Raw genomic sequence first — 57,671 nt, forward strand, 5'->3', positions numbered from 1 at the left:
AAGTCCCTAACCTCATGAGCTAATTCATTTGTGATTTTTCTTCCTTCAGGATTTATTCTCACTATTGATTCATTTTTCGTTACATATTCATAGGCTTTTTGTCTATCCATTGAAAGAACATTTGCAAGTTGATCGGCTACTGTAGCAGGATCACTTACTTGTCTAGGTACAACTAAAACGGAAGGGGCACTAATATTCGTAGCTAACGGAACTCCATTCCTATCTAGAATTTCACCACGTTTTGCTTCAAACGGAATATTCCTACTCCATAAATCTTCAGCCCTCTCTGAAATTTCATCGCCCATGACGATCTGAACAAAACCTAATCGCACGATCATAACTATAAACACAACCATCCCAACACTTAATGCAAAAATAAGTCGTTTTCTCACTGTTACATTCGATACTCGCTTCATCATGAACCTCCCATGTTTAAACACTTTGGCTTGGTTCAGTCATATGAAAAAAATGGACAGGTTAGAACCTGTCCATTAGATTTTATACATAGCTAGTCTATAAAAAAATCTTCATCGTCATTCAATTCACTTGATTCTGCGTCTTCAATGACCTCTTCTTCTAGAACCTCTCCTGGAGGCAGTAAAGTTACACGAACAACGTCTACTTTGGAGATATCAGTAGCTGGACTCGGCATTTGATCTCTACCAAATCCATTCCCATGAATGTCAATATCCACACCTGTTAATTCTTGAAAACCATATATTTGTCTTAGTGACCAATCTGTAAAATCAGGCATGTACAATTCTTCCCCATCTGTCATCAATAGGACTTTTTCCCCTGGATATACACCGATTCCACTTGATGGGTATTGATCTGTCACTTTTTTCCCGTTACCAAGAACAACTACTTCCAAGCCTTCTGATACAAGGTGTGACTGAACATCTGTCACCATTGCTTCAGAATAGTCTTCAATCTCAAAATCTCTCCGTTCTCTCTCTCCGTTTTCATCTGTAGGTGCAATATTCAAATATTGTAGACTTTGCTTCATCACTGACTTAAATATCATTGAAACGGGAATTGACCCTGCCTCATCATCAGCTAGTTTAGGTCGATCAATTGCCACGTATACAATTACTTCAGGATCCTCAGCAGGTGCCATCCCTATAAAAGAATAGATAAAATTTCCGTGTCCAGACATATATCTTCCATCAGGGCCAACTATTTCTGCCGTACCAGTTTTTCCAGCAACATCAAAGCCATCTATTGCGAAACCTCGTCCAGTACCAACCTCTGAGGAAACAACTGTCTCCATTAGATTTAGTACTTCTTTAGCAGTAGACTCTGAGATTGGCTCATTTACTACTTGTGGTTTGTTTTCTAGAACTATTTCATTTTCGTCATCATTAACAATTCGATCGATAATATATGGTTGCATCATTTTTCCACCATTAGCAATAGCGGTTGAAGCTTGCACCAATTGAATAGGTGTAACTGCGGTACCTTGTCCAAATGAAGTTGCAGCAATATCACTACGGCTCCCCCTTGCGATCATACTGTTCACTTCATTTGGTAGATCTATCCCTGTTGGCTCATCGAATCCGAAAGATTGAATATAATCATAAAAAGTATCGCCACCTAATCGCTCCAGTGCCAATATGGTAAATGCAACGTTAGATGAACGCTGAAAACCTTCATCAAACGTTATCTGTCCCCACCCAGCACGATTGTGGTCACGAATTGTATGGGGACCAACTTGAATTGACCCTGACTGAAAATATTCTTGGCCATTATAGACACCTTCTTCTATAGCGGCAGCTAAACTAAAAATCTTCATCGTTGAACCTGGCTCAAATCTAGATTGAACATTAAAATTCGAATAATTCTCTATCGATTCATATTGATTAGGGTTGAAAGTTGGACGATTCGCCATTCCAAGAATTTCACCAGTCTTGGCATTAGCAACTATGGCCATCATCCGTTCTGGATCATATTCTTCTTCCACCTGATTCATTGTTTGCTCAATTGTCATTTGTATCCTTGTATCTAATGTTAAAAATACACTATCTCCATTCTTAGGTGGTTCAATTACTTCGTTTGCATTCGTCAACCGACGATTCCGTCCATCCTTTTGATAGGAGATTCTACCATTCTCTTCTTGAAGATATTCATTTAAACTACTTTCTAGACCCATTCTAGCAGTAGACATGTCACGTTCTGTATAACCAATAATGTGAGAGGCAAAAGTTTGTTTTGGATAAAAACGCCTCGGGTCCTCTCTCATTTGTATTCCAGGTAATTCTAGCGCCATAACTTCTTCTTTTTTTTCAAAACTAAGAAATTTCGCCCTTGGTCCCATTTCCACTTGAACTCTTCCAGCTTCAATCCCATTCACTAAAAAACCTTCGATTGTAGCTACATCTATATCTAATACAGCACTCAATTCTTTCGCAGTGTTAATAGGGTCCTCCACATAGTCACTAAACCGATCATCCAAAATTGCAACTAATGTATAGGATGGAATTTCTTCTGCAAGTGCGTCACCATTTCTATCAAAGATGGTCCCCCTTTTACCTTCAAGTGTGTATGACTGGGACCATCTTCGCTCCAGTAGATTCTGAAGATCATGACCTTGTACCTCTTTTGCTGCTTGTATGTAAACAAATCGCGAAAATGCAATTGTCATTCCAAGGAGGAAGACTACTAAGATAAACATTGCTCTTGTTGTGACTTTACTTTTCTTCCCCATCTAAAATATCCCCCTTAGGCAAATCAATCATTAGAATGAGTATATCTCACATTTTCCTCTCTCAAAACCATTCCCATATCCTTCGCCTTGTCTAAAATACGTTCAGGGTCTGATAACTCCATTACCTGTAAACCTAGACCTTCATTAACACTTTGCTGTTCTTGAATTTGTAATTCAGCCTGTTGTATTTGATGGTTAGCCATATAAATAGACGCGTAATTTGACAATACTAGGTAAAAGACAAATACAATACCAATGAGAGCAGTTAAATAGAAAAGCTTCTCCCCTTTAGTGATACGTGATTTATAGACACTTTGCTTGACTACCCTTTTTTCCTTATGGTTTTGTTGGTGATTCGGTTGAAGAATCTGTTTTTCTACTAATGGACTCATTGTGTATTCCTCCTTTTATTTTTTCTCAGCGATACGGAGTTTTGCCGATTGCGCTCTTGAATTACTCTCTAATTCTTCCTCGCTAGCAAGGATTGGTTTACGATTTACTAGTGAAAGTTCCCCTTCGAATCCTTCTGGAATAATAGGCAAACCCTTGGGTAACTCTTGTGGTGTACTACGACGCTTAAAAACTTGTTTACAAATACGGTCCTCTAGGGAATGAAATGTAATGACAGCAATTCTTCCTGTAGATGCCGTCATATCAATTGCATCATTAAGTGCCTCCTCAAAAACTTGTAGCTCGTTATTCACAGCAATCCTAAAAGCTTGGAAGGTCCTTTTTGCTGGGTGACCACCTTTTCTCCTTGCTGGAGCAGGAATAGCGTCCTTTATAATTTCTACAAGCTCAAAGGTTGTTTCTACTGGTTTTTTTTCCCTAGCTTTCTCAATTTTTCTAGCAATTTGTTTTGCAAAACGTTCCTCACCATATCTGGCAATTATTTTAACTATTTCTTCAAATTGCCAATGATTAATCACCTCAAAAGCAGTTAACGACTGGCTTCGGTCCATCCTCATGTCCAATGGTGCATCAAAACGGTAACTGAATCCCCGTTCCGGCTCATCAAACTGTGGCGATGAAACACCTAAGTCAAACACGAACCCATTTACTTCACTAATACCAATATTTCGGAGTTCCTGTTTTAAATGCTGAAAATTGCTGTGTACAAATGTTACTTTTCCTGAAAAACCTTTTAGGCGGTTCTTCGCATGCTCTAATGCTATTTCATCCTGATCAAAAGCAATTAATCTTCCCTTTTCGCTTAATTGTCGGAGAATTTGTTCACTGTGACCTCCACCACCAAGAGTACAGTCTACATATATACCGTCCTCTTTAATGTTTAGGCCATTTACTGTTTCGTTTTTTAATACCGTTTCATGTTCAAACTGCTTTTCCAAAGAATGAGACCTCCTCTACGCTGCTCATGTGCTTATAGTTCAAAGTCTACGATACCCTCCGCAATTTCAGCAAAAGACTCTTCAGACTCTGCAAAATATTCCTCCCAAATACTTTTACTCCAAATTTCAACCCGGTTAGAAACACCGATTACAACGCACTCCTTCTCAAGGATGGCATAGGATCGTAGCGTCTGGGCTATATTAACCCTTCCTTGTTTATCTAGTTCACACTCTGTAGCACCTGAGAAGAAAAACCGAGTAAACGCACGGGCATCTTTTTTTGTAAATGGAAGTGTTTTAAGCTTTTGTTCTAATTGTCTCCATTCTTCTTCAGGATAAACAAATAAACATTTGTCCATCCCTCTAGTGACGACGAAGTTTGGGCCTAATTCTTCACGGAATTTAGCTGGGATGATCATCCTGCCTTTTTCATCAATTGTATGATGATATTCTCCCATGAACATAGACTCCACCCTCTCCTCCACTTTATAACACTAATTTACCACATCCCCCCACTTTTCACCACTTTTGTTTTAATTTTTTTTAATATTCTTTCGTACTATTTTTCTCATGTAACCAAGTAACTCGTAACAATCCTTTATATATCAGCGTTTTCCAATCTTTTTTAAGATAAATCCCTAAGTGGAGTAAGTGGGGGAAGGGTGGGGGGAAGGCATAAAAAATGAGACTGCCCATTTGGGACAGCCTCTTATACTAAAAAAATTTTTACCTATTTTAAAGATAAACATACAAATGCTTTCCAATTAAATCTTTACTATTATCACCACTGCTCAACTCTCGCAAAACTCTTATATAGAGATCTGACCCATATGCATTCAAGAAAGGGAATACATTTAAGACACGCTCCTGCCAATTCCCATTCGGCAGCAGTTCTGCCTCAATTTCTTCAAATCTACGGATACCATCAGAAAGTTTTGCCAGTGATAATTTCTCCACTTTCTTTTCATATTGTAAAAACTGATTTCTAATCAAATCACCTTGTCGTTGATGTACTTTTTGCGCATCTTGTCCAAGGTTCTGCATAGATTCTGAAAGTTGAGAAATAACTTCTTCCATTTCCTTATAAGCTTTTTTAAAGCTCTTTTGTACAGACAAGTCTTTATTATCTTTTACCCACTGACGTTTTAACGATACCAATTCACCTAACATCGCTTCATCTGGGGGTAAATTTACCCACTTAAGATTCTTTTCTACCTTTCTTGAGATAAAAGACAAATGAAGTCTTGGTAGAACAGGTGGCATGTTCATATTAAAAATATGGAACGAATTTTTGAGTGTCCCCCAATACTTCAGTTCACCTGGTCCTGCTACAAAACCAATAACAGGTAGTAACATATCTTGCATGATTGGACGAGTCACTACATTATTACTTAATAGTAGCGGGTTATCACTAAGAGAATCAAGAATTTCTTCCTTTGACCACTCTCTACCACTGTTTTTATCTTGGAATAATTGTCCACTCTTTTCTAAAAGGAATCTTTGCCCATTATCGTGTATAAACAAATGTGCATTCTCTTTTCTTATATCTATCGGTTCACCAAAACCTGCTTTTTTAAATTGATTGGCTCCATCATAAAAAGCAGTACGGAGATTATCATTTCCCTTAACAAGTTGAGTGAAATACGGCTTTTCTATCTGGCGTATCGCTGGATCTGCAGCGTCCATAAGAACGATACCAGAATCTTTAAATAAGCGATGTATAATTAATGCACACCATTCCACATATGTTAACTCTCTGTCTAAATCATTTATTAAAGATTCATATAGGCTTTGAGTATGCACCGTTTCCTGAAGATCCAGAAACGCCTCCTTAATTAAACCTTTTGCTTCTTCTCTTGGAATCTTTCTTTCTGAAGCTGGTTGCTTGAACTCATTTCTTTCACTAATTCGAATTCTTTTAATACCATCCCCATCATGAAAATATGTATGATTCACTTCATCAATATCATGATCTTCTCCAGCTAACCAAAAAATTGGGACAACTGGGGATTTAAGCTCATTTTCAAAATCCTTCGCGTAACTTAATATAGATAGGATTTTAGTCGGTGTATAAATAGGGCCAGTTAATATCCCTGCCTGTTGCCCTCCAACCATCACCGTCGATCGATCATTTAACAACCGATTTATTTGTGAAAATGTAGCATCAGAATTAGTGAATTTTTTGTTGTAGGCCGTTAAAGCTTCAACTAATTTAGTACGTTGAAATTCTCTACTAGCAAGCTCATTAGCTCGTCTTATATACTCATCTTTATGTATAGAATAATCATAAAACTCCATTACCGTACTATCATTCATTACGTATTTATTAAAAAAGGATTGTGGATCCTTTAAATCCTTTGCAGATAATTTCATAGGACCAACCTTTCACACCAGCTATAGATATTAAATACTCGTATTATTATAGCAAAGTTTCAAAGGCCTCACCAAAAAAATGCCTATCTTCCTCCTGCTGCTGATGCGTAAGTTACAATTACACCTAGGAAGATTAGAACGAAATACAAAAAAAAGAAAACAAAAAATTGAAAACGCCATACACCTTTCATAACCTTTTGAATATTAATATCTTCATACAACTTCCAGTGAACAAATGTAAAAATAATGCCGGATAAAAGGAAAAACAAAATAAATAACCATGTAAGACTTAAGTTCCATATTTGTAAGATGATAAAATATACCGCTATCATAAAAAGTAGTGTTGTACAATCAACTGCAAGTTTGATAGAAAATAGCTTGTTACGCGTTGATTTAACAGCAACCAAGTATACAAGATACAATCCTAGGAGAGGTACTGTGACTAACGTTGCTGCAATAAATACAAATACTTCACTCATGACATTTCCCCCTTTCTAATCCTAATATAGACTTATGGACGAAGCTTGTAAGGGGTAAACTGATCCCCTTATGCTCAGCAACCTTCAACACATAACCAGTAATTGCTTCCACTTCGGTCGGCAATCCCTTTTCCATATCCCTAAACATGGAAGATTTATTTTCACTCGTTTGCGATATAACCTTTTTTACAACTTCCCATTCCAAATCATCAAGCCCTAATACTTGAATACCTTCTTCAAACAAGCCTCTCACATTTTTATAAAAGTATGGATTATTCAACAATTCCCCGTTTTTAACTTGATAGATACAAGTTAATGGATTTACCACCAAATTGATCAAGAGCTTTCGTTTCAATATGTATTGAATATCATTCGTATAATGGATAGGAAAATGAGTGTGTACTTCGTCGATTAAATCAACAAGAGGAGGACAGTTATTTAACCATGGACCAATTACAATATCCCCGATACCTGTATGTTCAACCGTAACCTCATCTATTTTCAACGCTCCATGAGTGACGCTACCAGCATACAAAGAACTTTCAGTTAGATATTCCATTGCAGTTTCCATATGACCCATTCCATTTTGTAGCATGAGTATTGGTTGTTTCGTGCCATTCCATTGGAGAAAAAAGTCATGTAGATGCCATTGTTTTAAGGTAATGATGTACAAATCTGCATTTGGAGAAAGATTATTCTGAAAACTCGTTACTCTTACCTTATAGCTGCGTTCTATACCTTTTCTCTTAATAGTTACACCATGTTTATGAATAAGTGATGCCTGTTCCTCGGTCTTAGTAATAAGGTCCACTTCATGACCTAGCTCCGTTAAATAGCCAGAAGTAAGTAACCCTACTGCACCACCGCCAATAATCGTTATTTTCACAAGATCACCTCAAGACATTTCCTGTCATTACCTTATTTTAGCATAAAAAATGTCGAATAAAGTATTAATTGATGAAGAATTAATCGTTTTCTTTTTATTCTTTTTTAAATTATAATAATATATAGATAATTCAAGAATATCATTGATGTTACTGGGGGGAGAGGAAATGGAAATGCATGATGTGGTACGTTTACATGTGAATTTTAAAACGTTAGAGGAATTTGAAAATTTCCGAGAGTATGGACAACAGGAATTATCAATGAAAGAGGATTTAGAAGCCAATATTATAGAAAACGATAGTGAGTCACCTTTTTACGGAGTTTATTTTGGTAATAAATTAGTGGGACGAATGAGTTTATATAAAATCGATAAGAAATTCGATCGTTACTTCGATCCACCTCAAGACTATTATGAACTTTGGAAATTAGAAGTATTACCAGGATACCAAGGAAAAGGTATTGGAAACAGTTTAGTAAATTTTGCAAAGAGCCTTGGCCTTCCTGTAAAAACAAATGCTCGCCAACGTTCAGATAGCTTCTGGGAAAAAATGGGCTTCGAACCCCTCACTTATCAAACAGAGAGGGACCGTGGGGAAAATCCTTATGTCTGGTTTCCAGAGGGTGTATCCGAGCAGGAAAATAATTAATTTATAAAAATTTAAGCTTTTAAAACGACTATACAAAAATCGAGGCTGGGACATAATCCCAGCCTTGTTTATTTTGAAGAGAGCGTATTTTCGTTACGCTTCGTAGCCCTTTCCATTACGTTAATCATTAGCTGATAATCATTTTTCACAATCTCGTACTCATGCCTTAGACGTGATAACTCATTTTCTAATTGAGCATTCTTTTCCACTAGAACTTTAAACTCTTCTGAAGCATGCCCATTATTATGACCGTTTTCATTAATTTCTCTTTTCTTTTCTAAAAGCCACTCCACCATCTCATCTATTGTTTCTACTAGTGGATTGTCTGTGTCAACCTGCAAGTCTGAGTCTAGAGTAATCTGAGTAGGACCACCATCAGACTCAATATCTTTCAGTTTCAGTTGCTTACGTTGCTTCTTAGCTAATTGGATTGCTGACTCATACTTCTTACGTATTGAGGAGTTCCATCTGAAGCCACAGGCAGCAGGTGTACGGGATAATTTTTCACCTACTTCCTCAAATGCAGATAATTGTGTACTACCTTCCCGTATATGTCTTAAAACAACTTCAGCTAATAGTAAATCTTCATCTTGATTCCAAGCATCTTGTCTTACCAACGAATCGATCCCTCCTTCTTCTTTTTTCACCTTATATGTATGCAATTAGTAGATAAGATAGACTTATTTTGTCTAGAATTAGTATGAAGCTATCTCATAACTAATATAATTTTCCACTAATCAACTTCCATCTAGAGTTTAAGAATAGGAGGGATTATCCTATTTCCGCTGGAGAAATTGTTGCACTGCTAGATGGTGCTCCTCCTTCTCCCAGAGACTAGCACAAGCCTCTACTTCTTGATCCATTGATAGAAACAGTTTCTCTAAGTCTTCTTTTAAATATAAATTTTTCTTGTACATTCTCACAACATCTGGACTCAACCAATCTTCATTCCATTTGTCCACCTCAGTTAACTTAGGGACAATGTCATGAACAAAGTCTAGTTTGAAAGCTTCCTGTGCTCCATAAACTTTTCCAGTTGCTAACATTTTCATGGCCTTTTGTGCACCTACCCGCCTACATAATAAGTTAGTTCCACCCCACCCGGTTGTAATTTGTAGCTTACCTTGTATAAAACCAACTTTACTTGTTTCCTTTGATAGGCAAAAATCAGTAGATGCTGCCAATTCAGCCCCACCACCAACTGCTGTACCATTTAAATAAGCTACTGTTATAGCTGGAAACGCAACAATTTTCTTTAAAACTTTGCACATAGGTTCCAACATGGTCATTGCCTCTTTTGCAGTCTTCAATTGGTGGAAAGCTTGCAAATCTCCACCTGAACAAAATCCTTCCCCTTCTCCCCGGATAAGGAGTACTGTTATATTTTTGTCTTTACTAAATTCATCTAAATAATTACTCATTAATTGGATCACATCATAATCAACGGCATTTCGTTTTTGAGGACGATTAAGAATAATTTCTGCCACGTTCGAAGATCGATATCTACCAATAACTTTCTGTTCCATAAGACTCCTCCTTAACCATAAAAAAACAGAGAGGGTATCCTCTCTGTTTTAATACCTTATTTGTTTACAACGTCCTCGCCTTTGTAAGAGCCACACTCTTTACAAACACGGTGTGAAAGTTTCATTTCACCACAGTTAGGACATTTTACCATACCAGGTACACGAAGTTTAATGTGTGTACGGCGCATTCTTTTCTTCGTCTTACTAGTTCTTCTAAAAGGTACTGCCATGAGTCCCACCTCCTTGGAGATCATTCAAAAACATGCTGACATTAATCAGTTTCATGTTATTTTTCATCAAAAAACTTTTGTAAATCCTTTAATCGAGGATCAATTTTATTATCTTCCTCGTCCGATTCATCCTTCAACTCCCATCCATGACCAGTGGCTGGGGCAGGACCTTCGTCTTTATCACTAAAGACTTGCATCGGTTTTTCCAATAAAATACGTTCTTTTACGTAAGGGAACAAATCGACCGTATTTTCCTTCACTTCATGAACTTCGTCTTCTTCATCGAAGGTGGCCCATTCATCTAACTGAAATATTTCAGTTGCTTCTATAGTGAAAGGATAATCCACATCATTTAACGTTCGGGCACACGGGAGAGTCATCGTTCCCGATATAACAAGGCGAAAAGTGATCGCTTGTTTTGAGAAATAAGCATCTCCAGTAACTCGAACAGGTGAAATATCACGGATTTCACGGTCTATTTCTTTTAGTTCACTTAAATTTACTGATTCATCAATATGAAGACCTTTTTCTTTAAAAGGTAACAACTGTTGAACCGACCATTTCATAGGTTTTCACCTCAAGACAACAAATGTAATTATAGCTTTCGTTTTTTCGTTTGTCAAGGTAATTTCTTTACAAGATTAAAAGAGAAAGTAGCCTTGATCAAGAGAGAAAAAGCCATTTTTTTTAAAATACCTACTGATTACCATAAAACAAATGATATAAAATATCAAATTTTAAAAGATCCTATGTTATTTTTCCCAATTTCTGTTTAAAATGATCAATAGTAGAGAATAAAACATAGGCCAAGAAAGGAGTGACATTTTTTGAATATTCTTGGTATTGTCGTGGAGTATAATCCATTTCACTTAGGCCACCTTCATCACTTAAGAGCCTCTCAAGAAAAAACAAAAGCAGATATCACGATTGCTGTTATGAGTGGCTCCTTTCTTCAAAGAGGCGAACCAGCACTAACAGATAAGTGGAGACGGACAAAAATGGCATTAAAAAATGGCGTAGACTTAGTTATTGAATTGCCCTATATCTATTCTACCCAAAAAGCTGAAACATTTTCAGACGGAGCTGTAAGCCTTCTAGATACGTTAGGAGTAAATAAGCTTTGTTTCGGAAGTGAATCTGGTGAAATTGACGCATTTCAACAGACTGTTGAGAAGGTAACTGAACATGAGCATGAGCTTGATTTATTAGTAAAACAGTATGTAAAAAGAGGTTTAAGCTATCCAAAAGCTTTTTCGGAGGCATTTGATGACTACTATCAAGATTCCAGTTCAAACACGATCGATTTAACAAAGCCGAATAATATCCTTGGCTATCAATATGTTAAGTCTATTAAAAAGAGAGCCTCCTCTATTAAGGCTTATACTATAACTCGTGAAAAGTCTGGTTATCACGAAAAATCCTTGTCAAATAAAATTGCAAGTGCTACCGCAATTCGTCATGAACTAATTGAAAAAGGTGAGCCTATTGAAAGGGTCGAAGCTAACCTACCTAAAGCCTCTACTGAAGAGCTACTGGAGCATATGAAGCTCATTGGAGATTTTGCACATTGGGAGCATTATTTCCCTTTACTTCAGTATAAAATTATGACGGAGACAAGTGAGACATTATGTCAGATTTATGAATGTGAAGAAGGCTTAGAGCACCGCTTAAAAAAATACATTTTTCAAACACATTCATTCCATCATTTTATGGAAAAAGTTAAGACAAAACGTTATACGTGGACAAGATTACAGCGCCTGTTCGTTCACATCTTAATGAATACGACAAAAGCATTTATGGAGAAATATTGTGAACCACTGTCTCCACCATATATCCGGATTCTTGGAATGTCCACTGAAGGGCGTGACTACTTGTCTTCCATAAAAAACTCATTAAGTATTCCACTCATCACTCGGGCGATGCAAATGGAGCATCCCGTATTACAAAGAGACACATTATCAGCTCAAATACATGCCCTGCCATATATAAAAAAGTATGGATTAACGGAAGAAATCAAAGGTATACCTATCCAATTCAATAAAGAAAAGAATGTATTTACCAATGAATAACCTAAGAGGAGGCTGTCCCAAAAGTATCAACTTTTGTGCAGCCTCTCTCTGTTTACTGGTATTTACTATATTAGAGTACTCGAACCACTATAGGCGGACGCTTTCCGCGGGCAATGCTTCAACTTCCTCGGGAAAACCACCCTGCGGGATCTTCAGCTATTGCTTTTCCCGCTGGAGTCGCCGCCTGTCTCTCTTCGAGTTATTCTTATCAATGGAAAAACACATGGTATTTACTGGCCACAGAAAAGGGAGATAAACTATATCGACGAAGAAAATGCGATGTAGAGCCAGTTTTCGATCATATAAAACACAACCGTGAATTCGATCGATTTACATTAAGGGGCCTTTTCACAACAACACTGGAATGGGGTCTTCTTAGTATTGCTCATAATTTCCTTAAATGGGAAACCCATGTGTAAAACAAAAATCAAAGAGCACTAAAACTAAAGATAAAAAGGTGGGGTAATTTAACCCGCTACTATACTTTAGTTTAGATTAAACAGTAAAAAACAAAATAAATAGAGAGGCTTTCCCTCTAAAGTCATTTTCAATGACCTTTTGGGACAGCCTCCTCAAATATTTTTCATTCCTTTTTTAAGGGAAGCTGATTTAGAAATTCAAGTGCCTCCACAAACGTATCTATTGGCACGATTTCCATGTCAGTTCCAATTGAATTTGCAGTTTCAACGGCCAGTTGATAATTCGAATCGTCCGCTCCCCCCTCATTTGGTGCAAGGAAGTAATCTGCACCAGCATTATGAGAAGCGATGACTTTTTGATTTACACCACCAATTCGACCAACCGTTCCTTCTTCATCGACTGTACCTGTTCCAGCTATATGATATCCTCTTGTAATGTCTACTTCATGAAGTTGGTTAAATATCTCTAATGAGAACATCAGTCCTGCAGAAGGCCCCCCTATTTTTGCTGTATCAATATCCACTCTCGGTTCATAAATTAAATTAATCTCTGGATCACTATATAAGGTAGAAATCCCCATTCCACCACCATCTTGTCCTAATTCACTCGGAAATGGCTGAATCTCTACTTCTAATTCTTCAATATTCCCATCTCTTTCAATAGTTAATGGCACACTTTCTCCAATACTATATTGACTAACCATGTTTAGAAGCTTTTGAGGTCCAATGATTTCCTCCCCATTAACTTCGATGATTCGGTCACCAACTATTAGCTTCTTTTCAGCATCCATCCCAGAAATAATGGAATTAAAAAATACACCACCATTTTCAAAGTATGCTGTCTTACCAGCATGATTATAAGCTACGTAAATAGCCCAGTCTTGTGAGTCGGCCATCGCCATCATTTGCCGTTCCTGATATTCTTCGTCCGTTTCCCCTTCTGGACGGATGTGATGTTCAGGTATTATTTCTCTTTGGTCACTAAACATGGACCAGACATAGTTCACTACATTTGCCTTCCCCATTCTAACCGTCGTTAACATAAATGTGCCTTCATAATCATAGGCATCCTCTACTTCAATGACTTCTGTTAGAACTTTTGCATCTCCTGGTATTGTGAAGTAATAAGGTAGATGATAATAGTTAATAAAAAGAAGTACTATGATTAAAATGCCCCAGCGAATAAAGCTTTTATTATTACTTTTTTTCCTATCACTCATGATTGTTCTCCTTCCAAGATTGTATCCTTTCTTGCAAAGGGGTTATTATTTTTCTTGCTGCCATCTCCCCTTGTTGAATTATATCATCAACATTTGTAAATTCCGTACTATTTATATTTTTTAAAATGGGACGTAACATTATATCTGCTTCAATCTCTCGATACCTTACCATTTCCTTCTCCATAATGTCCATACTTTGAATAATCACATCATATATGGACGCTATTTCTGGTTCCTCTTTAAAAAATGATACATCAACTGCAATAACAATGTCTGCCCCCATCTCCTTTACTACAGAAACAGGAACTCGGTCGATGACTCCACCGTCCACATACATTTTTCCATCGATCGTTTCAGGTACAATAATTCCTGGAATTGCAATACTTGCTCGAACTGCTTTAGCAATATCCCCTTTGTTAAAAACCACTTTTTCTCCTTTCATCAAATCTGTTGCTACAACAGAAACGGGGGGGTGTAGGTCTTCCAATCTCTTATGTTTAACAAGCATACGAACAAGCTGCTTCGCCTTATCACCTTTTATAAATCCCATTTTTGGAACTGTAAAATCAAGAAAATATTTTCTTCTAAACTGCATTGCCATTTTTTCTAACATTTTCGGTTTATAACCTGCACCATATAACGTTCCTATTAAAGCTCCCATACTACTACCTGAAAGAAAATCTACCTTAATACCTTCCTCTTCCAACACTTTTAATAAACCAATATGAGCAAACCCCTTTGAACCACCAGAACCTAGCGCCACTCCTATCTTTGGCTCCATACCTTCCCACTCCCTTTACTGTCCAACCCCGAAATTTGGTCTAATCTTTCTTTATTAACGTATATTTGAAAGAGGACAAGTTTATGATTCTAGTTGGAAAAGGAGAACATCAATGAAAAGGGACTCTTCAATCCTCAAGACAATCTTATTTGGAACAACAACTACTTTTTTAGCCATATCATTTATGATATTCCCGAAGGAAGCCTACGACGCATCAGTCCGCGGACTTACGATGTGGTGGGATGTGGTTTTCCCTTCATTACTGCCTTTTTTTATATTATCTGAGTTTCTCATTCGATTTGGTGTGGTGTCTTTTATTGGTGCACTTTTTGAACCCATTATGCGTCCTCTCTTTCGAGTACCTGGATCAGGAAGTTTTGTATGGGCCATGGGTTTAGCTTCTGGTTTTCCCGCAGGAGCAAAATTAACTGCGAGATTACGTCAGGAAGGTAAAATCTCCTCCATCGAAGGGGAAAGACTTGTTTCATTTACGAATGCGTCTAATCCATTGTTCATCTTCGGTGCTATATCTGTGGGATTTTTTCATGACCCAGCATTAGGAATTGTTTTAGCCGCAGCTCATTATGTGGGAAATATTATTGTAGGTCTGGCAATGCGCTTTTATGGAAATGAAACGCCAACTTATTCAAACAAAGGACAAGAGTTCTCTTTCAAGTATGCCATAAAGTCTATGCATGAAGAAAGATTAAGTGATGACCGCCCCCTTGGTAAATTGATGGGCGATGCCGTACACTCTGCTATTCAGACGCTCCTGATGATCGGAGGCTTTATCATACTCTTTTCAGTCCTTAATGAGATTCTTGACATTATTCACATTACAGCAATTGTAAGTTTCGTAATATCCATTGTACTAAGTATGATTCAGATGCCTAATGAATTAAGTCCTGCCATTATACAAGGGATATTTGAAATCACAATAGGTAGTGATTTAGTCAGCCAGACACAAGAAACCAGCCTCATAGAAAAAGCGATCGTTACTAGCTTTATCCTAGCCTTCAATGGATTAAGTGTTCAAGCACAAGTAGCAAGCATTTTATCAGAAACTGATATACGATTTAGACCTTTTTTCTTTGCCCGATGTTTTCACGGATTTGTTGCAGCGATATTAACATATTTCATCTTTGATTGGCTCTATATCGATAGTACTGACTCATCAACGACAGAAGCTGTTGTACCTGCTTTTCAAAATGTGAATGTTACTGTTTTTCACAATATGTATGAGTTTTTATTAAACTGGGGTAGTTTCATTACGATAATAGGTTTATCTGTATGGATACTGTTATTGCCAATGAAAAGCAAGACACTACAAAATTAGATTAGTTTAAAAAAAGGAGTCTACAGCGCCATCAAACGCTGTGACACCTTTTTTGTGTGTTAGATATTAAGCAGGAAAATTAAATTTTTTCTTCAGAGCTTCCTCCACAATACCAGGTACTAAATCGCTTACAGGTGCATGATATTTAGCCACTTCTTTTACAATACTAGAGCTTAAATAGGAGTACTTATTATTTGTCATCATAAAAAATGTTTCCACATCTTCATTGAGATTTCTATTAATAGAAGCCATTTGTAATTCATATTCAAAATCTGAAACTGCTCGTAGTCCCTTTATAATAGCATTTGCGTTTTTATTTTTAACATAATCAATTAATAAGCCGTCAAAACTGTCTACTTCTACATTCTTTAAGTCTGACGTCGTTTGTCGTAGAAGGTCTAGTCTCTCCTCTACTGTAAATAACGGACTTTTATTTCTATTATTTAAAACTGCTACGATGACTTTATCGAAAACTTTGGCTCCCCTTGTAATAATATCTAAATGTCCTAATGTAACAGGATCGAAGCTACCAGGACAAACTGCGATACTACCCATTTCTAACCCCTCCCATCTTTCTCGAAAATACTTATTTTCGTATCTCCATACTGTTCAAACTTGATCATTTTTAAATTACCATATGTATCTTCTAAATTAACCAATGCATCTGATTCTACGACAATGACACCAGTATCCGTAAGTAAATGGTATTCATCTATAAATGTAATTTCTTCTTGTAATCGATGCTTTTTATATGGTGGATCGAGGAAAATAAAATCTAACTTTCGATCATTTTTTTGCAATGCCTTTAGGGCCCTTGAAGATTCAGCACGAAATACCTCTGCCCTTTCAAGAAGTTTGCAAAACTTCAAATTGGAGTAGATTGTTTCGATAGCTTTTTTATCACGGTCCACAATGATCGCCTGATCCATTCCTCGACTTAAAGCCTCAATAGCAATCGATCCACTCCCCCCATATAAATCAAGCATTAAACCACCTTCGAAATACGGACCTACCATATTAAATATAGATTCTTTCACCTTATCAGTTGTTGGTCTTGTAGATTGTCCTGGAACGGCCTTTAATGGAAGACCTTTTTGATTTCCACTAATCACTCTCATCATTCTCACCTAATTCTATTTAATACATTACGCCTTCATATCCTACCATAAAATGTTTTAAATCTAAAATAAAAAACGTCTAAAGATTCTAACTCTTTTTGTTGACGTATAATCTCCGTTTACTCGTCCATAATAGGAGTAGCAACATAAATGTATGTTGCTGACAACCGCGGAGAAGGCTTACGTTTCCCCATAAGTTCTTCCTCCGGTTTCTCCTCTCCCATAGCCTTGGTAGGTTTAGGAAAAGGTCCTTCGTCTTTTCTATTAACTTACCATAAGGCAGCCCGCAGATGAAAATCTGCGGGTTTTTTTATAATAAAACAAAAAATCCCAAAAGACTATGACATAGCCCTTTGAGATCATTGTTAAATTCCCATTTTATAATCAAATTCCTTTTCCTTTTCATCAGCCACAGAATTTTCAAATTCTGTCTTCAGCCATGGACGCATTGAAATGGAAACTTCTTTAACAAAATGGAACGATTGCAGTTTCTCCATCGTTTCTTCCACTTTTTCTCCATCACAATACATGACGACATACTTCATCTTCCGGGAAACGTAATGGATGTTTCCGAAACGTCTTAACTGCTTAACTTGCTTTAGTGATTGTACCCAAACAGCTAGTCCCACTCGATTTCCTACCATAATATTTGTACTCCTATTCCACGGTTTGATGATAAGTCTACCATGAACCTAAATTTTAGGCAATTCCCTTATTTACAGCCACAGCTACCACCAGATCCGCATCCTCCACTACAGCTCGTTGCTGTATCAAAAAATGGATTCCCAGTCGGCACTTTTATCTGTGATGAAACGGCATTAGCTATAATCTGGCTTACCTCTACGAGAAGTTGATGCAGATCATCTTCTGTCTTTTTGAAATCAACCACGACAGGGTGGGTATCTACCTTTCGCTTCATTTCACGAACATCTTTTGTAACTTTTGAAAAGTCAGGATGATACTTTCCAAACCTTTGTACTTCCTCGTACTTTTCTTTTATTACTGTAAATTCCTTTATAAGTAATTGTGCTTCATTATTAACGGTTAAAGATCTTTTTGCATCTATATATTTATGAAAAATTTCTGATGAAGTCACTATCTCACCGAAATCATATGCTTGTTGGAGAACGTCAACATTAGTCATTGTTGTAACCATCTCTTCACCTCCAACGCATATTATAACACGAAAGACCATTATACTGAAATCTTGTTTTCTCATTGAGCCCATGATTATTTAGATAGCTCTTTTGATGGGTCCAAAATCGCCAAACGCTTAACATCCAATAAATCAACTTCCTCGCCATTGAAAGTCTTCATAATAGACTTCTCACCTTGAAAAGAAAGGGTCTTAATTTCAACTTTTTGTTTATCACCATTCGTGTTTTCATAAATTACAGGTAGTTTCAGCGCTTGACTTTGCCTTATTAATCTAGCCTTCATGTTTTCCCTATAGGACATTAATTGAAAGTTTATTGGGGGAAGGTTATTTATTTGTTCCCATTCCTCCGGCACTTCAATTGCTGTAAATTTCATGGTAACGGTCTGTTCTTTGTCTATTTCATCTTCAGCTGTATATTCTTTCAGTGGAAAATTAACAGAATCCAAAAACTCCTCCCACTCTTTGATTTTATAAGAGGAGATTAAAACGCCTGTCTCCACTTTAAAAATATCATATTCAGACAACATCTTTAAAGCTTCCTTGAATAATTGATTAAGTAATGAAGGAACTTTAATCTCATAAAAAATGAAGGTGCCATGCTTTATAATTGGCCTTCTCCCAAGCCACCAAAGTGCTTCTTTGTCTTCCTGTACTAAAGACAAGTCTTTAGTCAAATTACTCCAATCATTGAGCGTTGCATGTTTCTTTCCATTCTGAACACTCTTTTCCGTTAAGGTAACATGCATTGTTTGTCCAGTACCTATTATTTCAGAAAATATACATGCTCGATATAAAAAAGCAGGATCGTTATACCTCGGTAAGAGCCACTCTTTAGATTGTAAATGAATGGCTTCAATATTACCGTGTTGATTTATTAATTCCAATATCCCTAGCTCTTCCTTACACTCCTTAAATACAGAGCAGGATTGAATCCTTTCCCATATAACTTTCTGCTCCTGAAAACCGCTAAAATGAGACTCTGTAATAGGCCTACCATAAAACCAACTCTTCATATTCTTAAAGTTACTATAATCGACTTCATCTAGAATATATTTCTGAACAAAACGTAAGAATACACTTTCTAGCAAATTGTCAAGACTATTGTCAACCATCCAACTAACGTAACTTGTCCCATTGCAAAATATCTCAGAAACAATAGAGCTTAAAGCTTTTTTGGTATCTTGATCTTGGTTTTCATCTAAAAAAGTGGTATTACCTTCCCCTTGGATATAGTAATTTATTTGTAACAAGAATTCTTGAAAAAAATGAGAAAGGCTAAAATAATAGGAATCCGAGTGGTTTTGTTGCTCATCTTCTTCTGTTAGTAAATCTTCAGTAACAACTGCATCAATTTCCCTTGGTAAAAGGTAAGCTGGAGGTTTATTCCCAATACGCCCTAAATAAAGGAGCCCCGCATCATGAATTTTTTTTAAGGACTGATAGTAATTAAACGGTCCAAAAGCTTCTACTCCCCAACGATCCAGTTCCTTTTTATTACGAGAAGGATTAAGGGTTAGTTTCATTAATATCTTATTATCTTCCTTTGATAACTTATTGTAAGAATCATAAAGATCCCTCGTATCTTTTTTTATGGCTAAATATTTATTTAATGTACGCAGTATCACGACGACCATTCCTCCCATTCATATGAATAGCCTTGTTCTTGCATAAAGAGCTGCCTATGGGAAGATAATTCTTCTTCCCTTGTCATTGATGTTACTAACGTATAAAAGAGAACTCCTTGATTTCCTTCTTTTAGTCGAAGCAACCTACCAATCCTCTGAGCCTCTTCCTGCCTTGAACCGAATGTACCAGATACTTGAATTGCAACTTGAGCATCAGGTAGGTCTACTGCCATATTCGCCACACGGCTTAATACAATCGTCTCTATTTCACCCTTTCGAAAGGAATCGTATAATTCTTGTCTTTCACTTTTACTCGTTTCTCCAGTAATGAGTGGTAAATGAAAAATAGAAGCAATTTGCTTCAACTGTGTCAAATATTGACCAATAACTAGTATTTTCTGACCTTGGTGCTTTTTAAGCAACTCATCTAAGATAAGAATTTTTTCCTTATTTTCACTTGCAAAACGAAATTGTTCTCTTTTAGATAAATGTAAATATTTCTCCCATTGTTTTTCACGTAAAGGTACTTTAATTTCAATACATTTTGGCTGAGATATCCAACCATTGTTTTCCAAAACCTTCATTCCCACTTCGTAACGTTTAGGTCCAATTAAACTATAGATATCCCCTTCTTTGCCATCTTCCCTAACAAATGTTGCAGTAAGTCCGACTCGGCGTTTCCCTTGGAGATTGGAGGTAATTCGAAATAAAGGGGCAGGGAGAAGATGAACCTCATCATAAATAACTAATCCCCAAGACCTTTCGTCAAATAAGCGAAAATGTGGGAAATAATTCTTGTCTGGATGGCGGTAAGTAAGCATTTGATACGTTGTAATTGTAACTGGTTTTACTATTTTTGCTTCACTTGTATATATACCTACTTCATTTTTAGTCAGTGAAGTTTTTTCTACTATTTCTCGATACCACTGTTGGACCGCAGTGTCATTCGGCACAATGACCAATGTATCTTCTTTTATCTCGTTCATAATTCCAAGACCAACAATTGTTTTTCCAGAACCACAAGGCAGTATAATAAATCCATTTCCAGCGTCTGACTTTGGTTCCAAAAATGATGCTACTGCCTCTTTCTGATAAGGTCTCAACGACACACTATCAGTAAGTGACATAGAAAGTCGATTTCCTTCATCATATCCAAGAAGGTCTGTCACAGGATAACCTTTTTGCATCAGTTGCTGCTTTAATGCTCCCCGCTCTTTCATGGAGATCACAAGGTACTCTCCAGATCTATCTTGCCTTATATTTTCTAGATCAACTTCTAACAATTCATATATCAGTCCCTTCTCTTTAGAGAACAAACAAGGGCCTACCTCCGAATCATTCACCATCTTAAATACCTCTGAATTCCTTGCCCATGTTTCTAATTTCTTTTCTACTACATCAGGTAAAGGTGCACCAGAAAAGTTTTCTAAGAAGGACTTTATTTCATTAACCTTAACCCCTAAACTAAATGCATACCACACGGAAAAAGGAGACAGGTGATACATATGTATATCAGAAGGACTTTTAATAAGTTGAGCAAACTGACTTAGGAAAGGTTGTACAATTTTAGCTTCTGGGTGATGTGAGCGAAAGAAAATTTGACCATCATCTTGAATAATTAAGACATTTTGTCGCTGAGTATTCATCATTAATACGCCTCCCTCATTCCTTTACTCATAATGTTTGTCACGATAGGCGCACCTATACAAAATTGGTAAAAAAAAGCAGAGGCTGGGACATTAAATACCCTTCTCATGTCCAGCCTCGCTCTTTTAGTTAGGTTTAAAGTTTTTCATCATTTCCAGTAACATCATTGCCATACTCATGTTATTTTGAAGTCTATCCATTCTTTGCGGAAAAGTTTTTCCATAGAATACTTTCGCTTCCTTTTCCATTTGAGACAACATTGATGGATCACGTGACAATTTCCTATACCAGCTAGGATGTATCCGAAGAAACCGATGAAGCTCTGTGTTTTGTTGAATATATTGAAATACTTCCGGCCTCATGTTCCACCCTCCTTATATAAGTTTATTAATCATCATGATAGGAGAAGGGGGAGTTTTGTTGGTTATTATTTTGCTGTTGACCTTGATTTGGAGTGGATCGGAATTGTCCTAACAATTCCTGAACTGAAGCTAACACTCCACTAAACTGAGATAATGAGTTTTGAAGATCGTTAAAATTTACTTTCTTTAAAAGTGCAAGTAGGTCCTGCGTCGTTGTAGATTCCTCTTCTTTTTCTTCTTCATCTTCTCTATCTTCTGTATCACTGCCTTCCACGTCTGCCTCTGTCTCATTGGATTTTTTCTTATTACTTTTGTCTCGATAAGTATCCCAGATATCATCATCTTCTCCAAAAAGAACGTATTCTTCAAATAAATCCTGTAGTGTTTTATCCCCACTCTTCACATCTTTTAATACATGGGGGTTATTTTTAACAAAATTCTTAAATTTTCTAACATCAGGATGACTTGCAGACACTTTTCCACCTCCTAGTCATTCGACTAGATTTCATTACTATATCTTAATGCAATAACAGGTGGAAACGTGCGCCTAATTTTCACCTAGGTGTTAAAAAATTTTGTGTATAGTAATCACGGTATACTCCTATTCCTATATGGGTGAAATCTTCATGTAATAAATTAATCCGATGTCCTTCACTATTTAACCACCCTTCCACGGCCTCAATAGCATCAACGTATTTTGCAGCTATATTCTCAGCAGCTAAACGGAAGGCTATGGATTCACTCTCTAGCCTATCAGTTAATTCTCCATAGTTAGGAGATGTATGGGAAAAGTAGCCATGTTGATGCATATCTTTACTATGCCCAAGTGCTACATTTGAAGTAGCATCATCCCACTCTAAAGGGGTTAAGCCATGTTTTTTCCTTATGTCATTAGTTAAGTCAAATATTTGTCTTGCTTGTGCATCTTGTACTTGTTTCCAGTCCTCATTAGAGAGTTCTTCTACTTCAGGTAGACTACCACGATACACAATCGAATAGGGGCGATGTAATAGCAATGTTTCCTGGTCAGTATACCTAATACCTGATAAAACATTATCATAAATGTCAAAGTAAAACTGCGCCCACACACCATCGCCTATATACACTAAAGGGCGCATGTGTATTTCTTCCTCACTTAATTCAAAATCGTATGTTCTCAACGCCCCATTTCCGTTTAATGACACCTTATTGTTAAATTCATAGAAAGCATCTACTTCTTCATAGGACATACCAATGGAAACATGAAGTAGGGGCATGGCATGATGGTTCGAATAGACAGTAACAACATTTCCATCATTAACTCCAATTTGAAGATTCTTTGTAGAGTCTCTATATATCATCCACTCATATCCAAACTGAGTTAAATCCGTTCGCTCTGGTTTTCCCAATATTTTAGTAACGTCTGATGTACTTTTCCCAATCCACTGATGGATCTCCTCTATATGTAAATCTTCTTCTATCATTGTTTCTTCTTTTTTAGGTTTATTTTCTTCATATTCATTATTTACTTGGTTTTGCTCAACATCGGAAGCCTTCTTATCGTAATTTTCTTCATTTATTAAAAAATGGTGATCCATTACAATAAAGAATCCAAGAACAATGAAGAATGTTAAGGCAAAAGTTATAATAGCTTTCAACAAAGACCCTCCTAGATGTCCATTTATTCTTTTATAATTCTAGTCATCGAGGAAAGTTTCCTTCAAGCTAACAATCTTAGAATTGTTTCAACACATTTCACACCTTTCTTTATCACTTTTCAGCAAAAACCTCTATAATTTGAAGGCTATGCCACAAATAAGTCTGCTGGTACACCCTACGGTTTACTCCCTTTCCGTGTACATAGAAAAGCTGCTCCGTATAGAAGCAGCTCTCAAAACATTTTTAGTTATATATAAACTTAGTGATGATAATGATGGTGTTCAGAGATCTCAGATAATGCATACCCAGCTTCACTTTCAGTTGATGTATGGGTAGCTAAGTCACCTAATGAAACCATTCCTATGAGGCGACTACCGTCCACTACAGGTAAACGACGAATCTGTTTTTCTGCCATCATTTTCGCGGCTTCACCTACACTCATATCTGCGCCAGCTGTAAGAAGGTTTTCAGTCATTAAATCGGTTACTTGTGTAGAGTTAGGCTTTTTCTCTGCAACCCCACGTACGACAATGTCCCTATCAGTAATAATTCCTAACAACTGATCTCCTTCACAGATTGGGATGGCTCCGCAATCATTATTTTTCATTTTAACTGCAGCTTCGTATACATTATCTTCTGGGTTACATACTTCCACTTCATCTGTCATAATTTCTCTTAAATTTTTCAAAGATGTTCCCTCCAATTCCATATTTACTATATATAGGTTGTACAATTTATTATGTTTCATGCGGGTAATTCCCTTTTCAGCACAAGTTTACACAGTTAGTAACGTAAATAAGCCTTTTTTTTGAATAAGTGCAATCCATTTGATTGCATCCTTTTCAGTTTCGTAATATCATTATATACAGATTGAAAGATTGACCTGACAGGGAGGTAATTGTATATGAAATTTGAACAAACTGGTCTTGAAGGCTATAAAATTGAGTTTCAGGCACTTGAGGAAATTATGGAGGAAGCTGGTTTTCATTACGTATATGACTATGAAAGAGTAACCTTTGACTATAAAATTGTCGTACGTGATGATGTGTACTATTTCCGTATTCAAGCACACGCTATAGAAGGAGAAATTCCTTCACATCACAGTGTGGTTCAAATAGTAAATATTGCTTTAGGTAAACACTATTATCCATTCGGTGTAGAATATGATGAAGATTTCCCAAAAAACATTGTTGACAAATGTAATAAAAAAATTGAACTAATTACATCAAACATTAAAGAAGAAGCACTTTCATAAACTCATACATAAAACCTTAAAGCTTTCGATCATTATCGAAAGCTTTTTATGTTTACCTATATTTCAATTGGATTTTTAATACAAATTTGAGTAACCTAACATCATAATTATTTTTAAAATGTTTCACTGTTAATCCCTTCAATTTCATACTATAATAGGTTATAGCTTTTGTTAGAAAGGGGCCTTACATTGAAGTCACACATTATTAAAAAATATTTATATATACTACTCTGGGTTATTATTGCTGCCCTTTTACTATATTTTGTTTTACCAGTGTCATTACCAATTATACTAGCACTAGTAACTGCACTGTTTCTTGCCCCAGCAGTTAACTTCTTAATTAAGCGAACTAAACTTTCAAGAAGTATTTCTGTTTTTATAGTATTTATAATCTTTTTGCTAGTTGTACTTGTAGTAAGCTACTTCCTACTAACTAGAGCTTTAACACAATTAAACTTATTTCTGACTTATTTTTTAAATTCCATACCTGAAATGCATTATGCTTGGATGAACTTCATCGATAATATTAAAGAACGATTTGGAACATCACCAGACATATTAAATGAGATTGATAATGTAGTTATTCAAACCCTATCTGACGTCCGTTCCTTTTTATTACAATTAGATATTATTGGTTTCGCAACAACATTATTAGTAAGAATACCATCATACATTGTTTCCTTTATAGTTTATTTAATCGGTTTATATTTATTTTTACTCGATCTCCCAAGGCTAAAGGACAAGCTGTTAAGCTATATGACGGACAAAACTGCAGAGAAAGTTAAGTTTATGTCATCAAGATTATCCTATGTTATATTTGGATTTTTCAAGGCACAGTTCCTTGTAAGTATCATCATTTTTATTGTTTCTCTCATTGGTCTACTTATCATAGCTCCAGAGGTTGCACTTATCATGACATTAATCATCTGGATTATTGATTTTATTCCAATTATCGGATCTATTGTCATCTTGGCACCTTGGGCACTTTTTCAATTGTTGGCAGGAAATACTGCATTAGGTATTCAGCTTCTTGTTCTTGCTGCTATATTATTAACTATTAGACGTACAGTTGAACCTAAAGTAATGGGACATCATATCGGTCTTTCGCCATTAGCAACACTGATCTCATTATATGTTGGTTTACAGCTTTTAGGTGTTCTCGGGTTTATTTTAGGTCCTTTACTAGTGATATTATTTACTAGTGCAAAAGAAGCTGGAATTATAAAACTTAACTTGAAGATATAAACATGGTGCAAAAAGCTATTTCATAAGTTCCTATATAACGAAAAAGAAAGAGGGTGTATCCAAATTGTTAGTGGATGACACCCTCTTTCTTTCGTTTAACCTCCGATAATTGCCCTAAATAGATTAGTCGTTTCACCAGGCGGAAATATTATGTAAAGCAACAAATATACTGTAATCCCTGTGCTAGCTGATATAAACCAGATTACTGAAGTGATTGGACCAAGCCTTCTGTGTCTTGTAAACTGATTTTTATATCCAGTAACTAATGTAATAATCCCAAGTACCGCTGCTATCGTCGCAAAAATTATATGGATGATTAAAAAAACTTGATAAAACGATGCAACGTTTTCCGGGCCTCCAAATGATGTACTACCAATAAAAAAGGTTTTGGATAAATAAGTAATAAAGAAAATACTAGCTAAAATTGCTGCCCAATACATTGCTTTTTTGTGGGATTCAATTTTCCTTTTGGCAATAAAGTACCACCCTATTGCAACAAATATAGCACTTAATCCGATAAAAAGTGTACTTATAAATGGTAAGAATGTTGCCATGACGTATTCACCCTTTCTATCTATCAATCTTTCTATTGTCCACCTTATTATATATACAAAGAATCTAAATAACAAAAGATATTATGGCTAAATAATAACATTTTCCAGTTAGCTTATCGTGAAAATTAGTTTCCCCTCTTGCCATTTCACAAGAATTCGCTCGTTTTCACGCAAGGTAAAAGTGCGACATCTGCTCATTCTTCGCAGTGTCTTCTATACAGGGGCATTAAAAGCAAAAGTTAGAAAAGCGCGTGAGATAGGAGCTCGATCAAACGTGAAAATGAACTAAAGCAAGAATCTCGCGTGAGATTGACTGCTTATCGAACGCGAAAATGAACTAAAGTATGAATCTCGGGCCGCTAATCGAACGTGAAAATGAACAAAAGTAAGATTTTCGTGTGAGATAGACTGCTTATCGAACGCGAAAATGAGCAAAAGTAGGAAACTCGCGTGAGATAGGCTGCTAATCGAACGCAAAGTTGAACAAAAATTAGAAACTCACGTGAGATAGGCCGCTTATCGAACGCGAAAATCAACAAAAGCAAAATCTCGCGTGAGATACCAAGCTAGTAAATATATTTATTCTACAATGTAGTAAGAATGGGGCTCATGGAAAACGACCTTGTAATGCTTAACTAATATTTCTTACAATAGTTCGTTCACTTCTCTCTCCCACACCATATTTTTATACAAGGAAGCATGAAAGTTTTAGGGTCTAAGTTGGTGTGAACTGGGTAAAAGTAAAAAGATCCTTTTGTATCTTTTTAATCGCTCCACTACTATGCTTCACCACGATTAACCCTACATATATATTAATCCATGAGTTATCCACAGGTCGATCATTTTATAATTTCCTGATAAACATTAAACAAAAAATACTTCCGCAGTAATCTGCGGAAGTATTTTTGATTCTTAATACTTTACAATTCCTAATAAAAGCATAAGTGAAGCTACTGTTGGAATTGCTATCAGTACTGCTGTCCAGATCATGATATTTTGCCACCCATTACCTCGCTCGTTTAAGTGCATAAAGATATATAGTTGTAACACTACTTGTATGCAAGCAAGTAATAAGATGAAGGGTATTGCAAAACCAGAAGGTATTTCATCACTAGCAATAGAAATAAACGCCATTGTTGTAAGGAATATCATAAACCCAAAGCCAATAAGCTGCGTGCGCATTTCTTTGGCAAGTTTACGCCTTGTCTTTTTAGTCGGTTCCCCTGTAAGAGGAGCAGTTGGATCCATACCATGTTGAGCCATTAATTACCCTCCTATTCCCATGAGATATACAACTGAGAAGATAAATACCCAAACTACGTCTATAAAGTGCCAGTATAACACGGCAACATAGAACTTCGGTGCATTCGTTAATGTTAATCCTGATTTTCTATAACGAATTATCAGTGTTGTAATCCAGGCAATACCAAAAGCAACGTGAGCACCATGTGTTCCAACTAGTGTATAGAAGGACGATCCAAATGCACTCGTGGTAAATCCTAAACCATGTTCCACGTACTCGACAAACTCATAGATCTCCAATCCTAGGAATGTTGCACCTAAGAGTACTGTTGCCGTCATCCATGCAAGTAACCCTTTATAATTCCCTTTTTTCATGGAGATAATTGCAAATACACTCGTTAAACTACTTGTTAAAAGAATCATTGTCATGATAAACACTAATGGAAGATGGAACAATTCACTTGGTCCTGGTCCATCAACCGTGCTACCACGAAGTCCTAGATACGTTCCGAAAAGACTGGCAAATAAAACAGTTTCTCCACCAAGGAACAGCCAAAATCCAAGATATTTATTTTTCCCTTCAAGTGTAGCTTTCTCAGGGCTCGGAGGTAAGGTTTGAACATGTTGATCTGCCATTTTACTTACCCCCCTTTTTAATTTCATCTACTGGAATATGATATCCGTGATCTTCTTTTATTGATCTTACAAACATAGATCCAAACGTAATTACTAGACCTACAATTGCTACCCAAGTCCAACCATCATCATGGTAAATGAAACCGAAACTTGCAATAAACAATCCTAAGGAAATAATCACTGGTAGAATAGAACCATTTGGCATGTGAATATCACCTAGAGGTTCTGCAGCTTTCATACTTCCTTCACCTTCGTACTTCTCATACCATAATGCGTCCACATCTCGTACTAAAGGTGTTTGTGCAAAGTTATATTCTGGTGTAGGTGACGGAATAGTCCACTCCAATGTACGTCCATCCCAAGGATCACCAGAAGTTTCTTTGTTTTTCATGGAAACAAAGATGTTTACTACGAAAATAATAAACGCGACACCCATTAAGAAGGCACCAATTGTACTAATTAAGTTCATTTCATCCAAACCTTGCCCTGGTAAATAGGAAGCTACTCGACGTGGCATTCCCATTAGTCCTAGGAAGTGCTGTACAAAGAATGTTAAATGGAATCCGAATAAGAACATCCAGAAAAATATTTTTCCAAGCGTCTCATTAAGTCTATATCCAAACATTCTAGGCCACCAGTAGAATGCACCACCGAAGATACCTAATACTACCCCACCAATAATGACATAGTGGAAGTGGGCTACTACGAAATACGTATCGTGGAACTGATAGTTTGCTGCACTTGTTGCTAACATGATACCAGTTACTCCACCCATTACGAAAGATGGAATAAATCCTAATGCGAACAAGTTGGCAGTCGTAAACTGTATCCTACCGCCCCACATTGTAAAGAGCCAGTTAAATATCTTAATTCCTGTCGGAACTGCGATCGCCATTGTAGCAACAGCAAAAATCGAGTTTGCAATTGGCCCCATACCAACTGTAAACATGTGGTGAGCCCATACCATAAATCCTAAGAACCCAATTAATAGTGTTGCAAATACCATTGCTGAATAACCAAACAATCGTTTTTTCGAGAATGTTGCGATAATCTCTGAAAAAATACCGAAAGCCGGTAAAATTAAGATATATACTTCTGGATGCCCAAAAATCCAGAATAAATGCTGCCAAATAACAACGTTACCGCCAGATGCTACGGCGAAATATGTTGCCCCAAAGATTCTCTCTAACATAAGTAATAAAAGACCGATTGTTAACGCAGGGAAAGCAAATAAGATTAGAGTTGATGCAACGAATGTGCTCCAAGTAAATAGAGGCATTCTCATCATACTCATTCCAGGTGCTCGCATGTTAATAATGGTAACTAGGAAATTAATTCCCCCGATTAATGTACCTGCACCACTTATTTGTAGACCTAGAACATAATAATCTATTCCAGTACCTGAATATTCACTTGATAAAGGTACGTAAGCAGTCCAACCTGCATCTGGTGCTCCACCAAAGAACCAGCTTAAGTTTAAAAGTATTCCACCGAAGAGGAATAACCAAAAACCTAAAGAGTTAAGGAATGGAAAAGCTACATCCCTAGCCCCAATTTGAAGTGGAACAATATAGTTCATTAATCCAAAAAGTATAGGCATGGCCGCCAAAAATATCATTGTTGTACCGTGCATCGTTAATAATTCATTAAACGTTTGTGCCGGTAAAAAAGTCGCTTCTGGGAACATAAGCTGAATTCGCATTAAAATGGCTTCAAACCCACCTAGTGCGAAAAAGAAAGCCCCTGCTACCAAGTACATAATCCCGATCTTTTTGTGGTCAACAGTTGTCAGCCAGTCCCATACTACGCTTTTTGTCTGAGCGTTAGTATTTGACACGTTGTTTTACCCCCTTATTCAAACCATTAGTCTAAAACTTTCAAGCTATCTAGATAATCAATAAGTGCATCCATTTCTTCATCAGTAATTTGTGGAAAAGCTTGCATTAAGCTTCCAGGCTTTTTCTCTTGCGGATAACGGATGAAGTCCGCAATATTTTCATCATTATATTCTAGGAAACCTGCAACCACTTCACGCTCCCCAAAGTTCGTCAAGTTTGGTCCCATATTTCCACCTTCACCACCAACTGCGTGACACGAGATACAGTTTTGTTCAAAAACTTCTCGCCCTTCAACTGCAACTGTTGTTTCTTCTTCTACATCATCATCAGTTGTGGCCATATTTTGAGCCCAAGTTTCAAAAGTATCCGGATCAACCGCAATAACTTGGAAATCCATTAACCAGTGGCCTTCACCACAAAGCTCTGTACATCTTCCCTGATATACTCCTTCTTCAGGAGCTTCTAACCACATTTCATTTGTAATACCCGGGACATTATCTTGCTTACCTGCTAAAGCCGGTACCCAGAAGGAGTGAATGACATCACTTGCTTCTAATTCAATGTTAATCCTTGTGTTTGTAGGAATATACATATCCTGACCTGCTACTACATCATATTCTGGATATTCAAACTCCCACCAAAATTGATGCGCAGTTACTACTATTCTTACTGAGTCCTCTGTGTCTTCCACTTCTGCTAACGTAAAAGTCTGCATGACGTTAGGGACTGCTAAGAAAAGTAATAAGATAATCGGAATCACTGTCCATACCACTTCTAATGCCTTATTCCCATGTACCTGCTTTGGAATATGTGTATCACCAGGTCGTTCACGGAATCGAATAATGACAAATAAATAAATGGCAAAGACGACAACAATAACAATAATCATAATCGTCAAGCTTAGTTTAATTAAATCAAACTGCGCTGCTGCTACAGGACCTTGTGGATCTAGCGCTGATAGATTCTGTTTTCCACATCCAGCCATAAGCAGAATGAAAGCTAATGGAAGTAGTCGCCATAAATACCTCATCTAGTTACAAACCCCTCTTTCTATCTTTAAATATTAAAACATGTGTACAACGATCATCAAAACAAACAAAACAGTTAAATAGTTTAATGAATACATAAACATCTGTGAAGCCCATTTGATATCATCTTTATATTTATAACTAGCAAGACCTAAGCCTAACCAGCCAACCCCCAATAATGTTGCAACAATTGTATATATTACTCCAAAGTGTACCAGTGTTAGTGAAACAGGAATTAAAGCAGCAACATACAAGATAATTTGACGCTTTGTCACTTTAAAACCAGCAACTACTGGAAGCATAGGTACACCAGCATTACGGTATTCATCAACACGCCTCATCGCTAAAGCTAAAAAATGAGGTGGTTGCCAAATGAACATAATTAAAAATAGTGACCACGCGATAGGATGCAGAGTCGGATCAATCGCTGCCCAACCAATTAATGGTGGTACCGCTCCTGAAAAGCTTCCAACAATCGTGTTTAGAGTAGTTGTTCTTTTCGTCCACATGGAATACAGCACAACATAGACAAACAGCCCAACAATACCAAAAACAGCTGCGACCATTGATGTCATGGCCAAGAAGATGGTTCCAAGAAAAGATGTTCCTAGTCCGTATGTTAATATTTGTCTCCCCGACAATTCCCCACTTACAGACGGACGTTCTTTTGTACGCTCCATTAAAGGATCGATATCTCGATCAATATAATTATTAAGCGCACACCCCCCAGCAATAATTAAAGCAGAACCAACAAGTGCAAGGATTGTGACTAATAGATTATTTCCTAATGTTGTACCAGTGTAGTAAGCTGCTAGGAAAAGCCCTGTAAAGGTAGTAATTAGATTTGAAGTGACAATCCCAGTTTTAGATATGGTAAGATATGACTTCCAACTTACTTGCTTTTGGTCTACAACATCTTCTTCTAAAACTTCTGCTTCGTGTAAGGTCCCTGTTCGATTCATACTAATTTCACCCCCCAAAATGAAATTCAATCCTAATTAACCTTTATCAAATCATGATTCATTAAAGAAGTCTAATAATCTGCTCTACTTTCATAGCTTCAAATAAATTAGTCAGTGAGTTATATAAGTAGCATAACTAATCCACATCCATTTACATAGTCAACTATTATGTATGATATTATTCTCTAATAATGAATCGTTGTGGTTATATGTTGACCTTACAATTTAATGATAAATTTATAATGACCACAAATCTTCTACCAACATAAACTCTTATCTATTTAACATAACCACTATCCCTATATTAATAATCTTTCGAAGAAAAATAAAGTGTTATCCACTCTTTTTATATATTTTAATTATTCTAACTATTTAAACTACTGCACGAGAGTGATAAATTGAGTTTTTTTGTAAAATCAATTAAAATGAATGTCGAACTAGTTGAATATTGTTCATTATATATAATTGAAGAAAATAAAAGATTTGTGTAATTATTATTCTGAAATATTCTTTACTTTTCTCAATAGAAAGACGGTGAAGTAGTTGAATGCTAATAATCTTTTTTTGAAAACGTTTGGCGTAATTACTAGTATAGGTATGGTAGTAGTACTTATACAAGGTGTATTAGTGACTCAAACAGGATCAGGTGATGCTTGTGGTGCTGAATGGCCCCTATGTTTAGGACAAATTTTTCCAGAGTCACCTACAATACAGACTTTAATTGAATACACACACAGAGTCGTTTCTGGCTTATTGGGTATGATGGTTATTAGTTTGGCGATATGGAGTTGGAAAAAATTAAGCCACATAAGGGAAACACGCTTTTTTGCAATTGTTGCAATTCTTTTTATCGTATTTCAAGGTTTACTTGGTGCAGCTGCAGTAGTATGGGGCCAATCAGATGCTATTATGGCTTTACATTTTGGATTCTCACTAATCTCTTTAACTAGTGTAGTACTATTAACATGTCTCGCCTTTGAAAACAACATTTCAAAATTACTAGTTCGACCAACAATGTCTAGAGCAATGGCTAATTACATTTACTTTGTATTAGTTTATGTCTATTTCGTAGTTTATACAGGGGCATATGTTAAGCACACAGAATCAAGTGCCGCATGTGTTGGTTGGCCATTATGTAATGGACAGATTATTCCAAGCCTTTCAGACCCCCAAATTGCAGTTCAGTTTGGACATAGAGTTGCCGCAGCTTCTCTTTTTATTGTCATATTAGCTTGGTACATTCAATTATGGCGGAACTATCGTGGACAGAAGTTATTACACTACGTTGGACTTATAAGTCTTCTCTTTATAACAACCCAAGTCATTAGTGGAGCCGTTGTTGTATTTTCAGGATATACTTTAGCAGCTAGTATGTTTCACGCCATATTTATCAGCTTACTATTTACAGTCGTAAGTTACGGTGCTTTATTAGCTTTTAGATCAAATCAAGAATAGAATAATAGGTATACAAAAAAAGTGATCAGAAGGCAAAAACTGCCTTCTAATCACTTTTTATTTTGATAAATTATTCACCTAGGAAAGAACGAAGCATCCAATTATGTTTCTCCACCGATTGACGAACTGCAATTAACATGTCGGCTGTACCTTCATCGCCCAATTCTTCTAAATCTTCAATGTCTTGATTTAATTCTGCACTTAAGGTATCAAAGTCCTGTGACAATGCACGAACCATATCTTCAGATTTTTTTTCCCCTGATGCTTCTTTAATTGTTGCAATTTCAAGATATTCTTTCATCGTAGCAACAGGTTCCCCGTTAAGTGTTAGCAGACGTTCTGCTATCTCGTCAATATGCTCAGCCGCTTCATTGTAAAGCTCCTCAAACTTTTCATGAAGCTTAAAGAAGTTAACTCCTTTAACATACCAATGATAATTATGTAGCTTAACAAATAATACATTCCAGTTAGCTACATGCCTGTTTAATATTGTTGCTGTTTTTTCTTGTGTCAACATGATCAACTCCCAAAATAATTTGTACATTACTTTATTTCCCCGAAAAAGTACAAAAATAAACAACTTTTTCATTGGTAATTATAAAAAAGGAGGATGAATATAGCAACTCATCCCCCTTTAAAAATAGATTGTTCACAGTTTATTCAAATTCTACTAACAAATCTCCTACTTGTATTGCTTCTCCATTTGAAACATGCATCTGCTTAATTACTCCGTTTTCTGGTGCTTGGACTGTAGTTTCCATCTTCATAGATTCAGTTATAAGAAGATGATCACCTTTTTTCACCTTATCTCCTTTAGTAACCAATGTTTTTACTACCGTTCCAGGCATTGTTGCCCCAATATGCTTTGTATTAGATTTATCCGCCTTCACCTTCTGTTCCACAAGTGATTCGATGCTCTCGTCACGTACTACTACTTCCCTTGGTTGTCCATTCAGTTCAAAATAAATTACTCTCGTTGCGTCTTTTTGAGCTTCCCCAATAGACACAAGCTTCACGATTAACGTCTTCCCTTGTTCTATCTCAACTTCAATTTCTTCTCCTAATCTCAACCCATAGAAGAACGTCAATGTATCTAGAACAGATAAATCACCATATTGACTAAGCATTTCATTATAATCGAGGTACACTTTCGGATAAAGTGCGTAAGACAAAATATCATGAATAGTAACTTGACGATCAAGTTTATGGAACAGCCTTTCTCGAACTTCATCTAAGTTTACAGGCTCTAGTTTTTCACCAGGACGCATCGTAATAGGTTCTCTGCCCTTTAAAATTACTTCCTGAAGTTTTGTTGGAAACCCTTGATAAGGCTGACCTAAATACCCTTGAAATAATTCAATCACAGAGTCTGGAAAATCGAGAGAACCCCCTTTTTCATATACGAGATCCTCCGTCAAATCATTTTGTACCATAAACAAAGCCATGTCTCCTACGACTTTTGATGAAGGGGTTACTTTCACAATATCACCAAACATATGATTTACCGTTTCATACATTTTTTTTACTTCGTCCCAGCGTTCACCTAACCCCACCGCTTTTGCTTGTTGTTGCAAGTTACTGTATTGTCCACCTGGCATTTCATGAGCATATATCTCCGAATGAGGTGAGTTCATACCACTTTCAAATGCTTGATAATATTTTCTAGTATCCTCCCAATAGCCATTCAATTCTTCTAACTGCTTAATATTTAAATGTGGTTGCCTCTCATGACCACTTAATGCATGATATAGAGAATTCATACTAGGCTGGCTTGTTAATCCAGACATAGCACTGATGGCAGTATCTACAATATCCACTCCAGCGTCAATAGCACGGGCATAAGTGTAGATGCCATTCCCACTCGTATCATGAGTATGAAGGTGAATTGGGATTTTCACGGTCTCTTTTAAGGCAGAAATTAATTCATAAGCAGCTTGCGGTTTCAATAACCCTGCCATATCTTTTATACCGAGAACGTGTGCCCCTGCCGCTTCAAGCTCTTTACCTAATGTTAGGTAATAATTTAAATCGTACTTAGGGCGGTCAGGATTTAATATATCTCCTGTATAACACATCGTAGCTTCTGCAATCTTTCCTGATTTTCTTACAGCATTAATTGCAGGAGCCATTCCTTTTACCCAATTTAAACTATCGAATATTCGAAATACATCAATACCAGCTTCTGCTGAATGCTGGACAAATTCATAAATTAAGTTATCTGGATAATTCTTATACCCAACAGCATTTGAGGCCCTTAATAACATTTGGAATAACACATTTGGAGCCTTTTCTCTAAGATGTATAAGTCGTTTCCAAGGGTCTTCATGTAAAAACCGCATGGATACATCAAAAGTCGCTCCTCCCCACATTTCCATGGAAAATAAGTTTGGTAAAATTCGTGCTGTAGGTTCTGCTATCTGTTTTAAATCTGTTGTTCGAACACGCGTTGCTAGTAGTGACTGATGAGCATCACGGAATGTAGTATCAGTCAATAATACTTCTTTCTGATCTTTTACCCACTCAGATAATCCATCAGCTCCTAGTTTATCCAACAACTGTTTTGTTCCATCTGGAATTGGTTCAAGCGAATTGATGCTAGGGTGTTTTCTTTCCTCCAATACAGGCTTCTTTTGAACTCCGACTCCTGGGTGTCCATTCACAGAAGTATGGCCGATGTAGGATAGCATCTTCGTACCTCGGTCTTTTGGTTTTGGAAAAACGAAAAGTTCAGGTGTTGTGTCAATAAAAGAGGTATTGTACTCCCCATTTAAAAACTTTTCATGTTGAACAACATTAACTAAAAAAGCGATATTAGTCTTTATACCTCGGATACGGAACTCTTTAAGGTTTCGAACCATTTTGTAAGCCGCGTTCTCAAAAGATAAAGCCCAAGTAGATACTTTTACTAATAAAGAGTCATAATGTGGAGAGATAATTGATCCTTGGAAGCCATTCCCTGCATCTAATCTAACACCAAAACCTCCACCAGAACGGTACACTGAAATCTTCCCTGTATCAGGTAAGAATTGGTTTTGTGGATCCTCCGTAGTTACTCGAGACTGTATAGCATATCCATGTGTATATACATCCTTTTGCTCAGGAATCCCAACCTCTGAACTATGTATATTCTTCCCATCTGCAATAAAAAGCTGTGATTGAACAATATCCACACCAGTAATCATCTCAGTAATTGTGTGCTCTACCTGGATCCTTGGATTCACTTCTATAAAAAAGAATTCTTCTTGATCTGTTACAAGAAATTCAACAGTCCCTGCATTAACATATTTAATTTTTTTCATTAATTCCAATGCAGACTCACAAATTAGCTCCCTTGCATGATTGGACAAAGAAACACTTGGAGCAATTTCCACAACCTTCTGATGCCTTCTTTGTACGGAGCAATCTCGCTCATAAAGGTGAACTATATTACCATGATGATCACCTAAAATCTGCACTTCTATATGTTTTGGATTTTCAACAAATCTTTCTACATATACTTCATCACTGCCGAATGCAGCTTTTGCCTCAGATTTAGCTCGATTATAAGATTCAACGAGGTCATCCATGCTACGAACGATTCTCATTCCCCGACCGCCACCGCCGAGAGCAGCTTTAATTATTATTGGAAAACCATGAAGATTAGCAAACTCCTCTACTTCAGATAAGGAAGTGACAGGACCATCTGTACCTGGTATAACTGGTATCCCTGCTGCTATAGCTGTTTTCCTAGCTTCCACTTTATCTCCGAACATTCTTAGATGCTCTGTTTCTGGCCCAATAAAAATAATACCTTCCTCTTCACAACGTTTTGCAAAATGAATATTCTCTGAAAGGAAACCATATCCAGGATGAATGGCATCAACATCATTCCGTTTTGCAATTTGAATGATCCCTTCAATATCCAGATAGGCGTCAATTGGCTTTTTTCCTTTTCCAACAAGGTATGCTTCATCGGCTTTATATCGATGATAGGCTCCAGTATCTTCATTCGAATATATGGCAACTGTTCTGATTTTAAGCTCTGTACATGCTCGAAAAATTCGAATAGCTATTTCCCCACGGTTTGCAACCAATACTTTATTGATTTTATCCATACGTATCATCCAGTCCACTCCTCATACATGTATTCTAATTTCGTTTTTTTTGAGCATGTTTCGTCCATTCTATTTTAATTCTATCTAAATGGATGATTTCCTTCAATTATCCAGCTCAATATGAGTAAATATTATAAAAATTCCTTATATTCGACAAAAAATAAAAAAACCAATTAGGAGGTTATCCTGATTGGTTATGATGTGAAACTATCTTATTGTCTTCTCAAAGAAGCTTCATGCAAGGCTGAAAGTTGTCTTTCTAATTTACCTAATAATTCTTTTCCATCTTCTTCTTTTATTAAGTTTAGACGGATTGCAAAATCAATTTCTCGTGATAAACCGAACATTTGTGTATCTAAAACTTCCTCATAAAGAGGGCATTGTGGCATTGTTAAGTTAGCCATCTGCACTTCAATTAGTTTTAGTATTTTCTGAGCATCTTCTTTTAGAAGGGCATAAGCTTTTTCGCTCTGTCCGGATAGGGTTTCTACTGACAACGGAATCCCTCCTCCTCTATAGATAAAAAACTCCTCTTATGCTTTATATTATCTTTTCCACTATAAAATTGCAATAGATGGGGGTTGTATAAAAGGAATTTAGTTAAAATATACTCAGATTATAACGTTCAGATAATGCTTCTAGTACTTTCATGCCAGCAATACTATTTCCTTTATCGTCCAGTGACGGACCATATATTCCAATACCAACACCATGAGGTACCGCGGCCATAATACCGCCTGAGACACCACTTTTTGCAGGGATTCCTACTTTTATAGCAAATTCACCTGATGCATTGTACATACCACATGTGACCATAAATGTTTTTAAAATTCTTGCTATATGCAATGGAATAATCGGTCTGTTAGTATCTACATCTTTCCCATCATTCGCTATAACATACCCAATTTTAGCCAAATCCTCACAATTGACTTCAATAGCGCACTGCTTCGTATATAGTTCCAATAAAGTTTCTACATTGTCGATAATTACACCATGCTGTTTCATAAAATAACATAGTGAGCGATTTAGATAAGCGGTGTCAAATTCTGATTTAGCCACATCTTCATTAACTGTAATGGAAGGATTCCCTGTAAGTTCTTGAATGAAAGACAAAAGCCTCTCTAGCTTTTCATCTATTGTTCTCCCTTCTATCATAGATGTAACCACAAGTGCACCAGCGTTAATCATTGGATTTAGTGGTTTAGATGGAGAGTGTGTCTCTAGTTTGATAATGGAATTAAAGGGATCACCGGTAGGTTCCTTACCAACTCTAGAAAAAACCTCTTCTTCTCCTAAATCCATTAAGGCTACTGCTAAGCTCAATACTTTAGAGATACTCTGTAATGTAAACTTCTCATTAATATCACCAGATGTTGTACAAACATTATTATTTTGAAATATCGCAACGGATAAAGTGTCCGGGTTTGCTAAGCTCAGTGCAGGAATATAGTCGGCAACTTTCCCTTGAGATGTATGCTTGTTTGCTTCCTCTACAATTGTATCAAGTGTTTCTTTATCATTACACATTTCCATCTTCTACTCCTCCTCCAAACTAAATCGCGACAAGTGACAAAATTTTCTACCACCATTATAATTAATAGGGACAGAAAGGAGAATTCAAATGTCTACGATAACTATTTCAGGTAATGTTCAACATACAATTACGATCGACCCAGGTGTATGGATTTTTGATGACAGGAAAGTGGATCTCGACACCTATTTTTCCCAAAAAACACAGAATCACAACGATAGGGAAGGAGAAAAATTAGCCAAAGCGTTTGACCTCCACCGAAAAGAGGGTGCATCAGTATTAACAAATGGAAATAATGTCACAGTTAGTAAAAAAGAGTTAACTGAAAAATCATATGGAATTCCCTTATTTCCCTTCTTAGAAAATGCAGCGCCATTAGATAATGCAAAAGAAGTGATTTTTGAACGGAGTGAAGGTGAAGATTTTACATGTCCAATAGAAGAAGCAAAAGAAGGTATAATTGGCTTTTCATTTAAAGGGAAACCTCTCTCTGAAAATGGACCACTACATTTTTATTATAACGATGGTTCCAATAAACAATCACCAATCAAAAACATATATAATATTAAAATTAAATAAGAAAAGCGACAGCGCCTTGGTCATCGGCCACAAAAACCGAGGGTATCCCATTATTAACACGCATGTGGGGTACCCTCTTTCTTGAATAAAATATACAATTAGAGCAAATCAGCAGCCATTTGCGCTAAATTTGAACGTTCTCCCTTTTCAAATTTCATATGGCCTGTTTCTGATAAATGTTTCAATCTTTCCGTAACGTAGGTTAATCCATTCGTATACTCGTCTAAATATGGATGGTCAATTTGTTTTGGGTCACCCATTAAAACAATTTTACTACCTTCCCCAACTCTCGTTAAGATGGTTTTCACTTCATGTTTGGTTAGATTTTGAGCCTCATCTATTATGATAAATTGATCTGGTATGCTACGTCCTCTAATATAAGTTAAAGCCTCTACTTCAATGGACCCCATTCCAGCCAGAATCTGCTCTAACTCACCTGGCTTTTTGGCATTAAATAAAAACTCTAAATTATCATATATAGGCTGCATCCATGGACGAAGCTTCTCATCTTTTTCACCAGGTAGAAAGCCAATATCTTTTCCAACTGGCACAACAGGACGTGCTACAAGTAGTTTCTTATATTTTTGCATATCTTCTGTTTGCGCCAAGCCTGCTGCAAGTGATAATAGCGTTTTCCCTGTACCAGCCTTACCTGCAAGAGTTACTAAAGGTATATCATCCCTTAATAATAATTCTAATGCCATCTTTTGTTGCACATTACGAGGACGGATTCCCCATATGGTGTCTTCCATATATACTAAAAGCTGAATAAACTTCATATCTTTACTACACATCGCCAACGCTGATTTAGAAGGATTTGTACTATCTTTTATTATATAAAATTGATTAGGATAAACATGATTTAAATCCGTTTCACTTATATTTAATTTCCTATTTTCATACAGTTTGTCTAACATATCTGGGGAAAACGTGACCTCATGATAACCAGCATATAAATGATCAAACTGTACAACCCTGTCACTTAAGAAGTCTTCTGCATGAATGCCGAGTGCATCTGCTTTCACTCGTAATAGAGCGTCCTTACTGACAAGTGTTACACTCCCAAGGTCCTCCTCCTCTTTTTCTACACTTAAATTTAATGCAACTGCCAGTATTCGATTGTCATTAGACCTTTCCAAAAAATAATTTTTCATTTTACCAAATGAGCGATGGTTTAATTCAACACGTAATCTCCCACCATTAGGCAATGGTACTCCTAAATGGAGCTTACCTTTTTCCCTCATTTCATCAATAATTCTTGCTACATATCTTGCATTTCTCCCTACTTCGTCCATATTTCGCTTTTTCGAATCCACTTCTTCCAGCACAACAGCTGGTATAATCACTTCGTGTTGTTCAAAGGCATAAATAGCCAATGGATCTTGTAGCAGGACGTTCGTATCTAAAACATATCTACGTGTATCCAACATCTCGCCTCCTACAGACTGAAAATATTTGTGATTTACTATAATCTATGTTGATAAGAATAAAGATAGACGCTGAATCAAACAATAGTAGGTAACTATATAAAAAAAGCGATGGATAAAGTAAGACCTTATGAGGTTGTTGGACTATAGTTGATGGAATTTCGTTTGAATCTGAAGTAGGACCAATTAAATACAAGGTGGCAGAGAAGAGCCATAGAAGTGTATTAACTAACAGGGAGATTTGAAGGAGAACAATAATATAAAAAAAGAGGCCTAGGCATATAAAGTGTTTAACTTAATTAATCGATTGGAATTTCAATGATTAAAGCACTTAGACCCTAGCCTCTATTTTCTTGAATAATTGTTAAGCTTTTTTCATAGCAGCCATCACTTGTTTATCAAGTTTTTCTGCTGCATCTTTATCATATGTTTTCTCATATTTAGGTTCCTGTGTGATCCGGGCACCATAAAACATGACATCCCTTACTTCAGCAACATCAATTTCCATTAATGCTAACTTTAATGGAACATCTTCCATTTTCTCTTGAAGAATCTTTGCTTTTCCTGCAATGGAATATGTAGATCCAGCTCCAACTAAGGTTAACGTTACACGAGGTTCTTTGCGGATATTTTCAACGATTCGTGAGCGATTATCTACAGAGAATCGGATTTTTGTCTCGTCCTGTGCATACACCCAAGATATTGCATTAACGTTAGGACCACCGTTTTCAAAGTCAACGGTTGCAAGAGTAACATATTGCTCTTGTCTTAAGAGGGGTAATAACTCCTCTGTTAATTTTGTTTCTACTTGATTAGCCATGTTATATCCTCCTTTATATCATCTTCAATATTACTATACCTATATTTACATTCAGATAAAACTATTCAGACTCATTTTTTAAAAAAATTATCATATATGAAACCATTGACTTGATTTCCATCGACTTACTCTCTGTTACCTCATAAAATTCAGGTGGTGTTAACATGAGTACTAATGATATAAAAGACCTTGAAAAGATAATCCATGAGCTTGAGAAATATACAAGGAGCCTTGAAAAGGCAGAGCAATTAGACTACAAGTTATCTCGCATAAATCGTACTTTGGAAAGAAGTAAAATTAGAGAAATTCTCTTAAACTACACTAATCCAAAGAGAGTTTTTTTTATAAATATTTTAGTTGGAATCGGGAGAGGTTTAGGACTAACTATTGGAACTGTCATTGTCTTATCTCTATTGGGTTTAATTCTTCGCCAATTTGTAGATGTTCCACTCATTGGGGAATGGATCAGTAATTTATTGGAATACGTTAACCTAGATCAACACCGTTCTTAGCAAAATAATACACAATTTTCTTATTTTTAATAAAACATGTTATAATAATTTCAACATACTTTTCCCAGAGAGGTGTATTATGAGAGTTAAGTGCGTCATATGTGACATTATCCAAAATATAGATGATTTTTCACCATTAGCAAAAAAGCTTCGTAACCGACCTATTCACACGTATATGTGTGACGAATGCAACAGCAGGATTGAAAAAAGAACGATTGAAAGAAAAGAAACGGGAAATTTTAAACAGTTTACTACTACTGAAAAAGAAGACGAGTGGATTCAATAAATAACAAAACCATTCAAAAAAGAAACTGAGAATTTCTCTCTCAGTTTCTTTTTATTACTCCTCCACTGCTTCTCCAGTATCTGTTTTGTGACGCTTCATTTGTAGCTTATAAACTCCTAATACTAATGTGGCAACAAATAGTGATTCAATTATCGGTAATATTAGTGCAAGAAGAGTTAACAAGATATTTCCTAGCAGCATAAGGATATATACGATTGCTTGCTTTAAAACAGGCAGTTTCCTTGCAAAGCCAAGATTAAAAACAATCACCGTCAATACTGTCACTATTAAATACATAATAGGAAAACCGAAGAAAAAGTTTTCTGGATTTGTAAGTCCTAGCATTTCAGCAATGGGGGTCATATTATAGGTAGGTGCATCTGCTACCGCAGCCAAAAAAAACAACATGTGTCGTTCACTCCTAATTATGTGACTAAATGAAATGTTAACAAAGTAATACAATATAAACTCAAACTAATTACCCTAATGAGTTCTAGTAGATTATATCATATACCTTCTACTTTTCTAAAAGGGAAATATCCGTTACACTATAAAAAAGGAGGTTGTTAACTGTGCAATCATTCAATTGGATTTCTTTTTTATTAGCTTTCTTAGGTACTACCGGTTTAGTACTCATTGGGATTGGTATCTCATTAGGCAGTTCTCCCTTAATAATTGGTGCAATTGTCCTAACTCTACTCTCAGTAGGCACAGGATTTGGCCTTAAAAGAAAAGGACAACAAGAGGTCGTCTGAGGTTTACCTTAGGCCCTCTTTTTTAGTTATGAAGTTTGTCCATCAGTAGTTCATGGATAGCCGGGTTTGCTGCAATGAAAGTATCCTTATTTAAGTAAGTTAGCTCTCTTCCTTCGTAATTAGAAACTATTCCACCAACTTCTTTCAAAATAACCGCTCCACCTGCTATATCCCAAGGATGTAACGCGAAGCTAATATAAGCTTCTAACCTTCCTGCTGCTACATATGCAATTTCCAATGCTGCAGAGCCATATGACCGAAACCCCCTAGCCTCTTTTACAAAATACTCCAGACGGCGATCCTCTAATATCCAGCCTACATTTACACTTAAAATGGACTCTTGTAGTGAAACATTCGAAACGGTATCGAGCTTTTTACCATTCACATACGCCCCATGTCCTTTTAGTGCAGTAAACAACTCATCTTTCATTACATCATAAATGAAACCAACCATCCCTACTCCCTCATGGTATATACCTAGAGAAACTGCAAAGAAGCACTCTTGATGAACAAAATTCACTGTTCCGTCGATTGGATCTAATATCCATACCGTTCCATTTAAATTACTAATCAACTCTGCTGAGCCCTCTTCACCCATTAATCGATGAGTTGGATACTTGTCCTTTAATTTCTCAATAAAAAACTCCTCTACTGCCTTATCAACATCTGTCACTAAATCATTTTGATTTGCCTTAGAAGAGACATTAATTGAGCTCTTCATTTTTTCCCTTATGTAGTCTCCAGCTTCTAATATCCACTCTTTTGATGTATTGTATATTTCATTCCAATCATTCAAGTCGATTTTACCCCCTAATCTTCTTTCGTTTTATAACATATATCACAAAATTGATTACTTCCGCAAATAAGTATAACTAAATTAAATTCATTAGATTGATAGCAGTAATTATTCTGTACCCCAAAAAAAGTGAACCTTACAAAAGGTCCACAAATATTTTTACTTTAAATACTCTATCCATTCTCTTCTTAAACGCTCCAGTTTCTGTTTACACTTCTTCACTTGCTCTTGATCGTTGGTTTGAAGCGCATCGAACAGTGTCAGGAGTTCGTAGTCAAGTTCCATCCTTAGAACAGATAATCGCTGTTTTCCGTTTTTTCTATTTATGGTTTGAATGACCTTCTCCATTGTTCCACCCCTTTTCTCCTTCATCAATGAGATGCTTACCAACGATGACTAATTTTCAATAATAGACTTGACCATCATTCGTTAACCATTCTTAAGAATAAGAATCTTTAATATAACCTATGTGTCTTATTTCAAATTTGGTACACATTTTTGGTGGTATTATACTTTTTCCACATTGTTAAGATTAGTAAACTCATCATCTACATTAATAATGCATACTTTTTTCCCTACATAAAATGATATGATAAACTGTTGTTGTTGGAGTCCATGATTATATTGCCTCTTTCTCAACGACCATATGCTACGAAGGGTATCCGTCGAGACAACTCGCAGCATTGCCGGATCCTTCACGGAAAGCGCAGCGAATACAATTACATCATGTCTATTATCACGGTAGGTCTAATAATATAAACGTTTATAAAGGAGAGAAATAAAATGAGTTTTAATGGATTTAATAAAGAAGATTTTGATGTATTTACTATTGACGGATTGGATGAAAGAATGGAAGGGATTCGAGAAAAAATACAACCTAAATTTAAAGAACTAGGTGAAGATTTAGCCCAACAACTTTCCATGTCCCTAGGCAATGAGATGTATTTACATATAGCTAAACATGCAAGGAGAAGCGTAAATCCTCCAAAAGATACATGGTTAGCAGTATGTCATAATAAGCGTGGATATAAGAAACACCCTCATTTCCAAGTGGGGCTATTCGACGACCACGTTTTTGTATGGCTTGCTTTTATCTATGAACTCCCTAACAAGCAAAATATTGCTCAAACTTTCTTAAATCATTTAGATACTGTTACTGATATTCCTAATGAATATGTCATTTCACAGGATCATATGAAAAAAGATGCCATGCTGGTGGATAAAATGAATGAAGAAGATTTCAAGAAAACGTTAGAAAGATTTCGTGACGTGAAAAAAGCAGAGTTTTTAGTTGGAAGACACTTTCCAGTGGGAGATACAATTTTAAACGATGGACAAGCTTTAACAAAAGAAGTCATTGCTACATATGAAAAACTTCTGCCTCTGTATAAGCTTGCGATGCAAGAAGCTGAAATTGGATCATTATAAAAAGGAAACAGTTAATCTAATAAAAATCTTGGGTGATAATCATTCATTTCACCCAAGTTTTTATGAACTATTAAAAAAATAATGCTACATTATTATCATTTTTTCTTCACTTTCCTTTGCTTTTTTAACTACATGGTATGGGGATTGGTTTGTCTGTTTTTCATATTCTTTAAAACTTTGTTTCTCCTCATCCTTGCCTGGAACAACCTCTTTAAAACGACGATATAATTTAAGTAATGCCTCCTTTTCAACACCTTTACGGTACGCCTTATCAATGGAATCATAGAAATTTACTACATCTACAACTTCCTCCTTATTCCAATCAATTGAAATAGGTATAATAACATCGTCCTTCATGAAACCACCCTTTCATAAATATTTCTTTGCAAGACTTCATCAATTTGGTATACTCTTTTTGCTTTAATAAAAGGATATCAAATAAGGCATTCTTTTAATACACGATTTCATTTGAGGTGAATACGATTGTCCAATCCAAAACAACATAATACCCCATTATTTGACGGCTTACTTGCACATGTTAATACAAAACCAATCCAATTTCATATACCTGGCCATAAGGGTGGTAAGGGGATGGATCCACAATTTAGAGATTTCATTGGCGAAAATGCCCTTTCTTTAGATTTGATAAATATTGAACCACTAGATGACCTTCACCATCCAGGTGGAATGATTAAAGAAGCACAAGAATTAGCTGCCGAAGCTTTTGGTGCTGATTATACATTCTTTTCTGTCCAAGGGACGAGTGGCGCAATTATGACCATGATAATGAGCGTCTGTGGACCAGGCGAAAAAATCATTGTGCCAAGAAACGTTCATAAGTCAATCATGTCTGCGATTGTATTTTCTGGTGCTACACCAATATTTATACACCCTGAAATAGATGATAAATTAGGGATTTCACATGGGATTACAACGGAATCTGTTGAAAAAGCATTAAGAGCTCACCCAGACGCAAAAGGACTCCTTGTGATTAATCCAACTTATTTCGGTGTTTCTGCTAATCTAAAAGATATCGTAGATATAGCGCATTCCTATTATGTCCCTGTTTTAGTTGATGAAGCACATGGGGTGCACATTCATTTTCACGAAGATTTACCTTTATCAGCTATGCAGGCAGGCGCTGATATGGCAGCTACCAGTGTCCATAAACTCGGTGGATCTATGACCCAAAGTTCTGTTTTAAACGTCCAGGGATCACTTGTATCACCAAACCGCGTACAAAGCATTATTAGTATGTTAACTACAACTTCAACTTCTTACTTATTATTAGCATCTTTAGATACAGCAAGGAGACAACTTGTAACGAATGGTAAACAACTTTTAACCAACGTCATATCTATTGCTGATGATACTAGAAAACGATTAAATGAAATTCCTGGTATATATTGCCCTGGAACAGAAATGTTGAATGACGGGGCAATTTACGATATGGATCCAACTAAATTAACCATATCCATTAAAGGCTTAGGTGTGACTGGACATGATGTGGAATTGTGGTTGAGGGAGAAGTATAAAATTGAGGTAGAACTTTCTGATCTATACAACATTCTCTGTATCATTACGATAGGAGATACCCATGATAAAACAGAAATACTGCTTAGCGCTTTAGAGACACTTTCCAAAGAGCAATTAGCCAAAATGGACAACCATGAACCTAAAAAGGTAAATGTACATGTACCAAATATACCAACTCTGGCCTTATCTCCTCGAGATGCTTTCTACGCAGAAACTGAAGTTATTACATTAAAACACTCTGCTGGAAGAATAAGTGCCGAATTTGTTATGGTTTATCCACCAGGTATTCCTATTTTAATTCCTGGAGAAATTATTGACGAAGAGAACTTAACTTACATCGCGAAAAACATTGAAGTTGGGCTACCAGTCCAGGGTCCAGAGGATGGAAGTCTGAAAAACATAAGAGTAATTAAAGAACACAAGGCTATTTTTTAATAAACATAGATAAGTTAGAACATAAAGAAGCTGGGACTAAAGTGTTGTCCCAGCCTGTTTTCTATATATAACCCCTTAATTATATCTATTTCCTGTTTGCAGATTTACCCCTATTCACAGAACAGTTTTCACAACATTTCCCATACAAAGTAACAACCTTTTCACATTCATAATAACCAATTACCTCTTCACAAGTTTGGCACACGATACTACCCATTAGAACCCCACCCCTTCATAATAGTAAGCGTTATCATTGTTCATTATTAATTTTAGTATGACACATTATTCATGTCAACAGTTTTGTGTATAACACTTTAATTAACACAAGCCTATTTTTGCTTTCTATAACTGATTAATGACTCATATATAGGCTATATTAGGTAACTATTACGTTTTGAAGAAGAAACGGTAACATAAAGCGAAATACTAGATGACAAACAATCAAGATTTAATAAATCTTCTAAATTAAAATGCCCTCTCATGTAACTAGTAAGTCACATAAGAGGACATCTTCCACTTTCAGTCCGTGTATTGGGGTTCCATTGACGTTAACGGTAAAATTTCTTTAAAAAAGTCGGATATTGAGATTGCTTCCTTCTCATCAGAGAGATGAAGAAGTTGTTGAATATGCTCTACGTCCTCTGCATCATTCGCGCACATGAGAAAGGAGCGTCCTGTTTGCATACAAGTAATAAGTGGCTTCCCAAAAAATGAATTAGTATACATGATTGAAAAATCATAACGGGCTAATTCTGTTGTCATCCCAATAAACCTTACATTCACTCGCTCTGTATCATCATAAAGCCTCTCATATTGTTCCATCAGAACTGAACTCTCCTTTCAATTTTAATTTTCTGAATATTCTAATTATAAATTATAAATTGTAATTATGCAATCACCTAGATCACATTTTATTCAAAAGTCTGCTGTTTTGCCTCAATAAATCTTATTAACTCATCTATAAACTCAATATCTTGCGTAGAGAAGGAGTATTGCTCATTCATTGTACGTATTCCAAGTACATACTTTAATTGTGTATTTGAAAAGATTGGGGCAAAAATCATTTGATTATCCTTTACGTTAATTAGGATAGTAGCTCTTAAGTAACAAAGTGATATAAATCCGAAACCAAACACCTGCTTATTATATTCATCGTTTGAACTTAAATGATATAAGAGCTTCATATCTAATCCATCATTATATGTAATATATAAAGAGAGTTTAAAGCATTTCTCAGTAACGCGGTAAATAGCTTGTAGTACTTTCTTGAAAAAATCCGTTTCGCTACTAGCGTAATCAAATGCAAGACCTACTTCCAACCTTAATTGATCTAGTAATTCTGATTTCTTCATCATTCACCCCCACCTTTCCTATTTTATAGATGGTTAATAAATCATATCATAATCCCTCTAAATATCATGTCATGTTTTGTCATAACAATGTCATTTATATTCAGTAATGATTTAATATATACTCGAAAGTTTTTTTACAGTACAGTAAGTTAACCATAGAATTATTGTAATTTAATTCGCTACAAGCTACTCCCTTTCCATTGGCAATAAAAAGAGGCTATCCTATATGATCATTTTTCAATGACCTCTGGGACAACCTCTAGATATCTATCTTATTTAATTAAAGCAGGGTCAACTATTTCAAAACCTTGTTCCCTTAAGCCTACAACAATATCATGCAGTGCATCTTTCGTCCATTCCCTATCATGCATTAATAAATTTGCACCATTCGTTAATGAAACATTTGCACCGTCTTTCCCCGGATCTAACATGATTTCCGTTAATGCATCTGCTTCCATATATGGTGACTCCCAATCAAACCCATAACTCCAATTCATCCACTGCATTTCTTCCTCTTCCAAAATCTCCCTAGACTCATCTGTATTTCTTCCATAAGGAGCTCGGAAAAATCTAGGCCTCTCTCCAATGATCTCTTCAATTAGATCATTTAGTTCAACAATTTCTTTGCGTTGTTCTTCAGGAGTTAAGGAGGCCAACCCTGGATAACTCCCTGCATGGTTCATAGTATGATTACCAATTTCAAAGCCCATCTCATATATTTCTTTTAATATAGCTCTATTTTCTGCATGTTCATTCTCATCTTGTATATATCTGCCGTTAATAAAAAAGATTGCTTTTGCATCCAAATCCATTAATATTTGCGCCATTTCCAAGGCGTTATTATGATTAGCATCATTAAAAGAGTCATCTATGGTTAATAGAACAACATTTGGAGATGTTTCCTCATCAATTGGTCTAACTGTAGATCCGTCCATTTGATATAATGGCTCAGTTACTTCAGCAACCTCTTCTTCCTCTTCTAAACCTTCATCCTCATGAGAACCCTCATCTCGCTCTTCTGTATCACTTTCTTCTTCTATAGATCCATCTTCTTGCCTTTCATCAGAGTCTTCATGTAATTCAGGTTCTTGCTCCTCCGAACCATTATCCGTATCGTCTAGATCTACCTCGTCACTATCATCATCTCCGCCATTACAAGCTGCAAAGAGAATAAGAGATAAAATAATTACTAATAAACCCCACTTTTTCATTTCATTCATCCTTTCTACTATCTAATTTGAATTCTATCACAAGACATAAGTAAGGGAAAATAAACATTTCATACTAATTTTATGTCGTATAGAAAAAACTATATTACACATAATGTGTATTAGTCTTGTCCCTTCTTGATATACAGCTATAACAATATAGATTTAAGGTAGGTGGTTGCTTTGAAAAAATTAACACCAGTATTTATAATCTCAGTAATTATAGCGTCAGCTTTCATATTATGGGGAGCTATCGCTCCAAATAATCTTCATGCAGTAACATCACATATTCAAGGCTTTATTACAAGTAACTTTGGGTGGTTCTATTTACTTGCTGCCACAAGTTTTCTAGTATTTGCTCTTATATTAATTGTTAGCCCTGTCGGACGTATTAAATTAGGTAAACAAGAAGATGAACCAGAATATAACTATTTAACATGGTTTTCATTCTTATTTACAGCTGGTATGGGAATAGGACTTGTCTTTTGGGGAGCGGCAGAACCTTTGTATCACTTCCATTATCCAGCCACCTCTGAGGGCTTAGAGCCAACATCAAGAGCCGCTGCTGGGGTGGCGATTCGTTATTCCTTTTTCCACTGGGGATTACACCCTTGGGCAATATATTCTGTTGTCGCCCTTTCTCTTGCTTATTTTAAATTCAGAAAAGGTTCCGCAGGAGTTGTAAGTGCAACCTTTGAACCCATTCTAGGTGATAAAATTAATGGAGCTATCGGAACAACAATTAACGTCATTGTTGTCTTTGCCACTATTTTTGGTGTAGCTACATCATTAGGTTTTGGTACTGCACAGATTAGTGGAGGTCTCTCAAACGTGTTTCGTTTTGAAAACTCAGCTTTTTTACAGTTGATGATTATTCTTATAATCACAATTCTTTATATGGTTTCCTCACAAACAGGGTTAGACAAAGGCATACGCATTTTGAGTAAAGCCAATATTTACTTAGCCCTATTCTTAATGTTGTTTCTTTTATTTTCAGGTCCAACAAATTTTATTATGAATACTTTTACCCAAACACTTGGCAGCTATATTCAAAACTTAGTAAGAATGAGTTTCCAGCTGGATACATTTAATCCTGAATCAACTTGGGTTGAAGATTGGACTATTTTTTACTGGGCATGGTGGATTGCTTGGGCACCATTTGTTGGCTCATTTATAGCACGAGTATCTAAAGGCAGAACCATTCGTGAATTTATTATCGGAGTAATTGCAGTGCCAACGATTTTCGGTGCTTTATGGTTTGCTGTATTCGGAGGAACTGCAATTAATCTAGAGCTCATGGAAGGCTTGGATATCATGAGTGTAATTGAGGATCCATCTCAAGGAATGGAAGTTGCATTGTTCGTTGTACTTCAAGAATATAATTTTGGATTAATTATGTCTGGCATTGCCATATTATTAATAGCCTCATTCTTTATTACATCGGCAGATTCAGCAACCTTTGTATTAGGAATGCAAACTACAAACGGAAGCTTAAATCCTCCTAACAGCGTGAAATTTGTATGGGGGTTAATTCAATCAGCTACTGCAGCTGTACTCCTATGGTCTGGAGGACTAGAAGCTTTACAGACAGCATCTATTATTGCAGCCTTCCCTTTTACCATCATTATGATTTTCATGATATATAGTTTAGTAAGGGCTCTTAGGGCAGAAAAAATACCTCCAAGAAAAGTAAAAAATTATGATTAATAATTAATTACATCTTTTAGTTGACGCATGGAACCTGACTCCATGCGTTTTTTTCTAATTGCGGTTACTTCAATAGTAAGAACAATTCTTTTGGTGGTACGTTGACGAAATGCTTTCATTTACATAACAGTTTTGTTACGAATGATCTATTTTGATCCGAAAGTGATAAGATGTAATAGATGGACGATGTATCTTGAGAAAGTAAGGTGACAGGATGAAGATTGTAAAGTTAACTATTATATTGGTTGTTTTCAGCATATTATTTGGCTGTCAAACAAATGAGGCATCTAATCAGCACAGTGATGACGACCAACCACCATTTCATGTTGAAAATTTTTATTCTAGTCCGGTCACATTTCTTTTTTCAAATGATGAACGAATAGAAGAGGAAGCTAGCTATTATGATGCTTTATTAACCTTCCAACGAAAATATCCAGGACAACTTAGTTCTGTAAAAATAGTTTCTACTACTGAAAAACAATTAGCTGAGTACTATGATATTATTGTTTATCCGACCCTATTAGTCATTGATGAATTCGGTATCAAAATGCGAATTGAAGGATTTAAAGAAACGAATGAAATTTTCAGTATGTTAGAAGACGAATTGGTAGAAATAATTGAGGATATATCATAACTTATATTAAATTTTAGCTCCTATTAGTTAGGAGCTTTTTAACTATAAGGCTCTGTTAAACAGTTAAATTTTAGTTACAGGCACTCATCTCCCGCAGGCGGCTGGTAAGCCTTTTCCTCGATGGCTTATCCTTTACAGAGCCAAAAAAAGTGTCCTAATATGGCAATTGCCATACTAGAACACTTAAGTTTAATTATTTTACAATATGGATTGGCATACCTAAAGCAACTTCAGCAGTTTCCATCGTAATTTCACCTAAAGATGGATGTGCATGGATAGTCAACGCAAGATCTTCTGCAGTCATTCCAGCTTCAATTGCTACACATGCCTCAGAAATCATATCTGATGCATTTGCACCTGCAATTTGTACACCTAATACAAGACCATCTTCTTTTCGTGTCACCATTTTCATGAAACCTTCTGTCTCATTTAAAGATAGTGCACGACCATTAGCTGCAAATGGGAATTTAGATGCAACGACATCATATCCTTCATCTTTTGCTTCTTGCTCTGTTAAACCTACTGTTGCTAATTCAGGACCTGAGAATACAACAGCTGGAATTGCTGTATAGTCAATTACTGAAGGTTCACCAGCAATTGCCTCAGCTGCAACTTTAGCTTCATAGGAAGCTTTGTGCGCTAATTGAGGTCCTGGGGCAATATCACCAATAGCAAAGATGTTTTTTACGGAAGTTCGGCACTGATTATCAACTTTAACAATACCTTTTTCATCTATTTCTACACCAGCTTGCTCTAAGCCTAGCTCATCTGTATTAGGGCGACGTCCAACAGTGACAAGAAGAATATCTCCGTCAAATTCTTCTTCCTTACCTTTAACTTCAGCCTTTACTTTTATTCCATCAGCTGTTTCCTCCATGGATTGAGCAAATGCTTCTGTTTTAATTGTAACACCCATATTTTTCAAACGCTTAGCAACAAGTTGGCTCATTTGTTTTTCGAACCCGGGAAGAATTGATTTAGTCCCTTCAAGGATAGTTACTTCAGAGCCAAGATCAGCATAAGCTGAACCAAGTTCAATTCCAATATAACCTCCACCGATTACAATCAACTTCTTAGGAACTTCTTTTAGTGAAAGTGCTCCAGTAGAAGAAACGACTCTTTCACTCCACTTAAATGCTGGAAGTTCAATTGGTTGAGAACCAGTTGCAACAATACAGTTGTTAAACTTGTATGTTTGAGAGGATTTTTCATCCATAATACGAACTGTGCTTTCATCAACAAAGTAGGCTTCACCTTTAACGATATCTACTTTGTTTCCTTTTAGTAATCCTTCAACACCACCTGTTAGCTTTTCAACAACAGATTGTTTCCATTTCTGTACCTTTGAGAAATCAAGATTCACTTCTCCTACAGAAATCCCCATATCTTCTGAATGGTTAGCTTTATGAAAACGATGTCCTGCCTCGATAAGAGCTTTAGATGGGATACATCCTACATTTAAACAAACTCCACCTAAGTTTTCACGTTCTACAACTGTTACTTTTTGTCCTAACTGTGCTGCACGAATTGCTGCAACATATCCCCCTGGTCCGGAACCAATAACTAGTGTATCTACTTCAATCGGAAAATCTCCTACTACCATATGATTAACCCTCCATTACAATTAATTGTGGATCATTCAATAAACGTTTAATATGATTTAAAGCATTCTGTGCCGTTGCACCATCAATAATACGGTGATCAAAACTTAATGACAATGCAAGTACTGGAGCAACCACAACTTCTCCGTCTTTCACTACTGCTTTTTCTGCAATACGCCCAATACCAAGTATAGCAACTTCAGGATGGTTGATTACAGGAGTGAACCATTGTCCTCCAGCTGAACCAATATTAGTAATTGTACATGATCCGCCTCTCATTTCGTCCGAACCTAATGTACCCTCACGTGCTTTCGTTGCTAGCTGATTGATTTCATCTGAAATAGCAAAAATTGATTTACGATCAGTATCTTTTACTACTGGAACAAGTAATCCTTTTTCAGTGTCTGCAGCAATTCCTATGTTATAGTAATGCTTATGAACAATCTCTTCTGTAGCATCATCTAAAGATGTATTTAAGATTGGATACTCCCGAAGTGCAGAAGTTAAAGCTTTCACGACGTATGGTAAGAAAGTAAGTTTAATTCCTTTTTCTTGACCGACTGCCTTGAATTTTTTACGATGCGCTACTAAATCCGTCACGTCTATTTCATCCATTAATGTAACATGAGGTGCAGTATGTTTTGAGTTAACCATCGCTTTTGAAATAGCTTTTCGAATTCCAGACATTTTTTCACGCGTTTCTAGTTCCGCATTTGCTGGTTGGTATGGAGCAACTGGCTTTTTCTCTGCTGCTTGTGTAGTTGTTGGAGCTTCTGCTGCTGTATCAGTAGCGCCTCCTGCTGCAACTGTTTCACCAGATAAGTACTTATCGATATCGTCTTTTAGAACACGTCCATTTTTACCACTACCTGCAACTTTTGCAATAGTTACCCCTTTTTCACGTGCATATTTACGTACAGACGGCATCGCAATTACTCGACGATTTTCATCTACATCAGCTTGAACAGCTGGCTCAGATGCTACCTCTGCTTTTGCTTGATCATTTTCTTGTGTTTCTTCTTGTTGTGATTCTTCTTCATCATGGTCTCCGTGTGCTGATGGAGGTTGAACAGCATCTGTTTCAAAAGAAACAATTACCGTACCGACTGTTGTTACAACTCCCTCTTCCACATGGATTTTTTTAATTTTCCCATCCACTGGAGAAGGTATCTCTACTACTGCTTTATCATTCTGAACTTCACATAGTACATCGTCTTCTTTTACTTCTTGGCCTTCTTCTACTTCCCATTTAACGATTTCGCCTTCGTGAATTCCTTCACCAATATCAGGCATTTTAAACTCATATGCCACGATTTAACGCCTCCATTTCAATAATCTTTCTGTATGTTAAAAGTAAGGAGGACTGAAAAGAATATCGTCTTTCCAGTCAATGCATCTATATTTAGAAGTTAATAATATATTTAGCTTTTTCCACAATATCCTTATAGCTCGGTAGCCACGCATCCTCTGCTGAAGCAAATGGGAAAATAGTATCTGGAGCTGTTACACGTAGAACAGGTGCTTCTAGACTTAAGATTGCACGCTCGTTAATCTCCGCTACTACATGAGCTGAAACTCCAGCTTGTTTTTGTGCCTCTTGAACAACGATTGCCCGGTTTGTTTTTTCCACAGAAGCAATGATCGTATCTATGTCTAGTGGACTTACTGTACGTAAATCAATTACTTCAGCTTCAATTCCTTCTTTCGCTAATCCTTCAGCAGCTTTTAATGAAGAATGAACCATTGCTCCATAAGTAATGATTGAAATATCTTTTCCTTCACGCTTTACGTCAGCTTTACCTAACGGAATTGTATACTCCTCTTCAGGTACTTCTTCACGGAATGAACGATACAATTTCATGTGCTCTAAGAAAACAACTGGGTCATTATCACGAATAGCAGAAATTAAAAGCCCTTTTGCATCATACGGTGTTGAAGGAATTACTACTTTAACACCAGGAGTTTGTGCCATTAAACCTTCTAAACTGTCAGCGTGTAATTCTGGAGTTTTTACTCCTCCTCCAAATGGAGAACGAATTGTTACTGGCGAATGATATACCCCGCCAGAACGATAGCGCATTCTAGCCATTTGTGCTGCAATTGAGTCAAAAACTTCAAATACAAAACCGAAGAATTGGATTTCCATCACAGGACGGAATCCAGTTAAACCTAACCCAATTGCTAAACCACCGATACCAGATTCAGCAAGTGGTGTATCGAAAACTCGATCTTCTCCAAATTCTTTTTGTAGTCCTTCCGTTGCACGGAATACACCACCATTTTGCCCTACGTCCTCACCGAATACAAGAACATCTTCATTATTCTTTAATTCGTTACGCATAGCATCAGTTATCGCTTGGATCATTGTCATTTGCGCCATAGTTTACTTCGACTCCTTTTCTTTATACTCTTCCATTTGCTCCTTTAAGTTGTACGGAAGCTCTTCCCCCATAAATCCAATCAGGTCCGTAACTTTTTGTTTTGGAGCACTATCTGCTTTTTTGATCGCAGCTTTTATATCTTCTTTCGCTTGTTCTACTACTTTGTTTTCTTCCTCTTCGCTCCAAAGGTTTTTACCTTCAAGGAACTTACGGAAACGTACAATCGGGTCTTTCTTTTCCCACTCATCATCTAAGTCAGATGTACGGTATCTTGTTGGATCGTCACCTGCCATCGTATGTGGCCCATATCTGTATGTTAGTGTTTCAATTAATGTTGGTCCATTTCCAGCTAATCCACGCTCACGAGCTTCCTTTGTTGCAGCGTAAACAGCTAGAATATCCATTCCATCCACCTGTACACCGTGAATTCCAGCAGCTACTGCTTTCTGTGCAATTGTTTCTGCAGCCGATTGTTTTTCAACAGGTACAGAAATTGCAAAACGGTTGTTTTGTACAACGAAGATAGCAGGTACGTTGAATGCTCCTGCGAAGTTTATACCTTCGTAGAAATCACCTTGTGAAGCACCACCATCTCCAGTATAAGTAATGGCAACAGCGTCTTTATTTTTACGTTTTAATCCCATAGCCACGCCTGCGTTTTGAATAATTTGAGCTCCAATGATAATTTGAGGCATCAATACATTCACACCTTCTGGCATTTGACCACCTTGATAGTGACCTCTTGACCAAAGGAAAGCCTGCTCTAATGAGACACCATGATACACAATTTGTGGAATGTCACGATAT

Annotated in this window: 63 protein-coding genes (2 of these 63 only partly in view); 15 read left to right on the top strand and 48 right to left on the bottom strand. The window is 36.5% G+C overall.

Annotated elements, in window-relative coordinates; translation table 11 throughout:
- The 8 genes from BW724_RS13975 to BW724_RS14010 all read right to left on the bottom strand — a co-directional run.
- Positions 1–416, bottom strand: the 5' portion of a protein-coding gene (locus BW724_RS13975; protein WP_088075804.1) for a stage V sporulation protein D. Its footprint begins 1,522 nt before the window's first position; 416 of the gene's 1,938 nt are visible here — the first part of the coding sequence; the start codon lies at positions 414–416; the stop codon falls past the left edge of the window.
- Positions 417–508: 92 nt separating this feature from the next.
- Entirely contained in the window at positions 509–2,704 is a 2,196-nt protein-coding gene (locus BW724_RS13980) for a penicillin-binding protein (protein WP_088075805.1), read from the bottom strand.
- A 23-nt stretch (positions 2,705–2,727) separates the two neighbouring features.
- Positions 2,728–3,096 (bottom strand): cell division protein FtsL, encoded by a 369-nt coding sequence (gene ftsL / locus BW724_RS13985; RefSeq protein ID WP_088075806.1) that lies wholly within the window; start codon positions 3,094–3,096, stop codon positions 2,728–2,730.
- A 15-nt stretch (positions 3,097–3,111) separates the two neighbouring features.
- Positions 3,112–4,053, bottom strand: coding sequence for a 16S rRNA (cytosine(1402)-N(4))-methyltransferase RsmH (rsmH, locus tag BW724_RS13990; RefSeq protein WP_088075807.1), 942 nt, complete (start codon positions 4,051–4,053; stop codon positions 3,112–3,114).
- A 32-nt stretch (positions 4,054–4,085) separates the two neighbouring features.
- Complete coding sequence (gene mraZ, locus BW724_RS13995) at positions 4,086–4,517, bottom strand: division/cell wall cluster transcriptional repressor MraZ (RefSeq protein ID WP_088075808.1); 432 nt, start codon at positions 4,515–4,517, stop codon at positions 4,086–4,088.
- Positions 4,518–4,788: 271 nt separating this feature from the next.
- Complete coding sequence (bshC, locus tag BW724_RS14000) at positions 4,789–6,426, bottom strand: bacillithiol biosynthesis cysteine-adding enzyme BshC (protein ID WP_088075809.1); 1,638 nt, start codon at positions 6,424–6,426, stop codon at positions 4,789–4,791.
- 83 nt (positions 6,427–6,509) lie between these two features.
- Positions 6,510–6,905, bottom strand: a complete 396-nt coding sequence (locus BW724_RS14005) for a DUF3397 domain-containing protein (RefSeq protein ID WP_088075810.1) — start codon at positions 6,903–6,905, stop codon at positions 6,510–6,512.
- Positions 6,898–7,791 (bottom strand): ketopantoate reductase family protein, encoded by an 894-nt coding sequence (locus BW724_RS14010; protein WP_088075811.1) that lies wholly within the window; start codon positions 7,789–7,791, stop codon positions 6,898–6,900. The genes BW724_RS14005 and BW724_RS14010 overlap by 8 nt, the downstream gene beginning before the upstream one ends.
- A gap of 166 nt (positions 7,792–7,957) precedes the next feature.
- On the opposite strand from BW724_RS14010, the gene BW724_RS14015 reads away from it, so the two are divergent.
- Positions 7,958–8,437: an N-acetyltransferase gene (locus BW724_RS14015; protein ID WP_088075812.1), complete on the top strand. Its 480-nt coding sequence runs from the start codon at positions 7,958–7,960 to the stop codon at positions 8,435–8,437.
- Positions 8,438–8,505: 68 nt separating this feature from the next.
- Here the strand turns inward: BW724_RS14015 and BW724_RS24370 are convergent, their stop codons facing one another.
- From BW724_RS24370 to BW724_RS14035, 4 genes are all read right to left on the bottom strand, one after another.
- On the bottom strand, positions 8,506–9,063 hold the full coding sequence (locus BW724_RS24370; protein WP_419178077.1) for an RsfA family transcriptional regulator: 558 nt from the start codon (positions 9,061–9,063) through the stop codon (positions 8,506–8,508).
- A gap of 150 nt (positions 9,064–9,213) precedes the next feature.
- Positions 9,214–9,963, bottom strand: a complete 750-nt coding sequence (locus tag BW724_RS14025; protein ID WP_088075814.1) for an enoyl-CoA hydratase/isomerase family protein — start codon at positions 9,961–9,963, stop codon at positions 9,214–9,216.
- A 56-nt stretch (positions 9,964–10,019) separates the two neighbouring features.
- Entirely contained in the window at positions 10,020–10,193 is a 174-nt protein-coding gene (gene rpmF / locus BW724_RS14030) for a 50S ribosomal protein L32 (RefSeq protein WP_088075815.1), read from the bottom strand.
- A 56-nt stretch (positions 10,194–10,249) separates the two neighbouring features.
- A complete protein-coding gene (locus BW724_RS14035; protein WP_088075816.1) occupies positions 10,250–10,759 on the bottom strand; it encodes a YceD family protein in 510 nt (169 codons plus the stop codon).
- Between the two features lie 261 nt (positions 10,760–11,020).
- Between BW724_RS14035 and BW724_RS14040 the strand changes: the two genes are divergently transcribed.
- On the top strand, positions 11,021–12,262 hold the full coding sequence (locus BW724_RS14040; RefSeq protein WP_088075817.1) for a nucleotidyltransferase: 1,242 nt from the start codon (positions 11,021–11,023) through the stop codon (positions 12,260–12,262).
- 113 nt (positions 12,263–12,375) lie between these two features.
- Positions 12,376–12,681, top strand: a complete 306-nt coding sequence (locus tag BW724_RS14045; RefSeq protein ID WP_088075818.1) for a transposase — start codon at positions 12,376–12,378, stop codon at positions 12,679–12,681.
- 164 nt (positions 12,682–12,845) lie between these two features.
- Here the strand turns inward: BW724_RS14045 and BW724_RS14050 are convergent, their stop codons facing one another.
- Positions 12,846–13,901, bottom strand: coding sequence for a YlbL family protein (locus BW724_RS14050; RefSeq protein ID WP_088075819.1), 1,056 nt, complete (start codon positions 13,899–13,901; stop codon positions 12,846–12,848).
- Positions 13,894–14,682, bottom strand: a complete 789-nt coding sequence (locus tag BW724_RS14055; RefSeq protein WP_088075820.1) for a patatin-like phospholipase family protein — start codon at positions 14,680–14,682, stop codon at positions 13,894–13,896. The genes BW724_RS14050 and BW724_RS14055 overlap by 8 nt, the downstream gene beginning before the upstream one ends.
- Before the next feature lie 112 nt (positions 14,683–14,794).
- Here BW724_RS14055 and ylbJ point away from each other — a divergent pair, with 112 nt between their 5' ends.
- Entirely contained in the window at positions 14,795–16,018 is a 1,224-nt protein-coding gene (gene ylbJ / locus BW724_RS14060) for a sporulation integral membrane protein YlbJ (protein WP_088075821.1), read from the top strand.
- A gap of 66 nt (positions 16,019–16,084) precedes the next feature.
- Here ylbJ and coaD read toward each other — a convergent pair whose 3' ends face one another.
- The 10 genes from coaD to BW724_RS14110 form a co-directional block, all read right to left on the bottom strand.
- Complete coding sequence (gene coaD, locus BW724_RS14065) at positions 16,085–16,573, bottom strand: pantetheine-phosphate adenylyltransferase (RefSeq protein ID WP_088075822.1); 489 nt, start codon at positions 16,571–16,573, stop codon at positions 16,085–16,087.
- Positions 16,574–16,575: 2 nt separating this feature from the next.
- A complete protein-coding gene (gene rsmD / locus BW724_RS14070; protein WP_088075823.1) occupies positions 16,576–17,136 on the bottom strand; it encodes a 16S rRNA (guanine(966)-N(2))-methyltransferase RsmD in 561 nt (186 codons plus the stop codon).
- Positions 17,137–17,501: 365 nt separating this feature from the next.
- Positions 17,502–17,780: a YlbG family protein gene (locus tag BW724_RS14075; RefSeq protein WP_088075824.1), complete on the bottom strand. Its 279-nt coding sequence runs from the start codon at positions 17,778–17,780 to the stop codon at positions 17,502–17,504.
- Between the two features lie 68 nt (positions 17,781–17,848).
- Positions 17,849–18,292: a YlbF/YmcA family competence regulator gene (locus tag BW724_RS14080; RefSeq protein WP_088075825.1), complete on the bottom strand. Its 444-nt coding sequence runs from the start codon at positions 18,290–18,292 to the stop codon at positions 17,849–17,851.
- A 74-nt stretch (positions 18,293–18,366) separates the two neighbouring features.
- Positions 18,367–19,920: a hypothetical protein gene (locus BW724_RS14085; protein WP_088075826.1), complete on the bottom strand. Its 1,554-nt coding sequence runs from the start codon at positions 19,918–19,920 to the stop codon at positions 18,367–18,369.
- Positions 19,917–21,569 (bottom strand): DNA repair helicase XPB, encoded by a 1,653-nt coding sequence (locus BW724_RS14090; RefSeq protein ID WP_088075827.1) that lies wholly within the window; start codon positions 21,567–21,569, stop codon positions 19,917–19,919. Before BW724_RS14090 ends, BW724_RS14085 begins: the two co-directional genes overlap by 4 nt.
- 123 nt (positions 21,570–21,692) lie before the next feature.
- The gene (locus BW724_RS14095; RefSeq protein WP_088075828.1) at positions 21,693–21,929 is read right to left on the bottom strand and encodes a YlbE-like family protein; all 237 of its coding nucleotides are present in this window, start codon (positions 21,927–21,929) and stop codon (positions 21,693–21,695) included.
- A 25-nt stretch (positions 21,930–21,954) separates the two neighbouring features.
- On the bottom strand, positions 21,955–22,404 hold the full coding sequence (gene ylbD / locus BW724_RS14100; protein ID WP_088075829.1) for a spore coat protein YlbD: 450 nt from the start codon (positions 22,402–22,404) through the stop codon (positions 21,955–21,957).
- A gap of 79 nt (positions 22,405–22,483) precedes the next feature.
- Positions 22,484–23,566, bottom strand: coding sequence for a CAP domain-containing protein (locus tag BW724_RS14105; RefSeq protein WP_235848977.1), 1,083 nt, complete (start codon positions 23,564–23,566; stop codon positions 22,484–22,486).
- Positions 23,567–23,826: 260 nt separating this feature from the next.
- Positions 23,827–24,255 carry a CBS domain-containing protein gene (locus BW724_RS14110; protein WP_088075830.1) on the bottom strand — a complete coding sequence of 143 codons (429 nt, stop codon included), beginning with the start codon at positions 24,253–24,255 and terminating at the stop codon, positions 23,827–23,829.
- Between the two features lie 216 nt (positions 24,256–24,471).
- Here BW724_RS14110 and BW724_RS14115 point away from each other — a divergent pair, with 216 nt between their 5' ends.
- Both BW724_RS14115 and ytvI read left to right on the top strand, forming a co-directional pair.
- A complete protein-coding gene (locus tag BW724_RS14115; protein ID WP_088075831.1) occupies positions 24,472–24,822 on the top strand; it encodes a YugN family protein in 351 nt (116 codons plus the stop codon).
- Positions 24,823–25,011: 189 nt separating this feature from the next.
- Complete coding sequence (gene ytvI / locus BW724_RS14120; RefSeq protein ID WP_088075832.1) at positions 25,012–26,067, top strand: sporulation integral membrane protein YtvI; 1,056 nt, start codon at positions 25,012–25,014, stop codon at positions 26,065–26,067.
- 95 nt (positions 26,068–26,162) lie between these two features.
- Here the strand turns inward: ytvI and BW724_RS14125 are convergent, their stop codons facing one another.
- From BW724_RS14125 to cyoE, 6 genes are all read right to left on the bottom strand, one after another.
- Positions 26,163–26,621, bottom strand: coding sequence for a DUF420 domain-containing protein (locus BW724_RS14125; protein WP_088077935.1), 459 nt, complete (start codon positions 26,619–26,621; stop codon positions 26,163–26,165).
- 912 nt (positions 26,622–27,533) lie between these two features.
- The gene (locus tag BW724_RS14130; protein WP_088075833.1) at positions 27,534–27,884 is read right to left on the bottom strand and encodes a cytochrome C oxidase subunit IV family protein; all 351 of its coding nucleotides are present in this window, start codon (positions 27,882–27,884) and stop codon (positions 27,534–27,536) included.
- A gap of 3 nt (positions 27,885–27,887) precedes the next feature.
- The gene (locus BW724_RS14135; protein WP_088075834.1) at positions 27,888–28,499 is read right to left on the bottom strand and encodes a cytochrome (ubi)quinol oxidase subunit III; all 612 of its coding nucleotides are present in this window, start codon (positions 28,497–28,499) and stop codon (positions 27,888–27,890) included.
- A gap of 1 nt (position 28,500) precedes the next feature.
- Positions 28,501–30,258, bottom strand: coding sequence for a cytochrome c oxidase subunit I (locus tag BW724_RS14140; protein WP_235849084.1), 1,758 nt, complete (start codon positions 30,256–30,258; stop codon positions 28,501–28,503).
- A 104-nt stretch (positions 30,259–30,362) separates the two neighbouring features.
- On the bottom strand, positions 30,363–31,367 hold the full coding sequence (coxB, locus tag BW724_RS14145; RefSeq protein WP_088075836.1) for a cytochrome c oxidase subunit II: 1,005 nt from the start codon (positions 31,365–31,367) through the stop codon (positions 30,363–30,365).
- Positions 31,368–31,400: 33 nt separating this feature from the next.
- Positions 31,401–32,327: a heme o synthase gene (cyoE, locus tag BW724_RS14150; RefSeq protein WP_088075837.1), complete on the bottom strand. Its 927-nt coding sequence runs from the start codon at positions 32,325–32,327 to the stop codon at positions 31,401–31,403.
- 543 nt (positions 32,328–32,870) lie between these two features.
- Here cyoE and BW724_RS14155 point away from each other — a divergent pair.
- Positions 32,871–33,782 (top strand): COX15/CtaA family protein, encoded by a 912-nt coding sequence (locus tag BW724_RS14155; RefSeq protein WP_268876153.1) that lies wholly within the window; start codon positions 32,871–32,873, stop codon positions 33,780–33,782.
- A gap of 70 nt (positions 33,783–33,852) precedes the next feature.
- Here the strand turns inward: BW724_RS14155 and BW724_RS14160 are convergent, their stop codons facing one another.
- From BW724_RS14160 to glsA, 4 genes are all read right to left on the bottom strand, one after another.
- The gene (locus BW724_RS14160; RefSeq protein WP_088077939.1) at positions 33,853–34,296 is read right to left on the bottom strand and encodes a Dps family protein; all 444 of its coding nucleotides are present in this window, start codon (positions 34,294–34,296) and stop codon (positions 33,853–33,855) included.
- Positions 34,297–34,438: 142 nt separating this feature from the next.
- A complete protein-coding gene (pyc, locus tag BW724_RS14165) occupies positions 34,439–37,876 on the bottom strand; it encodes a pyruvate carboxylase (protein ID WP_246596080.1) in 3,438 nt (1,145 codons plus the stop codon).
- Positions 37,877–38,088: 212 nt separating this feature from the next.
- Positions 38,089–38,373, bottom strand: coding sequence for an Fpa/YlaN family protein (locus BW724_RS14170; protein WP_088075838.1), 285 nt, complete (start codon positions 38,371–38,373; stop codon positions 38,089–38,091).
- Between the two features lie 103 nt (positions 38,374–38,476).
- Complete coding sequence (gene glsA, locus BW724_RS14175; RefSeq protein WP_417891406.1) at positions 38,477–39,403, bottom strand: glutaminase A; 927 nt, start codon at positions 39,401–39,403, stop codon at positions 38,477–38,479.
- A gap of 94 nt (positions 39,404–39,497) precedes the next feature.
- Here glsA and BW724_RS14180 point away from each other — a divergent pair, with 94 nt between their 5' ends.
- The gene (locus tag BW724_RS14180) at positions 39,498–39,986 is read left to right on the top strand and encodes a hypothetical protein (protein ID WP_088075840.1); all 489 of its coding nucleotides are present in this window, start codon (positions 39,498–39,500) and stop codon (positions 39,984–39,986) included.
- Positions 39,987–40,084: 98 nt separating this feature from the next.
- Here the strand turns inward: BW724_RS14180 and BW724_RS14185 are convergent, their stop codons facing one another.
- Positions 40,085–41,416, bottom strand: a complete 1,332-nt coding sequence (locus BW724_RS14185) for a PhoH family protein (protein ID WP_417891396.1) — start codon at positions 41,414–41,416, stop codon at positions 40,085–40,087.
- 361 nt (positions 41,417–41,777) lie between these two features.
- On the bottom strand, positions 41,778–42,233 hold the full coding sequence (locus BW724_RS14190) for a pyridoxamine 5'-phosphate oxidase family protein (protein ID WP_088075842.1): 456 nt from the start codon (positions 42,231–42,233) through the stop codon (positions 41,778–41,780).
- A gap of 164 nt (positions 42,234–42,397) precedes the next feature.
- Here BW724_RS14190 and BW724_RS14195 point away from each other — a divergent pair, with 164 nt between their 5' ends.
- A complete protein-coding gene (locus BW724_RS14195; protein ID WP_088075843.1) occupies positions 42,398–42,745 on the top strand; it encodes a DUF5665 domain-containing protein in 348 nt (115 codons plus the stop codon).
- A gap of 79 nt (positions 42,746–42,824) precedes the next feature.
- A complete protein-coding gene (locus tag BW724_RS14200; protein WP_088075844.1) occupies positions 42,825–43,031 on the top strand; it encodes a YlaI family protein in 207 nt (68 codons plus the stop codon).
- 54 nt (positions 43,032–43,085) lie between these two features.
- Here BW724_RS14200 and BW724_RS14205 read toward each other — a convergent pair whose 3' ends face one another.
- The gene (locus BW724_RS14205) at positions 43,086–43,439 is read right to left on the bottom strand and encodes a YlaH-like family protein (RefSeq protein ID WP_088075845.1); all 354 of its coding nucleotides are present in this window, start codon (positions 43,437–43,439) and stop codon (positions 43,086–43,088) included.
- Positions 43,440–43,603: 164 nt separating this feature from the next.
- Here BW724_RS14205 and BW724_RS14210 point away from each other — a divergent pair, with 164 nt between their 5' ends.
- Positions 43,604–43,786, top strand: a complete 183-nt coding sequence (locus BW724_RS14210) for a DUF5325 family protein (RefSeq protein ID WP_088075846.1) — start codon at positions 43,604–43,606, stop codon at positions 43,784–43,786.
- Between the two features lie 22 nt (positions 43,787–43,808).
- On the opposite strand, the gene BW724_RS14215 is transcribed toward BW724_RS14210, so the two are convergent.
- Both BW724_RS14215 and BW724_RS14220 read right to left on the bottom strand, forming a co-directional pair.
- Entirely contained in the window at positions 43,809–44,582 is a 774-nt protein-coding gene (locus BW724_RS14215) for an inositol monophosphatase family protein (RefSeq protein WP_088075847.1), read from the bottom strand.
- 159 nt (positions 44,583–44,741) lie between these two features.
- Positions 44,742–44,930 carry a hypothetical protein gene (locus BW724_RS14220; protein ID WP_088075848.1) on the bottom strand — a complete coding sequence of 63 codons (189 nt, stop codon included), beginning with the start codon at positions 44,928–44,930 and terminating at the stop codon, positions 44,742–44,744.
- A 435-nt stretch (positions 44,931–45,365) separates the two neighbouring features.
- On the opposite strand from BW724_RS14220, the gene BW724_RS14225 reads away from it, so the two are divergent.
- Positions 45,366–46,010 carry a YktB family protein gene (locus BW724_RS14225; RefSeq protein WP_088075849.1) on the top strand — a complete coding sequence of 215 codons (645 nt, stop codon included), beginning with the start codon at positions 45,366–45,368 and terminating at the stop codon, positions 46,008–46,010.
- Between the two features lie 84 nt (positions 46,011–46,094).
- On the opposite strand, the gene BW724_RS14230 is transcribed toward BW724_RS14225, so the two are convergent.
- Positions 46,095–46,367, bottom strand: coding sequence for a UPF0223 family protein (locus BW724_RS14230; RefSeq protein ID WP_088075850.1), 273 nt, complete (start codon positions 46,365–46,367; stop codon positions 46,095–46,097).
- Positions 46,368–46,493: 126 nt separating this feature from the next.
- Here BW724_RS14230 and BW724_RS14235 point away from each other — a divergent pair, with 126 nt between their 5' ends.
- Positions 46,494–47,981 (top strand): aminotransferase class I/II-fold pyridoxal phosphate-dependent enzyme, encoded by a 1,488-nt coding sequence (locus BW724_RS14235; protein ID WP_088075851.1) that lies wholly within the window; start codon positions 46,494–46,496, stop codon positions 47,979–47,981.
- Between the two features lie 85 nt (positions 47,982–48,066).
- Here the strand turns inward: BW724_RS14235 and BW724_RS14240 are convergent, their stop codons facing one another.
- The 4 genes from BW724_RS14240 to BW724_RS14255 all read right to left on the bottom strand — a co-directional run bounded on the left by BW724_RS14240 (position 48,067) and on the right by BW724_RS14255 (position 50,544).
- A complete protein-coding gene (locus BW724_RS14240) occupies positions 48,067–48,198 on the bottom strand; it encodes a GapA-binding peptide SR1P (protein WP_088075852.1) in 132 nt (43 codons plus the stop codon).
- A gap of 302 nt (positions 48,199–48,500) precedes the next feature.
- Positions 48,501–48,803, bottom strand: a complete 303-nt coding sequence (locus BW724_RS14245) for a DUF3055 domain-containing protein (protein WP_088075853.1) — start codon at positions 48,801–48,803, stop codon at positions 48,501–48,503.
- 89 nt (positions 48,804–48,892) lie between these two features.
- A complete protein-coding gene (locus BW724_RS14250; protein WP_088075854.1) occupies positions 48,893–49,336 on the bottom strand; it encodes a hypothetical protein in 444 nt (147 codons plus the stop codon).
- A 269-nt stretch (positions 49,337–49,605) separates the two neighbouring features.
- Positions 49,606–50,544 carry a polysaccharide deacetylase family protein gene (locus BW724_RS14255; RefSeq protein WP_088075855.1) on the bottom strand — a complete coding sequence of 313 codons (939 nt, stop codon included), beginning with the start codon at positions 50,542–50,544 and terminating at the stop codon, positions 49,606–49,608.
- A gap of 180 nt (positions 50,545–50,724) precedes the next feature.
- Here BW724_RS14255 and BW724_RS14260 point away from each other — a divergent pair, with 180 nt between their 5' ends.
- Together BW724_RS14260 and BW724_RS14265 are read left to right on the top strand one after the other, a co-directional pair.
- On the top strand, positions 50,725–52,248 hold the full coding sequence (locus BW724_RS14260; protein ID WP_088075856.1) for a glycine betaine uptake BCCT transporter: 1,524 nt from the start codon (positions 50,725–50,727) through the stop codon (positions 52,246–52,248).
- Between the two features lie 214 nt (positions 52,249–52,462).
- Complete coding sequence (locus tag BW724_RS14265; RefSeq protein WP_088075857.1) at positions 52,463–52,882, top strand: hypothetical protein; 420 nt, start codon at positions 52,463–52,465, stop codon at positions 52,880–52,882.
- 193 nt (positions 52,883–53,075) lie between these two features.
- Here the strand turns inward: BW724_RS14265 and lpdA are convergent, their stop codons facing one another.
- The 4 genes from lpdA to pdhA all read right to left on the bottom strand — a co-directional run.
- On the bottom strand, positions 53,076–54,485 hold the full coding sequence (gene lpdA / locus BW724_RS14270; RefSeq protein WP_088075858.1) for a dihydrolipoyl dehydrogenase: 1,410 nt from the start codon (positions 54,483–54,485) through the stop codon (positions 53,076–53,078).
- 4 nt (positions 54,486–54,489) lie between these two features.
- A complete protein-coding gene (locus tag BW724_RS14275; protein ID WP_088075859.1) occupies positions 54,490–55,794 on the bottom strand; it encodes a dihydrolipoamide acetyltransferase family protein in 1,305 nt (434 codons plus the stop codon).
- A 91-nt stretch (positions 55,795–55,885) separates the two neighbouring features.
- Complete coding sequence (locus BW724_RS14280) at positions 55,886–56,863, bottom strand: alpha-ketoacid dehydrogenase subunit beta (RefSeq protein ID WP_088075860.1); 978 nt, start codon at positions 56,861–56,863, stop codon at positions 55,886–55,888.
- Positions 56,864–56,866: 3 nt separating this feature from the next.
- On the bottom strand, positions 56,867–57,671 hold the 3' portion of the coding sequence (gene pdhA, locus BW724_RS14285; RefSeq protein ID WP_088075861.1) for a pyruvate dehydrogenase (acetyl-transferring) E1 component subunit alpha. The gene runs 284 nt beyond the window's last position; only the last 805 of its 1,089 coding nucleotides appear in the window; its start codon lies beyond the right edge, outside the window — the gene reads right to left on this strand; the stop codon is at positions 56,867–56,869.

It is taken from the genome of Litchfieldia alkalitelluris, assembly GCF_002153425.1.
GTDB classification, from domain to species: domain Bacteria; phylum Bacillota; class Bacilli; order Bacillales; family Salisediminibacteriaceae; genus Evansella; species Evansella alkalicola.

Coding starts and splice junctions, on each gene's coding strand:
- BW724_RS13980 (WP_088075805.1), bottom strand. CDS start 2,704: ATGGGGAAGAAAAGTAAAGTCACAACAAGAGCAATGTTTATCTTAGTA.
- ftsL (WP_088075806.1), bottom strand. CDS start 3,096: ATGAGTCCATTAGTAGAAAAACAGATTCTTCAACCGAATCACCAACAA.
- mraZ (WP_088075808.1), bottom strand. CDS start 4,517: ATGTTCATGGGAGAATATCATCATACAATTGATGAAAAAGGCAGGATG.
- bshC (WP_088075809.1), bottom strand. CDS start 6,426: ATGAAATTATCTGCAAAGGATTTAAAGGATCCACAATCCTTTTTTAAT.
- BW724_RS14005 (WP_088075810.1), bottom strand. CDS start 6,905: ATGAGTGAAGTATTTGTATTTATTGCAGCAACGTTAGTCACAGTACCT.
- BW724_RS14015 (WP_088075812.1), top strand. CDS start 7,958: ATGGAAATGCATGATGTGGTACGTTTACATGTGAATTTTAAAACGTTA.
- BW724_RS14025 (WP_088075814.1), bottom strand. CDS start 9,963: ATGGAACAGAAAGTTATTGGTAGATATCGATCTTCGAACGTGGCAGAA.
- rpmF (WP_088075815.1), bottom strand. CDS start 10,193: ATGGCAGTACCTTTTAGAAGAACTAGTAAGACGAAGAAAAGAATGCGC.
- BW724_RS14035 (WP_088075816.1), bottom strand. CDS start 10,759: ATGAAATGGTCGGTTCAACAGTTGTTACCTTTTAAAGAAAAAGGTCTT.
- BW724_RS14045 (WP_088075818.1), top strand. CDS start 12,376: ATGCTTCAACTTCCTCGGGAAAACCACCCTGCGGGATCTTCAGCTATT.
- BW724_RS14050 (WP_088075819.1), bottom strand. CDS start 13,901: ATGAGTGATAGGAAAAAAAGTAATAATAAAAGCTTTATTCGCTGGGGC.
- BW724_RS14055 (WP_088075820.1), bottom strand. CDS start 14,682: ATGGAGCCAAAGATAGGAGTGGCGCTAGGTTCTGGTGGTTCAAAGGGG.
- ylbJ (WP_088075821.1), top strand. CDS start 14,795: ATGAAAAGGGACTCTTCAATCCTCAAGACAATCTTATTTGGAACAACA.
- coaD (WP_088075822.1), bottom strand. CDS start 16,573: ATGGGTAGTATCGCAGTTTGTCCTGGTAGCTTCGATCCTGTTACATTA.
- rsmD (WP_088075823.1), bottom strand. CDS start 17,136: ATGAGAGTGATTAGTGGAAATCAAAAAGGTCTTCCATTAAAGGCCGTT.
- BW724_RS14075 (WP_088075824.1), bottom strand. CDS start 17,780: ATGGTAGGAAATCGAGTGGGACTAGCTGTTTGGGTACAATCACTAAAG.
- BW724_RS14080 (WP_088075825.1), bottom strand. CDS start 18,292: ATGGTTACAACAATGACTAATGTTGACGTTCTCCAACAAGCATATGAT.
- BW724_RS14090 (WP_088075827.1), bottom strand. CDS start 21,569: ATGATGAATACTCAGCGACAAAATGTCTTAATTATTCAAGATGATGGT.
- BW724_RS14095 (WP_088075828.1), bottom strand. CDS start 21,929: ATGAGGCCGGAAGTATTTCAATATATTCAACAAAACACAGAGCTTCAT.
- BW724_RS14115 (WP_088075831.1), top strand. CDS start 24,472: ATGAAATTTGAACAAACTGGTCTTGAAGGCTATAAAATTGAGTTTCAG.
- BW724_RS14125 (WP_088077935.1), bottom strand. CDS start 26,621: ATGGCAACATTCTTACCATTTATAAGTACACTTTTTATCGGATTAAGT.
- BW724_RS14130 (WP_088075833.1), bottom strand. CDS start 27,884: ATGGCTCAACATGGTATGGATCCAACTGCTCCTCTTACAGGGGAACCG.
- BW724_RS14135 (WP_088075834.1), bottom strand. CDS start 28,499: ATGGCAGATCAACATGTTCAAACCTTACCTCCGAGCCCTGAGAAAGCT.
- BW724_RS14140 (WP_235849084.1), bottom strand. CDS start 30,258: ATGTACTTGGTAGCAGGGGCTTTCTTTTTCGCACTAGGTGGGTTTGAA.
- coxB (WP_088075836.1), bottom strand. CDS start 31,367: ATGAGGTATTTATGGCGACTACTTCCATTAGCTTTCATTCTGCTTATG.
- cyoE (WP_088075837.1), bottom strand. CDS start 32,327: ATGAATCGAACAGGGACCTTACACGAAGCAGAAGTTTTAGAAGAAGAT.
- pyc (WP_246596080.1), bottom strand. CDS start 37,876: ATGGATAAAATCAATAAAGTATTGGTTGCAAACCGTGGGGAAATAGCT.
- glsA (WP_417891406.1), bottom strand. CDS start 39,403: ATGTGTAATGATAAAGAAACACTTGATACAATTGTAGAGGAAGCAAAC.
- BW724_RS14180 (WP_088075840.1), top strand. CDS start 39,498: ATGTCTACGATAACTATTTCAGGTAATGTTCAACATACAATTACGATC.
- BW724_RS14185 (WP_417891396.1), bottom strand. CDS start 41,416: ATGTTGGATACACGTAGATATGTTTTAGATACGAACGTCCTGCTACAA.
- BW724_RS14190 (WP_088075842.1), bottom strand. CDS start 42,233: ATGGCTAATCAAGTAGAAACAAAATTAACAGAGGAGTTATTACCCCTC.
- BW724_RS14195 (WP_088075843.1), top strand. CDS start 42,398: ATGAGTACTAATGATATAAAAGACCTTGAAAAGATAATCCATGAGCTT.
- BW724_RS14200 (WP_088075844.1), top strand. CDS start 42,825: ATGAGAGTTAAGTGCGTCATATGTGACATTATCCAAAATATAGATGAT.
- BW724_RS14205 (WP_088075845.1), bottom strand. CDS start 43,439: ATGTTGTTTTTTTTGGCTGCGGTAGCAGATGCACCTACCTATAATATG.
- BW724_RS14220 (WP_088075848.1), bottom strand. CDS start 44,930: ATGGAGAAGGTCATTCAAACCATAAATAGAAAAAACGGAAAACAGCGA.
- BW724_RS14225 (WP_088075849.1), top strand. CDS start 45,366: ATGAGTTTTAATGGATTTAATAAAGAAGATTTTGATGTATTTACTATT.
- BW724_RS14230 (WP_088075850.1), bottom strand. CDS start 46,367: ATGAAGGACGATGTTATTATACCTATTTCAATTGATTGGAATAAGGAG.
- BW724_RS14240 (WP_088075852.1), bottom strand. CDS start 48,198: ATGGGTAGTATCGTGTGCCAAACTTGTGAAGAGGTAATTGGTTATTAT.
- BW724_RS14245 (WP_088075853.1), bottom strand. CDS start 48,803: ATGGAACAATATGAGAGGCTTTATGATGATACAGAGCGAGTGAATGTA.
- BW724_RS14250 (WP_088075854.1), bottom strand. CDS start 49,336: ATGATGAAGAAATCAGAATTACTAGATCAATTAAGGTTGGAAGTAGGT.
- BW724_RS14255 (WP_088075855.1), bottom strand. CDS start 50,544: ATGAAAAAGTGGGGTTTATTAGTAATTATTTTATCTCTTATTCTCTTT.
- BW724_RS14265 (WP_088075857.1), top strand. CDS start 52,463: ATGAAGATTGTAAAGTTAACTATTATATTGGTTGTTTTCAGCATATTA.
- lpdA (WP_088075858.1), bottom strand. CDS start 54,485: ATGGTAGTAGGAGATTTTCCGATTGAAGTAGATACACTAGTTATTGGT.
- BW724_RS14280 (WP_088075860.1), bottom strand. CDS start 56,863: ATGGCGCAAATGACAATGATCCAAGCGATAACTGATGCTATGCGTAAC.